The sequence below is a fragment of the Mycobacteriales bacterium genome (assembly GCA_035504215.1).
Taxonomy (GTDB): domain Bacteria; phylum Actinomycetota; class Actinomycetes; order JAFAQI01; family JAFAQI01; genus DATAUK01.
Window position 1 is genome coordinate 1 of sequence record DATJSI010000044.1, and the last position, 57,671, is coordinate 57,671.

The window sequence follows — 57,671 nt, forward strand, 5'->3', positions numbered from 1 at the left end:
CGCACCGAGCGCCGCGTGCTGGCGCACGCAAGCGAAGGAGAACGCCGCCAGCGGGCAGCTGAGCGCCGGGTCAGGTCCGTTGCATGTCGACGAAGCACGAGTAATGCAGCTTCGAGCTGACCGCGATCTCGCGGGTGGGGCCGTTGCGGTTCTTGGCCACGATCAGGTCCGCTTCGCCGGCCCGCGGCGACTCCTTCTCGTAGGCATCCTCGCGATGCAGCAGGATCACGATGTCGGCGTCCTGCTCGATCGCGCCGGACTCGCGCAGGTCGGACAGCTGCGGCTTCTTGTCCGAGCGCTGCTCGGCGCCGCGGTTGAGCTGGCTGATCGCCACGACGGGCACGTTCAGCTCCTTGGCGAGCAGCTTCAGCGAGCGGCTCATCTCGGCGACCTCCTGCTGGCGGCTTTCGACCCGTCGCGGGCTGGTCATCAGCTGCAGGTAGTCCACGACCAGCAGGCGGAGGTCATGGCGCTGCTTGAGCCGCCGCGACTTCGCCCGGATCTCCATCATCGTGAGGTTCGGCGAGTCGTCGATGAACATCGGCGCATCCGCGACCTCGCTCATCCGCCGCGCCATCCGGTTCCAGTCCTCGTCCGACATCCCGCCGTTGCGCATCCGCTGCAGCTGCACGCGCGACTCCGCGGACAGCAGCCGCATGGTGATCTCGCTCTTGCCCATCTCCAGGGAGAACAGCACCGACGCGAGCCGGCCGCGGATCGACGCCGCGCGCATGATGTCCATGCCGAGCGTCGACTTGCCCAGACCCGGCCGGCCGGCGATGACGACCAGCTGGCCGGGATGCAGGCCGTTGGTCAGCTCGTCGAGATCGCGGAAGCCGGTCGGGACGCCGGACAGCGCACCCTGATGACCCTGGATCGCCTCGAGCTCGGCGAGCGTGGACATCATCGCGTCCTCGAGACCGACGTAGTCCTCGCTGGTCCGCCGCTCGACCACCTCGTAGACCGCGGCCTGGGCGCGGTCGACAACGTCGTCGACGTCGCCCCCCGTGCCGGCCGCCGCGCCGTAGCCGAGCTGGACGACCTTCGTCCCGGCGTCGACCAGCCGGCGAAGGATCGCCCGCTCGCGCACGATCTGCGCGTAGTAGCCCGCGTTGGCCGCGGTCGGCACCGACTCGATCAGCGTGTGAAGGTAGGGCCCGCCACCGACCCGTTCGAGGGTGCCCAACCTGGTCAGCTCGGCAGCGACCGTCACCGGATCGGCCGGCTCGCCGCGGCCGTAGAGGTCGATGATCGCGTCGTAGACCATCTGGTGGACCGGTCGATAGAAGTCGAGCGGCCGCAGCACCTCGACGACGTCGGCGATCGCGTCCTTGGACAGCAGCATCCCGCCGAGCACGCACTGCTCGGCGAGCAGGTCCTGCGGCGGGGTGCGGTCGATGTCGTAACTCGGCCCGCCCGGCATCGAGACGATGTCCGCGACACTCATCGGCCTGTGCTCCCGCCTCGTCCGGCCAGCGCCTCGCGCCCGACCCGGATCACTGTTGCCTCCCGGTTCGCCCTTAGCTGTCCCCCGACACACAAGCGCTCGGGTACGACAAGTTCGCCCACCGACGGTAGGACGCGCGACGGGCCTGGGCATGCGCACCGCGGCGGCGATTCCGAGCCGGTGTGGACGCCGGTGTGACTGGGGTGTGCACCACTCGCCGCGCCGCTGTGTACGAGTCTGTGCACAGGTGTGGACGAGGTTGTTGATCGGAACCGCGACACGCGAATCGACCAGCGCAAACGCGCTTTCACAGGTGTGCGCACGCGGTTGTCGGACCGGTCATCGGGGCGACCGGGAGGCCAAGGCCGCACGAACCCCGGGCAAACGCCGAGGCAGTGCCTAGGCGATTGGCCCTAGGCGGTTGGCCCTAGCCGTCGGGCCTCGGCGTCCGGCCGAGGATGCACCGTGCGGCCCGCCGGCGCCTAGGAAGCGACGACCTCGACGCTCACCTGAGCCGTGACCTCGGGGTGCAGGCGAACTGACACCGAGTGGTTGCCGACCGACTTGATGTGCGCGCCGGGCAGCTCGACCCGCCGGCGGTCGAGGCTCGGACCGCCCGCGGCGCTCACCGCGGCCACTACGTCGGCGGTGGTCACCGACCCGAACAGCCGGCCACTGGCGCCGGCCCGCGAGGGCAGCGTCACGGACAGCGCAGCGAGCTGCTCGGCGATCTCACGGGCCTCGCTCAGCGACTTGACCTCGTGCAGCTCGCGGCCGCGCCGCAGCGCGGCGATCTGGCTCTCGCCGCCCTTGGTCCAGCGGAACGCGAGCCCGCGGGGGATCAAGAAGTTGCGGCCGTAGCCGTCCTTGACCTCGACGACGTCTCCGGGCTCGCCGAGACCGGAGACCTGCTGGGTGAGGATGAGTTTCATCGCCGCCTCGCTCAGCGCGCCGTGCTGGTGTAGGGCAACAGCGCAACCTCGCGGCTGTTCTTCACCGCGACCGCGACGTCGCGCTGGTGCTGCGCGCAGTTGCCGGTGACCCGGCGGGCTCGGATCTTGCCGCGGTCGGAGATGAACTTGCGCAGCAGGTTGGTGTCCTTGTAGTCGATGTAGGCCGTCTTGTCCTTGCAGAACTGGCAGGCCTTCTTCTTCAGCTTTCGTACGACGGGCTTGGCCATCGTGGTGCTCCAGTCTTTGCGAGCCCCTCGCGTGAGGGGATGGTCGGATCAGGGAAGGTCTCGGGCGGTCCGGGTCAGAACGGTGGCTCGTCCGAGGAGCCGCCGGCGGGTGCCGGCGTGGCCCATGGGTCGTCGGAGCCCGACGGCGCAGCGCCGGAGGACCCGGAGTAGGAACCGCCGCCACCGCTGCGCTGGGCCTTCACGACCTTGGCGGTGGCGTTGCGCAGCGACGGGCCGACCTCGTCGACCTCGACCTCGAAGACGGTGCGCTTCTCTCCCTCACGCGTCTCGTACGAGCGCTGCTTGAGCCGGCCGGACACGATCACCCGCATCCCGCGCTGCAGCGACTCGGCGACGTTCTCCGCCGCTTGCCGCCAGACGTTGCAGGAGAGGAACAGGCTCTCGCCGTCCTTCCACTCGTTGGTGTTCTTGTCGAGGTAGCGCGGCGTCGACGCGACGCGGAACTTCGCCACCGCCGCGCCGGACGGAGTGAAGCGCAGCTCGGGGTCGTCGACCAGGTTGCCGATCAGCGTGATCGTGGTGTCGCCAGCGGCCATCGTCGGTCCTACTTCGTGTCCGGCCGCAGCACCTTGGTGCGCAGCACTGATTCGTTGAGGTTCAGCTGACGGTCGAGCTCCTTGACCGTCGCGGGTTCGGCGGTGACGTCGAGCACCGCGTAGATGCCCTCGACCCGGTGCGCGATCTCGTAGGCCAACCGGCGGCGGCCCCACACGTCGACCTTGTCGACGGTCCCGCCGCCCTGGCGGATCACGCCGAGGAACTGGTCGAGGGAAGGAGTGACGGTTCGTTCCTCGAGATCCGGGTCGAGGATGACCATCAGTTCGTAGTGACGCATGCGGGCAACCCACCTCCTTTGGACTCTGAGCACGCCACCGCGGTGGTGGCGAGGCGGCTACAACCACGTCCATGACCGATGGGAACACCGGCCGGGTCGGGAAGTAGCAGGAGGCTGCTCTGCGTCGAGCGCCGCCCAGGCTAGCAGTGGACACCGGCAGCGTAGAGGCCGCGACCGACAGCCGGATCGGCGATCCACAGCCCCGGCACAGCCCTCAACCGCCGAGCGCCGGCTCCGGCTCCGCGCCGTCCAGCCGGAAGTCCGGCGCTCCGTCGAGCAGACCACCCGCCGGATCGTCGACGCCGTCCCGGCGTACCACGTCCAGCCGCGGAACGATCGCCTCCCGCACGACCATCACCATCAGCCAGACGAGGACCACGTCGCGGATCACGACGAACAGCAGGTAGATGTCCAGCGGCAGGCCCTGGTCGGAATGGTCCAGCGAGATCAGCGTGAACAGGTTCGCCGCACCGAGGACCACCTCGACGGCCTGCCAGACCAGCAGGGACGCCCATCTCGGCCGGGCCAGCACGGCAAGCGGCAGCACCCAGAGGGCGTACTGCGGGGAGTCGACCTTGTTGAGCATCACGAAGCCGGCGACGAGCAGGAACGCCACCGAGGCCACTCGCGGCCGGCGAGGTGCGGATGCAACGAGCAGCGCGACGCCGGCGATCAGCAGCAGGACGCAGGTCGACGAGGCGAAGTTCAGCGTCGCCGGCGCCGCCCCGCAGGTGGGCTGGGCGTTCAGCCCACGGCCGATGAAGTCGCCGCCGAACACGTGCTGCGCGACCAGCCAGATGCTGCCCCAGTCGGCCCCCCGGGTCTGGCTGAGTGAGATGAACCATCGCCAGCCCGCGAGCTTGTGCGCGGACGGGCAGGAGCTCGACGGGAACAGGAACGACCGCGAGATCAGGATCGCCGGCAGGTAACAGACGGCCACGCCGACGATCGCGCCGAGAACGACCTTCGCGAGCGCCCGCAACAAGCCGGCCCGCACGCACAGCAGGACGATCGCGAGCAGGATCAGAGCGGGGTAGAGCTTGGTCGCGATCCCGATCCCGAGCAGCAGGCCCGCCCACACCGGCGCCCGTCGACTCCACGCCCACATGCCGAGCCCCGCGAACGCGACCGCCGCGAGGTCCCAGTTGGTGAACGCGTACATGAACAGCACCGGCGAGGCCGCCACCATCACCGCATCCCAGACCCGGCGCCGGCCGGCCAGCTGCGCAACCGTCCAGGTGGAGATCAACGCGCACACCGCGAGGCCGAGCGCGGTGAGGTTGAAGAAGGTCTGGTTGTGGACGCCCGCGACGTCCGGAGGGTCGCCGGGATGCACGAACGTCGTGATCTCGGCGGCCATCCACATCAGCCCGCCCATCACCGGCGGGTACTCCACCGGATGGTCCCGGTACGGGATCGAGACGTGGCCCGTGACCTTGTTGTCGACCACCCGCGCGTTCAGGCCTTCGTCGACGTAGAGGGCGTAGGTGTCGGAGTAACACAGTCGCGTGTATTGGTGCTCGTGCTGGTAGCCGTTCGCCCCGAAGCAGTCGGTCTTCTGCAGGTAGCCGAAGACGGACACCAGGATGGTCAGCCCGAGCGCGACCCGCAGCGGCGTCCACCACCACGACGTCGGCTCACCGGTGGTGTGCCGTCCCCAGCGGCCGCCGATGAATCGGCTGGCGCCGGCAGCGACGCCGTCGTCGAGGGTCGGTGCGACCTCGGGTACGCCGTCCACACTCCGACGGTGTCGCGCGTGCGTGGGCGGTGGCACGTGCGTAACTCAATCAGTCCGGGCGGATCCTGCGCCGGATTTGGTCGGCGGCGATTGCCGGGCGCTCATCGCTCGCGCCTCCCGACGTCGAGCTCGGGCTGCTGGTCGGCGTACCGGTCGAGGTCGGTGTGGTCGGAGGAGTCGTGCTGGGGGTGGTCGGAGGAGTCGAGATCGGAGTCGTCGGGGGCGCCGAGCTCGGCGTGATCGTCGGCGACCCGGACGTGGACGGCGTATTGCTGGGCGTCGGCTTGGTGATGACTCCGATCTGCGCGGGCGACGGGAACTGCTCGACCGGCGCACCGGCCAGCGTCGCGTTCATCATCGACTGCCACACCTCCGCCGGCAGCGTGCCGCCGAAGACCTCGCCGATGCCGGCACCTTCCACCGTCTGCGACGGGTTGACGTTGCCGATCCAGACCGACGTGCACAGCTGTGGGGTAAAGCCGGTGAACCACGCGTTCGTGTTGTTGTCCGTCGTCCCTGTCTTGCCCGCCGCCGGACGGCCGGACAGTGCCCGGCCATACGCCGTACCGCCCGGCCCGAGAACCTTCGTCATCGCGTAGGTCTCGTCCGAGGTGAGCGCCTTCGAGAACACCCTGGTCAGATGCGCTTGCGGGTCGGCCTTGTAGATCTGCCGCCCGGTGCTGGTCGTGACCGACGACACGAGATAGGGCTGCGCACGAACGCCCTGCGCGGCGATCGTCGCGTACGCGTTCGCCAGGTCGACGGTCGAGATCGCGTCGGGCCCGAGGGAGATGTCCGGAACAGCCGCCAGCTTGCGGAACTGCGGGATGCCCGCGTCGTACGCCGCGTTGACGACGTTCTGCGGGCCGACCTTCTGCGCGAGCGGAACGAAGATCGTGTTGATCGACTCCGCGAACGCCTTGATCAGGGTGCAGCCGTAGCAAGCCTCACCGGGTGAGGAGTTGTGGATCTGCGTGCCGTTGACGGTGACCGTCGGCGGCCCGTTGTAGATGCTGTTCAGCGAGATGTTCTTCCGCAGGGCGGCGAGCAGCGTGAACGCCTTGAACGATGACCCGGGCGGGCGCGCCCACTGGCCGGTGTAGCCGGACAGGTCGATGCACGCGTCCTTGTTCTTCTTCGGGTAACGGCAGTACCCGTGCCCGCCGTACAACGCTTCGATCGCGCCGTCCCCCGGCTTGATCGACGCCGCACCGCTTTCCGGTGTGCCCCGCCGGTTCTTCGGAACGAACTGCTGTTCCGCCTTGATCAGGTTCTGCTCGGCGTTCTTACGGATCGTCGTGACGATCTTGTAGCCGCCGAGGTCGAGCTGACTTTGCGTCAGCCCGTCGGTTGCGACCAGCTCGTGCTCGACCGCGTCGCGGATGAAGCAGTTGGTGCCGGTGCACTGGGCCTGCACGTCGCTGAGCTTCTGGGTCTTCGGGAAGTGCAGCGTCGCGGCCTTCGTCGGGGACAGCCAGCCCTGCTTCACCATCCCGTCGATCACGTAGTGCCAGCGCGCGATCGCGTTCGCCTTGGTCGTGGCGTTGATCTGCGGGTCGTAGAGACCGGGACCGTTGATGACGGCGGCGAGCAACGCCCCCTGCGACGTCGTCAGCTGGGTGGCGCTGTCCAGGTCGAAGTACGCCTTCGCCGCGGCCTGGATCCCGTAGGCGTTGCGCCCGAAGTAGATGGTGTTCAGGTAGTCGTCGAGGATCGCGTCCTTCGAGCGGGTCTGGCCGAGCTTGGTCGCGATGAGGATTTCCTTGAGCTTGCGGGTCAACGTCCGGTGCGGGCTGAGATACGCGTTCTTGACGTACTGCTGGGTGATCGTCGAGCCGCCCTGCGTGATGTCGCCCCCGCGCAGGTCCACCCAGAGCGCGCGCACGATGCCGGTGGGCGACACCCCCGGCTCGCTGTAGAAGTGCCGGTCTTCGGCCGCGAGCACGGCGTGCTGAACGTCGATGGGAACCTGCGTCAGCGCTACGTCGGTGCGATTCGTCGCGCCTAACCGTGCCAGCACGCTCGTCCCGTTGCTGTAGTAGATCGTCGTGGTCTGCGCGGCCGCGATCGCCGTGGGGTTCGGGATCGACGTGCGCGCGTAGGCGATGCCGGCGAGCACGCCGAAGACGATGACGGCGCCGCCGAGACCCCAGAAGATCTGTTTCGGGCGCGGCATCACGCCCGCGAGGTTCACGCGCGGGATCCGGAGCTCGACCCCGTACGACGCCTACGCCCGGCCGGCGCACCGGTGCCGAGAACGTAGGACGTGAGCAGATAGTTCCAGCCGCAGCCGAGGCAGACTTCGACGACGAAGACGGTGAACTCCGGCAGCGTCACGGCGAGCTCGCGCAACTCGTCGCGGGTGCGGGCCCGGCCGTTGCCGGTGCCGCCGAAATACTCGCCGAAGGCGTAGCGGACCTCGACCATGGGTTGGGCCGCGCACACCGGACAGAGCTCGTCGCTGGGAACGCCGTGGTAGCGGGCGGCGCGGCGCAGGTAGACCTGGGCGTCGCACGCCTCTTCCGGGCGGATCCGGCCCGAGCGCAGGCCCGCTAGCGTGGCCCGCCGGGCCAGCGAGTAGTCGACGACGCACCGGGCATCGGCGCCGTCGACCAGCGTGCGCGAGGTCAGCACGGGCGTCAGCGTACGCCGCGGACCTTTGGGACAAACCCGATCCATCGCGCTCGCCCGGGTGAAGCCCGCGAGGTCGCCGGCAGGCGGGCAGGCAATCATCCGGACACCCGGTGTTTGCATTCCGGCCACCCACCGGGTAGGTTCCTCGATGTATCCGTTCGATACATCGAGGTTGACATCCTCGACGTACCGGACCGACCGAGCCAGCCACTGGGCCGATCACATCGGGCCCAGCCAGGGAAGCCCAGCCCCCGCCGAGGAGCGCGATCGTGAGCCGAAAGTCCGGCGTTCTCGAGCTCGCCGTCCTCGGCCTGCTGCACGAGTCGCCGCTGCACGGCTACGAACTGAGCAAGCGCCTCAAGGGCGTGCTCGGCCCGCTGCGCGCGATCTCCTACGGCAGCCTCTACCCCTGCCTGTCCGGGCTGCAGGCCACGGGTCTGATCACGACCGACGACTCGGCCAGCGTCTCGGGCGCCGGGCGGCGTAAGAAGCATGTCTACAAGCTCACCGCCGAGGGCAAGGAACGGCTGCAAGAGCAGTTGTCGGAGGGCGGTCCCGCCACCTGGGAGGACGACGCCTTCGGGGTCCGGTTCGCCTTCTTCTCGCAGACCGACGCCGATGTCCGGTTGCGCATCCTCGAGGGCCGGCGCAGCCGGCTCGAAGAACGTCGCGCCAGTGCTCGTACGACGATGAGCACCCGCGAGAAGCTCGACCACTACACCCTCGAGCTGCAACGCCACGGGCTCGAGTCCGTCGAGCGGGAAGTGCGATGGCTCAACGAGCTCATCGCGACCGAACGAGACGGGGTCGCGGTCAGGACTCATCTGGCCTCGTCGCGACCCACCGCATCATCGACCGCTGCACCGCACAGTTCAGCATCTGAAGGAGACAACCGCTGATGGGTTCCATCCGAGTCGCCATCGTGGGCGTGGGCAACTGCGCCTCGTCCCTCGTCCAAGGCGTCGAGTTCTACAAGAACGCCGACCCGGATGCGCGGGTGCCCGGCCTCATGCACGTCGACTTCGGCGGCTATCACGTCCGGGACGTGGAGTTCGTCGCCGCTTTCGACGTCGACGGCAAGAAGGTCGGCCGTGACCTGTCCGAGGCGATCGTCGCGAGCGAGAACAACACCGTGCACATCGCGGACGTGCCGCCCACGAACGTGATCGTCCAGCGCGGCCACACCTACGACGGACTCGGCGACTTCTACCGCGAGGTCGTCGAGGAGTCCGACGAGGAGCCGGTCGACGTCGTGCGGGTTCTGGCCGACGCCAATGTCGACGTCCTCGTGTCGTACTTGCCGGTCGGCAGCGAGCAGGCGGACCGCTTCTATGCGCAGTGCGCGATCGACGCCGGCGTCGCGTTCGTCAACGCGCTTCCGGTCTTCATCGCCAGCGACCTCACGTGGGCCAAGAAGTTCGCGGACGCCGGCGTCCCGATCATCGGCGACGACATCAAGAGCCAGGTCGGCGCGACCATCACGCACCGCGTGCTCGCGAAGCTGTTCGAGGACCGTGGCGTCGAGCTGCTGCGCACCTACCAGCTGAACTTCGGCGGCAACATGGACTTCAAGAACATGTTGGAGCGCAAGCGGTTGCAGTCGAAGAAGATCTCGAAGACGCAGTCGGTCACCTCGCAGATCCCGCACGAGATGCGCGGCGCCGACGTCCACATCGGTCCGTCCGACCACGTGCCGTGGCTCGACGACCGCAAGTGGGCCTACGTCCGGCTCGAGGGACGCTCCTTCGGCGACACCCCGCTGAACCTCGAGTACAAGCTCGAGGTCCACGACTCGCCCAACTCGGCCGGCGTCATCATCGACGCCATCCGCGCTGCGAAGATCGCCAAGGACCGCGGCATCGGCGGGCCGGTGCTCTCGGCCTCGTCGTACTTCATGAAGTCGCCGCCCGTGCAGTACAGCGACGACGAGGCGCGCGAGTCGGTCGAGTCCTTCATCAAGGGCGAGACGGCGTAAGCCCGACCACCCGGGTCGAACCACCCCGATCCGAACCACGTCCGCCCCGCCGGACCGATGCGGTCCGGGACCTGTTCACCGCGCCGCGGTTCCGTGAGCTCCTCGCCACTCGGCTGACCTCGCAGACCTCGGACGGGTTGTTGCAGACCGCACTGGCCGGTGCGGTGCTGTTCAACCCCGAGCACCACACCGGACCGCGGCAGGTCGCGGCCGGCTTCGTCGTCCTGCTGCTTCCGTACAGCCTGATCGGGCCGTTCGCGGGCGTCCTGCTCGACCGCTGGCGACGCCAGCGGGTGCTCTGCTACGGCGCGGCGGTGCGTGCGGTGCTGGTTCTGGCGACCGCGACGTCCCTGGTGGCACACGGCCCGAGCGGGCCGGTGTTCGTCCTCACCGCGCTCGCCGCGCTCGCGGTCAACCGGTTCTACCTCGCGGCGCTGTCGGCCGCCATGCCGAGCGTGGTCTCCGCCGACCGGCTGGTCGTAGCGAACGCGATCAGCCCGACCTTCGGCACCGTCGTGACGATCGTCGGTGCCCTGATCGGTCTCGGGCTGCGCGCCGCCGGCGGAGGTGCCAGCCACGGCGACGCGCTGGCGGCGCTCGTCGCTGCCGCCGGCTACCTGTGCGCGTCGCTGGTCGCGCTGCGGCTGCCCGCCGACTCGCTCGGGCCGCACCCGCCGAGCACCGACCCGTTGCGCCGTCAGCTGGCCGGCATCGTTCGCGGACTGGCCGAGGGCGCGGTTCACCTGTGGCACCGACCGACCGCAGCGCGCGCGCTCGCCGTCATCTTCGGGCAGCGCTTCCTGTTCGGCATGTGGTCGATCATGGGACTGCTGCTCTACCGCAACACGTTCCACAACGAGGGCATCCTGCGCGCCGGCCTGGTCGGGGTCGGCCAGGCGGTCACCGCCGCCGGTGTCGGGCTGGTGCTCGCCGCAGCGGTGACCCCGTGGGTCACGGCCCGGATCGGCAAGCGCCGGTGGATCGTCGCGGTGACCGTAGCCGCGGCAGTCACCGAGCTCGCGCTGGGCGCGCCGTTCACGATGCCGCTCCTGGTCGCTTCCTCGCTGTGCCTCGGCTTTGCCACCCAGGCGACCAAGGTCTGCGTCGACACGATCGTCCAGACGACAATCGAGGACGACTTTCGCGGTCGGGTCTTCTCGCTCTACGACACGATCTACAACATCAGCTTCGTCGCAGCCGCGTTTCTCGCCGCCTTCGTGCTCCCCAGCAGTGGCCGGTCGCTGACGATCCTCGTCGCGATGTCCGCCGTCTACCTGGTCATCGCGGCCGGGTACGGCGCCGCGGAGCACCGCCGCTGACCGCGACCGGCGACGCCGTCGCTCAGCGCTTGTCCACGCCTTGCGCGGCAGCCCAATCGTGCAGCTCGGCAATCGCTTCCTCGTGGGCAAGCGGACCGCGCTCGAGCCGGAGCTCGAGCAGGTGCTTGTGGGCCTCGCCGACCAGCGGTCCCGGCGCGATCCCGAGCTCCTGCATGATCTCGTTCCCGTTGAGGTCCGGCCGGATCCGGTTGAGGTCCTCTTCGGCGGCGAGCTCGCCGATCCGGTCCTCGAGCGAGTCGTAGGCCTCCGCCAACGCCCGCGCCTTACGGGCATTGCGCGTCGTACAGTCCGACCGGGTCAGCCGGTGCAAGCGATCGAGCAACGGTCCGGCGTCGCGGACATAGCGGCGGACGGCGGAGTCGGTCCAGGCCCCGCCTGAGTAGCCATGGAAGCGAAGATGCAGCTCGACCAGCCGCGAGACGTCATCGACCACGTCCTTGGGGAAGCGCAGCTCGGTCAGCCGCCTGCGGGTCATGTCCGCGCCGACCACCTCGTGGTGGTGGAAGGACACCTTCCCGTCCGGCTCGATGGAGCGGGTCTTGGGCTTGCCGATGTCGTGCAGCAGGGCGGCAAGGCGCAGCACCAGGTCCGGGCCGTCGGTCTCGAGCGCGATCGCCTGGTCGAGCACGGTCAGCGTGTGCGCGTAGACGTCCTTGTGGCGGCGATGCTCGTCGACCGTCTCGGTTAGCCGGCCCACCTCGGGCAGGCAGTGCTCGACCAGACCGGTCGCGACCAGGAGCTCGAGACCACGGCGCGGGTACGGCGCGCAGACCAGCTTGATCAGCTCGTCGCGAATGCGTTCGGCGCTGACGATGTCGAGCCGGTCGCCCATGGCCCGGATCGCGTCGAACACCTCGGGCACGACCTCGAAGCCGAGCTGTGCGGTGAACCGGGCGGCGCGCAACATCCGCAGCGGGTCGTCGTCGAAGGACTGCTCGGGAGCGACCGGCGTGCGTAGCAGGCCGGCGACCACGTCCTGCAGCCCGTTGAAGGGGTCGACGATCGGCTGAGCGGCGTCCACCGGGAGCGCCACTGCCATCGCGTTGACGGTGAAGTCGCGCCGCGACAGATCGGCCTCGACGGTCGAGCCGTACTCCACGGCCGGCTTGCGCGAGGACGGGTCGTAGGCATCGCTACGAAAGGTCGTGATCTCGCAGGCGACGCCGCCGACCTGTACCCCGACCGTGCCGTACTCGAACCCCGTCGTCCAGGTCGGCCCGAGCGACTCCACGATGTCGAGGATCTCCTCGGGGCGCGCATCCGTTGTGAAGTCCAGGTCCGTCGATGGCCGGCCGAGCAGCGCGTCGCGAACCGGACCGCCGACCAGGTACAAGCGCCGGCCGGCAACGCCGAACCGGCGCGCGAGCGGGTCGGTCGTCCCGCTCACCCGCAGCAACTCGCGGACGGCGCGCCTGGCGGCGGCCGCCACGTCCGCGGCTTCGGGAGGCACCCGGCAAGCCTAAGAGCGATCCGGCCGCGGCCGGCGGCAACACCCGCGAGCGCCGGTCCGTGACGCAACCCGCGCCTACGATCGGGGTATGTCCCCCACGTCGCGCGATCGGTTGCGACGGGTGGAGGAGACCTCGGCCGGCGGGCTGGTCGTCGACGGCACCACCCGCGAGGCCAACTGCGCCCTGATCGGCCGGCTCGACCGCCGGGGTCGGCTGCGCTGGTCGCTGCCGAAGGGGCACGTCGAGGAGGGCGAGACCCACGAGGCGGCGGCCGTCCGCGAGGTGGCCGAGGAGACCGGCATCACCGGCCGCGTGGTGGCGCCGCTCGGGACGATCGACTTCTGGTTCGTCGCCGACGGCCGCCGGATCCACAAGACCGTGCACCACTTCCTTCTGGTGGCGGCGGGCGGAGAGCTGTCCGACGCCGACATCGAGGTCGAGCAGGTCGAGTGGGTGCCGCTGCGCGAAGTGGCCGAACGACTCGCGTACGACGACGAGCGCCGGCTGGTCGAGCGGGTGCCGAAGCTGCTCGCGGACTCTGCATGACCCGACCGCGGCGTCGCCGGCTCGGCGTACTCGCTGCGCCGCTGATCGCCGCCATCGTGGGCGTCGGCCCGCTCGCGGCGACCCTTCCGGCCGGACCGGCCCAGGCGGACACCTCCGGGGCGCCGGTCGAGGTCCGGCTCAGCTCGATGACGCCGGTCGCGCCCCAGCCCGGGGACACCCTCGTGCTGACCGGCACGCTGACCAACGTGTCGGACGAGATCGTCTCGAACCTGTCGCTCGACCTACAGATCAGCTCGCGGATCAGCTACCGCAGCGAGTTCGACACCTACGCCGCCGACCCCGACGGCTCGCTGTTCGGACTGGGTCTCACGGCGGCGACGAACCCTGCGCCGGCGACCGACCCGACCCTCGCGCCGGGCGCGAGCGAGCCGTTCACCCTGCGCCTCCCGCTCGACACGCTCACCCGCGAGCGACTGGGCCTGGTCAGCGGGTGGCAGGTGCGCGAGCTCGCCGTCTCGGTCACCGGCACCGACCTGTCCGGCACCACCGACGTCGGCCAGCTGCGCACCTTCCTGCCGTGGGCGCCGCGCAACGCGATCGGGGTCGGCAACCGGGTCCAGGTCGCGTGGGTCTGGCCGCTGATCGACCGGCCGCACCGGCTGGCCTCCGGCGTCTGGTTCGACGACTCCCTGGCGCCCGAGCTCAGCGCGGGCGGGCGGCTGTCCGGCCTGCTGAGCGCCGGCGACAATGCGGAGGACCAGAGCCCGCTCGGCCACAAACCCAAGACCGTCAACGTCCCAGTGACGTGGGCGATCGACCCGATGTTGCTCGAGGACGTCAACGCGATGACCTCGGGATACCGCGTGCAGGCCGCGAACGGTACGACGACGGCCGGGAGCGGCAGCGCCGCGGCCAAACAATGGCTTGCGACGTTGAAGACCGCGACCACCCGCACCGATGCCGACGTACTTCCCCTGCCCTACGCCGACCCCGACGTGGTCGCGGCAGCGCGGGCCGGTGGCTTTGCGACCGCGATCGGAGTGGCCACGACGTCGGGACGCCAGATCGTCCAACGACTGCTCGGCGGCGCGACGACCTTGGAGTACGGCTGGCCGGACGACGGCCTGGCGAACCTGCGCGGGCTCGACCTGCTGCAGGCCAGCGGCGACACCACGATGATCCTCTCCGACACCGCGGTGCCGGTGGTCGGCGGACCACTGCCCACTACCCCTTCGGCCCGTGCAGTCGTGTCGACGGACGAAGGTCAGGTCCAGGCGTTGCTGTCCGACTCCGGTCTCGACGCCGATGTCGACAGCGGGCTGGGCAACCCACTCGGCTCACGGGTGTCGCTTCAGGACTACCTGGCAGAGACGCTGATGATCCAGCTCGAAGCGCCGGGTGCACCCGATCGAAGCTTCGTCATCGCCCCGACCCGGCACTGGGACCCGTCGCCGGCATATGCGGCGGCACTGCTCGCGGACACCGGCAAGGTGCCGTGGATCGAGCCGGTCAGCCTGGCCCAGGTCCGCGACACACCGGTCTCCGGCACCCCGGTCGAGCGCAAGCCGTTGACCTACCCGCCGACCGCGCGGCGCGACGAGCTCTCCTCGTCCTACCTCGACGCAGTAGGCGCCACCAAGCGGCAGATCGCAACCTTCGAGGGCGTCCTCCCGCAGAGCACTCCGCAGATCGCCAGCTACAACGTCGCTCTGCTCCAGGCGTTGTCCTCCGCGTGGCGGGACCGGCCGAAGGAGGGCCGCGAGCAGCTCGGTGCGCTCAGCTCGGAGGTGACCGCGCAGACCCGCAAGGTCAACATCACGACCGCGCCGAACAGCTACGTGACCCTGACCAGCCACGGCGGCAAGGTGCCGGTGACCGTCGCGAACAACCTCGATGTCCCGGTCAGCGTGATCGTGCACGTGCTGAAGAACCAGCGACTCACGCTCCGCGACAACGACGTCGTCCGCATCATCCCCGCCCATCAGCAGGTCGCGGTCGACCTGCATGCCTCGGCCAAGACCTCCGGGGTCTTCCCGCTCAAGGTCGAGCTCCTGACGCCGGCCGGCCGGACCTACCAACCGGCGATTCAGTTGTTTGTCCGCTCGACGGTTTACGGCACGATCACGCTCGTGATCACCGGTGCGGCCACCGCCGCTCTGTTGGTTGCGGTCGCCATCCGGCTGACCCGTCGGGCGCTGGCAGCCCGGCGCAGCGCCGCCGCGGCTGCCTCATGAGCGGGTGCCCGGGCGCGACGACGACGCCGGCTCCACGGGCGCGCGCATGAGCTACGAGATCATCCCGATCAAGCCGGATCCGGTGCCGCCGCCGCGTCCACTGGAGCCACCCGGACCGCCATCGCTCGCACAGAGCAGCCGGGTCATGGCGGTCGGGACAATCGCGTCGCGCGCGACTGGATTCATCCGCACGGCGGTGATCGCCGCCGCGATCGGGGAAGCCGGCGTCGGCAATGCGTACGGCGTTGCCAACACCGTGCCGAACGCCCTCTACGACCTGCTGCTCGGCGGCATCCTGAGCGCGGTCGTCGTACCCCTGCTGGTTCAAGCTGCGCATGACGACGGAGACGACGGCGAGGCGTACGCGCAGCGGCTGCTGACGATCGTCACGGTCGTGCTGACCGGCGTCGCATTCATCACCGTCGTGCTGGCCCCGTGGATCATCGACGCCTACGCCCACTCCGCACAGAGTGCCCAACGAGACCTCGCGGTGTCCTTCGCCCGCTTCTTCCTGCCCCAGCTGCTCTTCTACGGCATCGGGGCGACGGTCGGCGCGATCCTCAACGTTCGCGGCAGTTTCGCCGCGCCGATGTGGGCGCCGGTCGTCAACAACATCGTGGTGATCGGCACCGGGATCGTGTTCGACGTCATCACCCACGTCCGGCCGCGGCCCGGGCATCTGACGCACACGCAGGTCCTGGTGCTGTCGATCGGCACGACCGCGGGCGTCGTCGCGCAGACGATCGCGCTGCTCCCGGCATTGCGTGCGGTCGGCTTCAGGTTGAAGGCCCGCTGGGACTGGCGCGGTGCCGGGCTAAGACGTGCCGGCGGCTTCGCCGCGTGGATGCTGGGATACGTCATCACCAACCAGCTCGCATACGTCGTCATCGTCGCGCTGTCGGAAGCGGTCGGAAAGGGCCACGGCGTCTACGCGATCTACTCCAACGCCTACATCCTCTTCTCGCTCCCGTACGCCGTCGTATCGGTGTCCGTGATCACCGCGCTGTTTCCCGGCATGAGCCGAAGCGGTGCGGCCGGAGACGAACCGGCGGTCGCCCAGTCCCTCGCGAGAGGGCTGTCCGTGGCCGGCGTGGTGCTGGTGCCCGCCACCCTGCTGCTCATCGTGCTCGGTCCGTCGATCGCGATCACTGTCTTCGACCACGGCCAGACCACACCGCACAACGCCCTGCAGACCGGGCAGGTGCTGATCGCGTTCGGCATCGGCCTGCTGCCCTTCTCGGCGTTCCAGATGCAGCTGCGTGCCTGGCTCGCGGTCCGGGACTCGCGGACGCCGATGCTGGTCAACCTGGCGGCGACGGCGATCAACGTGCTGGCGGACGTGATCTTGTACGTGTCGCTCCCGAACCGGGACAAGGCGTTCGGGCTCGCGCTCGGATACTCGTTGTCCTACGTGATCGGGACCGCGATCTTCACCGTCAAGCTGCGCCGGCGCATGGTCGCCGGCGAACGCACGCACGTCATCCGGACCCACGTCCGGCTGGCCCTCGCCGGGATCGTGGCCGCGATTCCAGCGGTCGCGGTCGACCGGCTGATCGGCTCGCAGCGGGAGAGCCACCCGCTGGGGGCGATCGCCGACCTGGTTGCTGCCGGACTTGCCGGGCTTGTCGTGTTCGTCCTGGTTGCTCGCCGATTGCGTGTTCGCGAGGTGGACGAGCTGCTCCAACTGCTCCCCGGCCGGGGCTGAGCCCGCTGCGATCTCAAGGCCCCGCGCGCTGACGCCGACATCCCTCCTGAAGGAGGCACGATGCGGACCAGCGGTGACGACCGTGGCGCCTTGCGACTGCAAACGATCTCGATCTTGCTCGTCGTACTGGCCGTCGTCGGCGTGTTCGCCTACGACGCCGTGCACGTCATGGCCACCCGCGTGGGCACGCAGACCGACGCGCAGAACGCCGCCTTCGCCGCCAGTACCTCGTTCCACAACCATGGCAACGTCCAGCTCGCCTACCAGGCCGCCGTTGCCTACGTCGACAGCACCGGCAACGACGAGAAAGTGCTTACGAAGAACTTCTCGGTGACCTCCGACGGCACCGTCACGTTGACCCTCCGGCGCCCGGTGCAGACGGTGGTGTTCCGCCGGATCGGGCCGCTGAAGCACTACACGGTCGTGGTCGAGACGTCGAGCTCGAATTCCGACGGCGACTGATGCTCCGCCGTACCCGCTCGATCACGACCGCGATCGCCCTGCTCGCCGCCGGCCTGCCGGTTGCCTTCGCGAGCCACGCCTCGGCCGACCCGCTCGCGACGGCGCGAGCCCGGGCGGCCGCCCTGCAGAAGCTGGTGGACCGGCTCAACACCCAGGCCGAAGTCATCATCGAGCGCTACGACGCGACCGAGGCGGAGCTCAACGTCGCGGTCGCCCGGCGCGGACAGGCCGACCAGGCGGTCACCGCCATCCAGGCCAGCGCGAACAACGCCGAGCAGACCGTCGCGAGCCACGCGCAGGCGTTGTATGAGAGCGGCGGCGACCCCGCGGTGCTCGCCTCCCTGCTGAACGGCACCAACCCGACCCAGGCCATCGACCGCTACCGGCTGGCCGGAGATGTCCTGGCCTACGAAAACCGGGTGGCGCAGTCGGCCGAGGCCACGCTCGCGCACGCTCGGGTGCTCGCGCGAGAAGACAGCGCGATCTCCACCCGGATCACCCGGCTCGAGGGAGCCCGGCAGGCCGACGCGACCAAGGTCGAAGGCCTGCTCGACAGCGAGCAGCAGGCGCTTGCGCACGCGACCAGCACGGTGCGCGAGATCCTGCGGGCCGACCAGGCCGCGGCCGCGGCCGCCGGCGCGGCGAGCTTCGACTCCGCGCTCACCGGTGCGGGGGGAACCCTCGGCGGGTCGACGCCGCCGAACGCCACCGCCGCTGCGGCGATCGCCGCGGCGCGCAGCCGGATCGGCGATCCCTACGTGTGGGGCGCCACCGGCCCGAACTCCTTCGACTGCAGCGGCCTGACCCAGTGGTCGTACCACCAGGCCGGAATCAACCTGCCGCGTACCTCGAGGGAACAGTGGTACGCCGGACCGCACCCGACCCTCGCCCAGCTCGAGCCCGGGGACCTGCTGTTCTTCGCCCTGAACACCTCCGACCCGGCGACCATCCACCACGTGACGATCTACATCGGGAAAGGGCTGATGATCGCCGCGCCGGAAACCGGTGAGGACGTCCAGATCCAGCCCGTGTACATGCAGGGCTACATCGGCGCGGTCCGCCCGTGGTTGCCGCCCGGCACGGTTTTGTCCTGAGCCGACGGCTGCGAGCCGCGACGCCCTAGCATCGACTCGTGCAGCCGCGCGCCGACCCCGGCAACCGGCTCGCGGACCGCTACCTCCTGGTTCGCCTCCTGCACGAAAGCAGCGCCAACGCGAGCCTCTGGCTGGCGACCGACGAGGTGCTCGGCCGCCCGGTGGCGATCCGCATCCTCACCGGCCTGTCCGCCGGCGACGCCCGGGCGGTCATCGAGGCGGCCGCGCGGGCGGGTGGCGTTCCGGACGCCCGGTGGGTGCGCGTGCTCGACGTGGGCGAGAGCGCGGCGGAGCACGGAACGGCAACGGTCTGGGTGATCAGCGAGTGGGTCGATGGCCCGCCGCTGGCAGCACTGCTGCGGGACTCCCCGCAAAAGCCCGCCGTCGTCACGGACCTGGTCCTGTCCTGCGCCCGAGCCGTTGCCGCCGCCGCGGCGTGCGGGGCGGCGCACCGGATGCTTCATCCGGATGAGGTCGTCCTGCCGCCGGACGCCGGCCCGAGGATCACCGGACTCGAGCTGTCCGCTGCGCTGCGGCCCGACCCGTCGTACGACGATCTGGTCGGCCTCGGCGGGCTGCTCTACGCCGGCCTCACCGGCCACTGGCCGCTGCCGGGATGGGACGGCCTGCCGGCCGCCACCCGCGGGGACCGCCGGCACCCGCGGCGCTACCGGCGCAGGGTCAGCCGGGCGCTCGACGAGGTCACGGCGCGCGCACTGTCCGGCGGGTACGACTCCGCCGCCGCGCTGGCCGACGACCTCGCCCGGCTACCGCTCGCGCCGCTGCACCCGCCGCCGCCGGATCCCGACGATCCGCGCCGCGGGCGCTGGGTCCGCGTGATGTGGCGGGTCGTCCCGCCGCTGCTGGTCGCGGCGGTCGGGCTCGGTGCGTGGGGTCTCGGCAGCCACCTCGGCCGCGTGCCCGGGCAGGCGCGCGCGGTCGCGCCGAGCTTCCCGCAGCCGCGCCAGTCGAACATCAGCGCCAAGACCAGCGTCGTGTGGTCGACGCCGCCGCACATCACGAGCTTCGATCCCGAAGGCGACGGCACCGAGGATCCCGGCGGCGTCGGGCTCGCCGTCGACGACGACCCGTCGACGCAATGGAGCACCGACACCTACTTCGGGCGGCCGAACTTCGGCGGGCTCAAGCAGGGCGTCGGGCTGCTGCTGGACCTGCGGCACCCCACGACCGTCTCGGTCGCCCAGCTGCTGCTCTCGGCGGCCGGCTCCGACTTCCAGATCCGGGCCGGATCGGTGCGTCCCCGGCAGGCCTCTGACCTTCCCGTGGTCGCCTCGGAGAACGACAGTCCCGCCTCGATCCGGCTGACCCTGGCCAGGCCGGTTCGCGCGCGCTACTGGCTGCTCTGGATCACCTCGCTGCCCAAGGCCGGCGACGGCTACCGGCTCGGAGTGGCCGAGATCGCCCTGCTCAACTGAGCGATCGGGTCCGCCCGCCGGGCGGCCTGTCAGACCGGAAGCGGCGCACGCAGCACCTACCCTCAAAGGCAAATGACAGCCGAACCGCCGGCCGACGAGGAGTTGCTCGCCCGGCACGTCGCCGGTGATTCCGACGCCTTCACCGAGCTCGTGCACCGCCACCGTGACCGGCTGTGGGCGGTCGCGCTGCGCACGCTCGGCAACCCCGACGATGCCGCCGACGCACTGCAGAACGCCCTGCTATCGGCGTACCGCGGTGCGGCCGGGTTCCGCGGCGGGTCGGCGGTCACCACCTGGCTGCACCGGATCGTCGTGAACGCCTGCCTCGACCTCGCCCGCCGGCGGGCTGCGCGGCCGACCGAGCCACTGACCGCGGAACCCGCGGGCGAGCGCTACGCCCGCGACCCGGTCACCGAACGCGAGACCTCACTGGCCGTGGTGGCGGCGCTGCGCACGCTGCCCGCAGAGCAGGCCGCCGCGGTCGTCCTCGTGGACGTCGAGGGCTACTCGGTCGCCGAGGCGGCGGAGATGCTCGACGTACCGACCGGAACGGTGAAGAGTCGCTGCGCCCGAGCTCGTGCCAGGCTCGCGGAGGCGCTCAGTGATCTCGACCCCCGCCGCGTGGACGGGAACGCGCCACCGGCGCCGCGCGTCCAATCCGAGACAACAACCGGCGAGGAGCATCCGGCGTGAACGACGGCCACCTCAGCTTCGACGAGCTCGCCGAGCTCGACGAGGAGCTGCTCGACCCGCAACAGGCGGCGCAGGCGCGCGCGCACCTGGCGGGCTGCGAGCAGTGCCGCGGACAGCTCGAGCTGATCGCCGAGGCCCGCCGTGCGCTCGCCGAGCTGCCGCCCGAACCGATGCCCGAGGACGTCGCCGCTCGGCTGGACCGGGTGATCGCCGAGCAAACCACGCCGAACCGCGACGTGGTGCCGGACCTGTCCGCCTACCGGCGGCGACGGTTCAGCCGGCCGACGATGGCCGGAAGCGTCGCCGCCGCGGTCATCATCCTGGCCGTCGTTGCGCTCGTGGTCGGGCACCTCGGGACCGGGACTTCCAGCGGCGGCGGCGCAGGTGGGACGAGCACCGCCGCGAAGGGCTTGGCGGGGGTGCCCCAGGTGGCGCAGCCGAGGAACTACAGCAAGAACGAGACCGGGACGAACTACACGCCGAGCCGTCTGGACGCGATCATTCCCGGACTGGTCGCGCGCGTGCCGGCCGACTTCGGCCCGGAAAACAGCCCGGGCACCGGCGCCGCTCCCGCGACCACGACCGCCCCGGCACCCGTGGCGTCGCCGAGCCAGGTGCACGGCGGGTCACAGGTCACGGAGCGGGTGCCCGACGTACTCCGGCCGCTACTGGACTCGCGCAGCAAGATCCTGCTGTGCGCCGCAAAGCTGACCGGCAACAGCAACGCCGTGCCGATCACGGTGGATGCCGGCACCTGGACGAGCGGGTCGCTGCACAAGGTGCCGTCCGCGGTCTTCGTCATGCGCGACAAGGATCCCAACGTGGTCGACGTCTACGTGGTCAACCCGACCTGCAGCGGCAGCCTGTTCATTCGGACCTACGTCAAGGTGCCGCTGAACTAGGCGACCCAGCCGAGCGCCCGGCCGGGGCCAGTTGGCCGGGAATGCGGCTGCCTACACTCCTGTTCAAGGGGCGCACCTGTTCAAGGAGCGCAACGATCGTCCGCGCCGGGCCGATCGGCACACGTCGGAGGAGCTGAAGCACACGATGGCTGCCACTGTTCGTGACGTCGTCATCGTTGGGTCGGGACCGGCCGGCTACACCGCCGCGCTTTACACCGCCCGTGCCAACCTGAAGCCGCTGCTGATCGAAGGGGTCCAGTACGGCGGGGCCCTGATGAACACCACCGACGTCGAGAACTTCCCCGGCTTCCCCGACGGGATCATGGGTCCCGAGCTCATGGACCTGATGCGCAAGCAGGCCGAGCGGTTCGGCGCCGAGATCATCAGCGACGACGCCACCGCGCTCGACCTGAGCGGCGCGGTCAAGAAGGTGACGGTGGCGGGCGAGGAACACCTCGCACGCACGGTGATCCTCGCGATGGGTTCGGCGTACCGCGAGCTCGGGCTGCTTAACGAGAAGCGACTGTCCGGGCACGGCGTGTCGTGGTGCGCGACCTGCGACGGGTTCTTCTTCCGCGACCAGGACATCGCGGTCGTCGGCGGCGGCGACTCGGCGGTCGAAGAGGCGACGTTCCTCACCCGGTTCGGCAGGTCGGTGACCCTGGTCCACCGCCGTGATGCCCTGCGCGCATCCAAGATCATGGCCGAACGAGCCGCATCGAACCCGAAGATCAGCTTCGCCTGGAACAGCGTGGTCGACGACGTGGTGGGTGACGAGCGGGTCACCGGTCTGGTGCTGCGCGACGTCAACACCGGCCAGACCCGCACCCTCGACGTCGGAGGGGTCTTCATCGCAATCGGGCACGACCCGCGCAACGAGTTGATCAAGGACCAGATCACCTTGGACGAGGAGGGGTACGTCGTGGTCGACGCCCCGCACACCCGGACCAACCTGCCGGGCGTGTTCGCGTGCGGGGACCTGGTCGACCACACGTATCGTCAGGCAATCACCGCAGCCGGCAGCGGCTGCGCGGCTGCGCTGGACGTCGAGCACTACCTCGACGGCCTGCCGGCCGAGGATCGCTAGTGTCCGACCCGGCGTCGTAGGGCTGAGGGAACATCGACGACCACGTTCGCGTTGAGCCGGTAGACGCGACAGCCGTTACCAAGGAGAACCGATGGGCGCCAACACCAAGACCGTCACCGAAGCCAGTTTCGACACTGACGTGCTCGCCAGCGAGCTTCCGGTGCTGGTGGACTTCTGGGCCGAGTGGTGCGGGCCGTGCAAGATGGTCGCCCCCGTCCTCGAGGAGATCGCGGCGGAGCACGGCGACCGGCTCACCGTCGCGAAGGTCAACATCGACGAGAACCCCGAGATCGCCCGTCGCTACCAGATCCTGTCGATCCCGACCATGTCGGTGTTCCGCTCGGGTGAGGTCGTGAAGAGCATCGTCGGCGCCAAGCCGAAGGCCGCGCTGCTGCGCGACCTCGAGGACTATCTCTGATCGACCCGTCCTTCGACCGCGGGTGATCTGGCGGTCGAGCGGTGTCACCCTTTTCGGCGCTCTTGCGCCGGCAATCCGCCGGTTAGCATCGGAACGTTATGCAGGTCTACCGCCGCGGTGACAGCGGTCCCGCCGTCGCCGAGATTCGCGCGAAGCTGGAACGGCTCGGCCTGCTCGACGTGTGCTCCGACCCGGTCTTCGACGACGCGATGGACTTCGCGGTTCGCGGCTTTCAACAAAGCCGTGGCCTCCGGGTCGACGGCATCATCGGCACCGAGACCTACCGAGCGCTCGACGAGGCGCACTGGCGCTTCGGCGACCGGTTGCTGTCCTACTCCCCGGCCCACCCCTACGTCGGCGACGACGTCGCGGTGCTGCAGCAGCGGCTGCTCGAGCTCGGCTTCGATCCGGGCCGCTGCGACGGCATCTTCGGGGCGGCCACCGAGGCGGCGCTGAAGGAGTTCCAGCACAACGTCGGCCTGCGCGCCGACGGCACGCTCGGACCGGGAACCCTGCGTGCCCTCAACCAGCTACGCCGCACTGTCACGGGCGGCTCGCCGTCCGAGCGCCGTGAGGAGGAGCGACTGCGCCGCGGCGGTGCCGCGCTCGCGGGCCGCACGGTCGTCCTCGACCCGGGCCACGGCGGCGCGGATCCGGGCTCGGTCGCGGGAGGTCTGGTCGAAGCGGAGATCGTGCTTGACCTCGCGACCAGGGTCGAGGGCCGGCTCGGTGCGCTCGGCGTGACGACGTACCTCACCAGAAGCGCGGAGAACTGTCCCGACGTCGAGTCGCGGGCGAGGTTCGCCAACGACATGGCCGCCGAGCTGTTCGTCTCCCTGCATCTCGACGCGGCGCCGAGCGAACGGCCGTGCGGAAGCGCCTGCTACTTCTACGGCGCAAGGCTGCCCGGCCGGGAGGTGCGATCCGCGGTCGGCGAGCGGCTCGCGGACCTGATGTCACGCGAGGTCGCGAGCCGCACCGACCTGGTCGACGGTCGGACCCACCCGAAGTCGTGGGCGTTGTTGCGGCTGACCCGGATGCCCGCGGTTCGGCTCGATGCCGGCTACCTGACCAACCCCGGCGACGTCGCCCGGCTGGCTCACCCTGACTTCCGCGACGCGCTGGCTGAAGCGGTCGTGGCCGGCATCCAGCGGCTGTACCTGCCGGAGCATCTCGACATTCCGACCGGACAGTTCCGGATTGCCGCGCTCACCCGCTGATTCGTCCTAAATCCATCTATACCGGGCGAAGCGCACCTTCCGGCGTCATCGACCCCAGTAGGCGCTCCAGAGCGACCTCGACGTCTTCCCGCCAGGAGGCTGCGGTCTTGAGCTCGAGCCGCAGCCGCGGGGTCTTCGGATGCGGTCGCACGGTCTTGAAGCCGACCGCGAGCAGGTAGTCGGCCGGAAGCAGGCAGTGGCCCACCTCCGACCACTGGGCGTCCCCGAAGGCCTCGATCGCCCGCACCCCGCGGCGGATCAGGTCCTTCGCGATCCCTTGGACCAGCATCCGGCCGAGCCCGGCCCCGGAGAACTCCGGGAGCACCGCCGCCGTCATCAAGACCACGGCGTCCGCGCTCACCGGGGAGGTGGGGAACGCAACTGTTCGCGGAGCATAACTAGGCGGGGCATAGAGGGCGAAACCGGCAGCCACCCCATCGACGTAGAGCACCTTGCCGCAGCTGCCCCACTCGAGCAGCGCGGCGGAGACCCAGGCCTCCTTCTCCAGCGCCGGGTCACCGGCTTCGATCGCGCGGGTCCCCGCGACCGGGTCCAGCTCCCAGAACACACACCGCCGGCAGCGCACCGGCAGGTCGTCGAGGTTGTCCAGCGTCACGCTGGCCAGTCGACGGGTCATGGACACCTCGAGACACCGGCTCCGACCGGAAGCGACGGCGACCGCGGCCCACCCACGCGCTCGCCGCGCTCACTGTATCGACGGCCTGCGGCCCGGGCAATGGGCCGGCACGGTGGCCGGGAGCACCGTGGCCAGGGCGGCTGCGACGAGTTTGGGGCGCTGGGGTTTGGGCGGTTAGGTGTCCTGGTCGGACCCGGCCGGCCCGGCCGAACCCGCAGCAGCGTCCATCAGCACCTGTGGCGCGAGCACGCCGAGCACCCGGTGCAGGTCATCGATCGAGGCAAAGGTCACCGTGAGCTTGCCCCGGCGCCGGCCGAGCTCCACGGTGACCCGGGTCTCGAGCAGATCCGACAGGGCCGCCTCCAAACGCGCGAGCGCGGGCGCGGTCGGGGCCCGCACGGCGCGAGCGCGCGGGCGCTTCGGGTCGTCCCCCGCCGCCACCAGCTCCTCGGTCGCTCGCACGGACAGTCCCTCGGCCACGATCCGCGCCGCGAGCTGCTCCTGGGCCGCCGGGTCGGGCAGTCCGAGCAACGCCCGCGCGTGCCCGGCGCTGAGGACACCGGCGGCTACCCGCCGTTGCACCGCAGGCGGCAGGGCGAGCAGCCGGATCGTGTTGCTGACCTGCGAACGCGAGCGCCCGATGCGTTCGGCGAGCTGTTCGTGTGTGGCCCCGAACTCCTCGAGCAGCTGCTGGTAGGCGGCCGCCTCCTCCAACGCGTTGAGCTGCTGGCGATGCAGGTTCTCCAGCAACGCATCCCGCAACAACGCATCGTCGGGCGTCTCACGGATGATCGCCGGAACGGTGGCGAGGCCGGCTTCGCGGCTGGCTCGCCAGCGCCGCTCGCCCATCACCAGCTGGTAGTGGCCCGGAGCGCGTTCGCGGACCACCACCGGCTGCAGGATCCCGACCTCGCGGATGCTCGCAACGAGCTCGGAGTGCGCGTCCTCGTCGAAGGCGTCTCGGGGCTGGCGCGGGTTCGGCTCGATCGCCTCGATCGCCAACTCCTCGAAGCGCGCGCCGGCCTCCTGCTCGCCCGCCGGCCCGGAGGGGATCAATGCGCCGAGCCCGCGACCCAGACCACCCCTTCGCGCCGCACTCATCCGGCCGCCTCCCGTCGCTCGCTCGCCCTTGACCCGGCAGCCACCGCGCGCACCGGCTCAGGCTCGACTGGCGAGATCGTACGCCGCGGCCTGGTAGGCCCGGGCACCGCGCGAGGCCGGGTCGAAGGTGACCACTGTCTGTCCGAAGCCGGGCGCCTCCGAGATCCGCACGCTGCGCGGGATCACCGCCTCGAGCACCAGGCTCCCGAAGTGGGTCCGCACGTCCTCGGCCACCTGGTCGGCGAGCCGGGTCCGCGCGTCGTACATGGTGAGCAGGATGGTCGACACGTACAGCGCCTGGTTCAGCTCGCTTTTCACCAGCGCCACGTTGTTCAGCAGCTGGCTGAGCCCCTCGAGGGCGTAGAACTCGCACTGGATCGGGATCAGGATCTCACTCGCCGCCACCATCGCGTTGAGCGTGAGCAACCCGAGCGAGGGCGGGCAATCGATGAAGATGTAGTCGACGTCGAGCTCAACCGACTCCAGCGCGCGGCGCAGCCGCGACTCGCGCGCCACGACCGAGACCAACTCCACCTCGGCGCCGGCGAGATCGATCGTGGCCGGCGCGCACCACAGGTTCGGCAGGTTCTCCACCGCCACGATCACGTCGTTGAGCGAGCGGGCGCCGATCAGGGCCTCGTAGACCGAGGGTGCACCGAGATGATGCGCCACGCTGAACGCGGTCGAGGCATTTCCCTGCGGGTCGAGGTCGATCACCAGGACGCGGACGTCGTGCTGAGCGAGGGCGGCGGCCAGGTTCACCGCGGTTGTGGTCTTGCCCACCCCACCCTTCTGGTTCGCGACCGTCAGCACGCGCCGGGCGGGCGGCCGAGGCCACGCTCCGGCCGGCGGGCGGGCCGGCTCGGCCAGCCCGGATGTTTCACGTGAAACGATGCGCTCGGCGTCGTCGCTGGTTTCACGTGAAACCGTCATCGCTTCCCCGCTTCCCTTGCTCGGCGACGCTTCGTCGGGGCCCGCCTCATCGTCTGGGTCGGGCTGGTCATTCAGGCCGGTCGGGTCGGCGGCTGACTCCTGGCCCGGGCTCGGCCAGCCCAACCGGCTGCGCGCGAAGTCATCGGATGCCGGCCAGCCCAGCGCGGAACTCATCGCCCACCGCCGCTCGCCCGCGCACCGCTGCGGTCGAGGCTTCGCACCCGCACGACCGTAGCCGGAACGCCGCCGAGGACCACACTGATCAGCTCGGCGTCGGTGCCCGCCGGCAGCTCGCGCAGCTCCTCGGCGGCGCTCGCGCCCTTCAGCGCGAGCAGCTCACCGCCCGGCCTCGCCAGCGCACGTGCCAGGCCGATCAGCCGGTGCAATGGTGCGACCGCCCGAGCGACCACCACGTCTGGGGGCGGCTCGAGGCCGGCCTCGGCCCGGGCGTGGACGATCTCGACCGAGTCCAGGCCGAGCGCGCCGATGCAGTCCCGCAGGAAACGCACCCGCCGGGCCATCGGCTCGACCAGCACCAGGGACAGGTCCGGGCGGGCGATCGCCAACGGGATTCCGGGCAGGCCCGCACCCGAGCCCAGATCCGCGACTCGTACGGCATCGGGAACCAGCGCAGCGAGCGCCGCACTGTTGAGCAGGTGCCGGGACCAGATCCGGGTCGCCTCGCCCGGGCCGATCACCCCACGGATGATGCCCTCGCCGGCCAGCAACTCGGCGTAGCGCTGCGCCAGCTCCACGCCGGCGCCGAAAACCTCGCGCGCGGCAGCGGGCACCGGGCCACTCGCCGACCCGTTCGCCGGCCCGCTCGCGGCGGCCGCTGCGCTCATCGTGGCGCGCTCACTCCGGGCGGATCACCACCAGGCGCTGCGGCTCCTCGCCCTCGGACTCCGTCGTCACCCCGGTCACGCCGGCCACCGCGTCATGCACGATCTTGCGCTCGAACGGGGTCATCGGCGTCATCCGCTCCGGCTCGCCGCTGGCCACCACCCGCCCGGCGGCGGCGACCCCGAGCTCGGCGAGCTCCTCGCGCCGGCGCGCCCGATGGCCACCGATGTCGAGCATCAGGCGGCTGCGGACGCCGGTCTCGCGGTGCACCGCAAGGCGGGTCAGCTCCTGCAGGGCCTCGAGCGTCGCACCGGCGGGACCGATCAGCCGGTCGAGCCCCGAGCCCACCACGGACACCGCGGCCCGGTCACCCTCGACGTCGATGTCGATGTCGCCGTCGAGGTCGGCGATATCGAGCAACACCTCGAGGTAGTCGGCGGCAATGTCGCCCTCGCGCTCGAGCAGCGTGAGCCGGTCGGTCTCCCCCGGCTCGCGCTCTTCGCCCGCAGCCGGCTCGTCCGGCGCCGCCGCAGGTTCGACATCGGTCTCGGTGTCGGGCAACTCGGTCGTCATCGTCGTCCTCGCTTGCGGTTGCGGTTGCGGTTGGCCGGGCGGCGTGGATTGTTGGGCCGCTCGCCCGGCAGCGGCTGGATGGCGCCCCCGGGCGGCAACGCGACATCGCCGTTCGCCGGTGCCGGCTTGGGGGTGGGCGCGCGCGGCTGCGGCTTCGGCTTGGCCCCCGGGGCCGGGCCGGCGGGCGGCGGCACCGCACTCGGGGCTGCGCCGGCAGTGTCCATCCGCCCGATGATCACCCGCTGCTGGACCATGCTCCAGACGTTCGTCGTGAGCCAGTAGAGCAGTACGCCGATCGGGAACTTGAAGCCGTAGAAGAGGAAGAACAGCGGGAAGACGTAGAGCAGGATCTTCTGCTGCTGCGCCATCTGGGTGTTCGCCGCCGGCCCGTTACGGGCCATCAGCTGACGCTGGGTGATGAACGTGGTCGCGCCCATCAGCACGGTGAGGACCAGGCACAGGATCCGGGTCGAGGTGTGTGAGCCGCCGAGAGCGTGCAGGTAGGTCGTGCTCGAGGTGAACGACGCCGGAATCGGGACGCTGAAGATCTTCGCGTGCGCCGCGCTGAAGATGTGCGCCTGGTCGAAGCCGGGCACGCCCTTGTAGCAGGACACGGCGTTGGGGCCGGCCTTGCACCCGGAGATCGGCTTGATCTCGCGCAGGGTGTGGAACAGCGAGATGAAGATCGGGATCTGCAGCAGCAACGGGAAACAGCCCGACAGCGGGTTGACGCCGGCCTCTTTCCAGAGCGCCATCATCTCCTGGTTGAGCCGCTCCTTGTCGTTCTTGTACTTGGTCTGCAGCTCCTTCATCTTCGGCTGCAGCTCCTGCAGCCCGCGCTGGTTGCGGATCTGCTTGACGAAGATCGGGAACAGCACGAGCCGCATCGCCATGGTCAGCACGACGATGGCAAGCGCCCACGACCAGCCGTTGCTGGTGATGACGTGCGCGATGCCGTCGTGGATGTGCACCAGCAGCCAGGCGACCGCCTGATACAGCGGGTTGAGGAAGCTCACCGGTGGGCTCCTTCCGCCCGCAGCGGGACCGGGTCATACCCATCGGTAAAGAAAGGTTGACATTTGACCAGGCGCCGCAGGGCTAGCCCAGTGCCACGCAGCGCACCGTGCACGGTGATCGCCTCGATCGCGTAGGCGCTGCAGCTCGGGTGGAACCGGCAGTGTGGTGCCATCAACGGGCTCACCCAGCGCCGGTAGACGCCGAGCAGGGCGACCAGCACCCTTCCCACCGGGCGAACCTGCCGGCCGGCGCTCATCGAGGCTCGCCGTCCGCGGCCGGAGTGCTGACGCCGGCCTTCGCCAACGCCGCCGCGAGTGCGTCCGCGAGCGCCGCACCGGTAAGCCGGGACGCCCCGTCGGTGACGCGGATCACGATCGCGATGCCCGCCGGCGCGTGCTCGAGATACGGCGCGATGAGATGCCGCAGCTGACGTCGTACCCGGTTGCGGCGGACCGCCGGGCCAACCGGGCGAGCCACGATGAAACCGGCACGGGCCGGCGCGCCCGAGTCATCGCTGCGCAGGTAGAGCACCAGCCCGGGCGCGTGGACGCGACGCCCTTGGCGGACCGTCGCGGTGAACTCCTCGCGCCGGTGCACCCGCCGCTCGGCCGGCAACACCGTCGCGGCCTAGGCCGACAGCTCGGCGCGTCCCTTGCGGCGGCGCGCAGAAAGGATCGCCCGACCCGCTCGTGTGCGCATCCGCAACCGGAACCCGTGCGTCTTCGCGCGCCGACGGTTGTTCGGCTGGAACGTGCGCTTACTCACAACAATCTCCCGCTACGGGTGAGGTCTTTCGAGTTCGGGGCGTACGCAAGCAACCCACACCGGGGCGCGGCTGCCACGGTACGGTCGCGCGCGAAGTCAGGTCAAACCGGCCAGCCCCCGAGCGCAAACGTCAAGCGTCCTCAGTCAAGCCGACACGCCGAGCGAGGGCCAGTCAATGTGCGCGAGTGGTTGTAGCGGTGGCGGCCCTGCTGTTAGCGTTCCCGCGCCGACCTTCCCTGACCACCGCTTCCCCGGGTGGTGCCCGCGCGGCGACGTCGGATGGGCTTGCCCTAGCGTTGCGCGTCACGCCCTGATCCACAGTCTGTGGATGGGGGTGTGGACGAGGCGTTAGCAGACCGCACGAAGTGGGACTGATCGGGAAGCAGGGGATAGTTCGTGTCAGACCAGGTCCTCGATCTCGAATCGGTGTGGACCCGCGCGATTGCCGGCCTCGGTGAGGATCAGGTCTCCGCTCAGCAGCGGGCCTGGCTGCGACTGACCAAACCGCTCGCGCTCGTCCAGGACACTGTCGTGCTGGCGACGCCGAACGACTTCGCCCGGGACGTGCTCGACACCCGGCTTCGCCCGCTGGTCATCGAGGCGCTGTCCCGCGAGCTAGCTCGTGACGTTCGCGTCGCGGTCACGGTCGAGCCACCCGCGGACGCGCACCTGAGTGACGCCGCGGCGGCTGCGGAGTTCGACGACGAGCCGTACCCGATGGAGGACGTCGAGCCGGCGCCGGTGGCTCCGATTCGCCGGCCGACCGGGGAACCCGACCGGCTCAACCCGAAATACCAGTTCGAGACCTTCGTGATCGGGTCGAGCAACCGGTTCGCCCATGCCGCGGCGGTCGCGGTCGCCGAAGCCCCCGCCAAGGCCTACAACCCGCTGTTCATCTACGGCGAGTCCGGGCTGGGCAAGACCCACCTGCTGCACGCAATCGGGCACTACACGCGCGCCCTCGTCCCGGGCTGCCGGGTGCGCTATGTGAGCTCGGAGGAGTTCACCAACGACTTCATCAACTCGATCCGCGACGGACGCGGCGAGCTGTTCCGCAAGCGCTACCGCAACATCGACGTGCTGCTCGTCGACGACATCCAGTTCCTCGAGAACAAAGAGCAGACGCAGGAGGAGTTCTTCCACACCTTCAACACCCTGCACAACGCGAACTCCCAGATCGTGATCTCCTCCGACCGCACGCCCAAGCAGCTGGTCACGCTGGAGGACCGGCTGCGCAACCGGTTCGAGTGGGGCCTGATCACCGACGTCCAGCCGCCCGAGCTCGAGACGCGGATCGCGATCCTGCGCAAGAAGGCGGCGGCCGAACGGCTCGCCGTGCCCGCGGAGGTTCTCGAGTTCATCGCGAGCAAGATCTCCTCGAACATCCGTGAGCTCGAGGGCGCGCTGATCCGGGTCACGGCGTTCGCCAGCCTGAATCGCCAGACCGTCGATCTCGCCCTCGCCGAAATCGTGCTGAAGGACCTGATCGCCGATGCCGCCGGCCCGGAGATCACCGCGTCCACGATCATGGCGCAGACCGCGGCGTACTTCTCGATCTCGATGGAAGATCTCTGCGGGTCCTCGCGCAGCCGGGTGCTGGTACAGGCCCGCCAGGTCGCGATGTACCTGTGCCGGGAGCTCACCGAGCTGTCCCTGCCCAAGATCGGCCAGGCCTTCGGCGGCCGCGACCACACCACTGTGATGCACGCCGACCGCAAGATCCGCTCACTGATGGCCGAGCGCCGCTCCGTCTACAACCAGGTCAGCGAGCTCACCAACCGGATCAAGAGCCAGGCCCGCGGGTGAGCCCGCGCTGCGGCTTCCCCGAACGTTCCCTCTTGCTGCGCCCCGAGTCCGCTGCTGGTCGTTCACAGGCTGGGGACAACGCTGTGGACGTTTACCGGTCAGATCGTCCAATCCGGGCCCCCCGCTCGGCACTCCCCAGGAGGCCCACGGTCAGCGGTCCGTTCTCCACAGCCGGCGCACATCGCCGGCCGGTGGCTAACCTGCGGGTTCGCCGGTTATCGACAGTGTCCACCGCAGCGACAACGACGACCGGATCTGAATCTTCCTGTCATACCGTCAATCAAGACTGTGGATGCGGTGCTGCACCGAGGGGTACGCCGCTGCGTAGCGAAAGGTTGAGATGCCCATGAAGATCCGGGTCGAGCGGGACGGCTTCGCCGATGCGGTCGCATGGGCGGCCCGCATCCTGCCGCAAAAGGCTGCACTCCCGGTCCTGGCCGGGCTGCGGATCGAAGCCGGCCAGCAGGGCAGCCTTGAGCTGTCCGGGTTCGACTACGAGGTGTCCGCCCAGGCTCAGCTGGACGCGACCATCGCCGAGGGCGGCGCGATCCTCGTGCCCGGTCGGTTGCTGGCCGACATCACCCGAAGCCTTCCGCCGCAGCCGATCGACCTGTCCACCGACGGGTCACGAGTGGTCGTGAGCTGCGGTTCGTCGAAGTTCACCCTTCCGACCCTGCCGATCGAGGAGTATCCGACGCTGCCCGCGATGCCGTCGGTCGCCGGCACGGTCGGCAGTGATGCGTTCGCGGCGGCGGTGACGGCGGTTGCGGTCGCTGCCGGGCGCGACGACGCGTTGCCGGTGCTCACGGGGATCCGGATCGAGATCGATGGCGAGCAGGTGACGCTCGCCGCGACCGACCGTTACCGGCTTGCCGTGCGCACGATGCGCTGGGCGCCGGTCGAGGTCGGCATGCAGGCGACCGCGCTGGTGCCGGCCCGGACCTTGGCCGAAGCCGCCAAGTCGCTCACGTCGGGTGCCGAGATCAGCCTGTCGCTGGCGAGCAACGCTCCGGGCGAAGGGTTGATCGGGTTGTCGGGTGCCGAGCGGTCGGCGACCAGCCGGCTGTTGGACGGGGAGTTCCCGAAGTACCGGTCGCTGCTTCCCGACGCGGCGTCCTCGACCGCCAGTGTGGACTCTGCGGCACTGACCGACGCCGTACGCCGGGTGGCGCTCGTGGCCTCCCGCACCTCACCGATCCGGTTGTCGTTCTCGGCCGACGGCGTGACGCTCGAAGCCGGGGGAGTCGACGAGGCGGAGGCGCAGGAAAGCCTGCCGGCGTCGTTCGAGGGTGAGCCGCTCACGATCGCGTTCAACGCGACGTACCTGCTGGACGGGCTCGGCTCGCTGGACTCCGACGAGGCCCGGCTGGCCTTCACCGGTCCGACCAAGCCGGCCGTGCTGACCGGCAAGTCCGGCGCCGACGACGGCACCGACCACCGTTACCTCCTGATGCCCGTACGTTTAGCGTCGTAGCGGTCGGTCCACAACCGACGAACGACGGGGGTAAGGCGAGGAGGCAGGCGTGGAGCTCGGGATGATCGGTCTCGGCCGGATGGGCGGCAACATGGCCGAACGGCTGCGCCGGGCCGGACATACGGTCGTCGGCTACGACCAGTCGCCGGACAGCGGACGCGACGCCGACAGCCTGAAGGACCTGGTGGGCAAGGTCTCCGCGCCCCGCGCGGTGTGGGTCATGGTCCCGGCCGGCCGGCCGACCACGGAGACCATCCAGGCCCTCGGTGGCCTGCTCGAGCCCGGTGACGTCGTGGTCGACGGCGGCAACTCGCGTTACACCGACGACCAGCTGCACGCGGCGGCACTTGCCGAGAAACAGATCCATTTCGTCGACTGCGGTGTCTCCGGCGGCGTGTGGGGACTGACCGAGGGCTACGGCCTCATGGCCGGCGGCACCGATGAGGACATCGCGCGGCTGCAGCCGATCTTCGATGCGCTGAAGCCGGAGGGTGACTACGGGTTCGTGCATGCCGGCAGTGCCGGCGCCGGGCACTTCGCGAAGATGGTTCACAACGGGATCGAGTACGGCATCATGCAGGCCTACGCCGAGGGCTGGGAGCTGCTCGAGGCGACCGATCTCGTCACCGACGTGCGTGCCACCTTCGCCTCTTGGCAGCAGGGCACCGTCGTACGCTCCTGGCTGCTGGACCTTGCCGTGCGAGCCCTCGACCAGGACCAGCACTTGACCAAGCTGAAGGGCTACGCGCAGGACTCGGGCGAAGGACGGTGGACGGTCGAGGCGGCGATCGACCATGCCGTGCCGCTTCCGGTCATCACCGCGGCGTTGTATGCCCGCTTCGCCTCCCGCCAGGAGGACTCGCCGGCGATGAAGATGGTCGCCGCGTTGCGCGCGCAGTTCGGCGGGCACGCGGTGGAGTCCAGCGACGGCGGTGCGGCCGGCCAGGGTTCGTCCGCGGACGCCTACCCGACCGCCTAACCCGGCCGTCGGTGGGGTGAGGTCGGCTTGTACGTCCGGGCGCTGTCGCTCAACGACTTTCGCTCCTACGCCGACGTCTCGCTGGATCTGACGCCGGGCGTCACGGCGTTCGTCGGATCCAACGGGACCGGCAAGACGAACCTGGTCGAGGCGGTGGGTTACCTCGCCGGGCTCACCAGTCACCGGGTTGCCCAGGACGCGCCGCTGGTGCGGTCGGGTGCGGAGCGGGCGGTCGTGCGGGGCACCGTCGTACGCGACGGCCGCGACAGCGTGATCGAGATCGAGATCACGCCGGGGCGGGCCAACCGGGCCCGGCTGAACGGTTCGCCGGTGCCGCGGCCCCGCGAGGTGCTCGGCGTGCTGCGTACCGTGCTGTTCGCTCCGGAGGACCTGGCCATCGTCAAGGGTGACCCGGCCCACCGCCGTGGTTTCCTCGACGAGCTGTTGGTGGCTCGCTCGCCACGCTTCGCCGCCGTACATTCCGACTACGAGCGAGTCCTCAAGCAGCGCAACGCCCTGTTGAAGAGCGCGGGTATGCAGCGCCGGGCCGGCGCCGAGCTGCCCACCCTCGACGTGTGGGACGCCCATCTGGCGACGGCCGGCGCAGCCGTCCTCGCCGGCCGGCACGAGCTGGTCGCAGCGCTTCGTCCGCTGGTCGACAAGTCCTACAGCGCGGTGAGCCACGGCGGCGGCCCGGCCCGGATCGACTACCGCTCGGACCTGGCGGAGGACCTTGCCGAGAGCACCGACCGCGAGCTGCTCGCGACCGCGCTGCTGGCTGCGCTGGCCGGCAGCCGAAGCCGGGAGCTCGATCGGGGCGTGACGCTGGTCGGACCCCACCGCGACGATCTGCTGCTCTCGCTCGGGGAGCTGCCGGCCCGGGGTTACGCGAGCCACGGCGAGTCGTGGTCGTTCGCGTTGGCATTGCGGCTGGCGGCCTACGACCTGTTGTGCGGCGACGGAGGCGAGCCGGTGCTGATCCTTGACGATGTCTTCGCCGAGCTCGACGATCTGCGCCGGCGCTCGCTCGCCGACCTGGTCGCACCGGCTGAACAGGTGCTGGTGACGGCGGCCGTCGCCGGCGACGTTCCTGCGCAGCTCACCGGTGCCCGGTGGGATGTCACCGCCGGTGAGGTGCACCGTGTCCGATGACCGGCCGGACCCGGGTGCGCGACAGCATCGGGACGCCGCTCGCCGGCTGCTCGCGCGGGCCCGAAGCGCGAAACCGGTCGCGCCGTCACGCCGGGTCCGCAAGGCCGATCCTGCCGACCAGCCGTGGAGCGGAGCGCGCGACGACCCGCGCGACCCGCAACGATTCGGCGATGCGGTCTCGGATCTGGTCCGAGAGCGCGACTGGTCGCGGACCCTGACCGAGGCTGGCCTGTTGCCGCGCTGGGAGCAGATCGTCGGCACCGAGATCGCCGCGCACTGTCGCCCCGAGCGGCTGGTGGCCGGCGAGCTGCGCTGCGTGGCGGAGTCGACGGCGTGGGCGACCCAGTTACGGTTGATGGCGGCCGCACTGGTGGGCCGGATCGCCGCCGAGATCGGGCCCGGCGTGGTCAACCGGATCGTCGTGCGCGGACCGAGCGCGCCGGACTGGCGGCACGGCCCGCTGCGCGTCACCGGCCGGGGCCCGCGCGACACATACGGATGAAACGGTCAGAATCGGGCGGCTCGGCGTACGTCTGATCGCGCCACAGGGCCGCTGGGGCAGGCTTCCCGCGTGGGGGGACTAATCTCCACCCGCGTTCGCGCGCCACGTTCTTCCACAGCCGCCCCGAATGGCCCTTCCTGGTGGGTTGGCCAGGTAGACTGAAGCGAAGAATCCCCCTCATCCGGGCGTAGCCGGCTGCGTGCGCAACCCTGCCGCCAACGACCGGCCGAGCCGCCACCTGGAGACGGAGCCCAGCTTGTCCTACGACGCCCGATCCATCACCGTCCTCGAAGGCCTCGAGGCCGTCCGCAAGCGTCCAGGCATGTACATCGGTTCGACCGGCGAGCGCGGCCTGCACCACCTGGTCTACGAGGTCGTCGACAACGCGGTCGACGAGGCGCTGGCCGGATTCGCCGACACGATCATCTGCACGCTGCTCGCCGACGGCGGGGTGCGGGTCTTCGACAACGGGCGAGGAATTCCGGTCGACAAGCATCCCGTCGAGAAGCGGCCGGCGGTCGAGGTCGTGATGACGACCCTGCACTCCGGTGGGAAGTTCGACGGCAAGTCCTACGCGGTCTCCGGCGGCTTGCACGGCGTCGGCATCTCCGTCGTCAACGCGCTCTCGACGCGACTCGAGGTCGAGGTACGCCGTGACGGCTTCGTCTGGACGCAGGCCTACCACAACCTCAAGGGCCCGACCGGTCCCCTGAAGAAGGGCGCCGCGACCAAGGCGACCGGGACCACGATCACCTTCTGGGCCGACCCGACGGTGTTCGAGACGGTCGACTACACCTTCGAGACCCTTGCCCGCCGACTCCAGGAGATGGCGTTCCTCAACGCGGGATTGGCGATCACGTTGCGGGACGAGCGCGGCGAGACCCCGACCGAGACCGTCTACCACTACAAGGGTGGGCTCGAGGACTTCGTGAAGCACCTGAATGCCACCAAGGCGGCGGTGCACGACTCGGTGATCCACTTCCACAGCGACGGCGAGGGCATGGCGCTCGAGGTGGCGATGCAGTGGAACTCGACGTACACCGAGTCGGTCTACACCTTTGCCAACACGATCAACACCCACGAGGGCGGCACCCACGAAGAAGGGTTCCGGGCTGCGCTGACCACGGTCGTCAACAAGTTCGCCCGCGACCAGAAGATCCTCAAGGAAAAGGACGACAACCTCAGCGGTGACGACGTCCGCGAGGGGCTGACCGCGATCGTCTCGGTGAAGCTCGCGCAGCCGCAGTTCGAGGGCCAGACGAAGACCAAGCTCGGCAACACCGAGGCGAAGTCGTTCGTGCAGAAGGCCTGCAACGACTGGCTCGGCTCGTGGTTCGAGCGCAACCCGCGCGAAGGCAAGATCGTCGTGTCGAAGGCCGCGCAGGCCGCGCAGGCCCGGATGGCGGCGCGCAAGGCGCGCGACCTCGCGCGTGGCCGCAAGGGCCTGCTCGAGTCAGGCGGGCTGCCGGGCAAGCTCGCGGACTGCCAGTCCACCAACCCCGAGGACTGCGAGATCTACGTCGTCGAGGGCGACAGCGCCGGAGGGTCTGCCAAGGGCGGCCGCGACCCGGTCAACCAGGCGATCCTCCCGATCCGCGGCAAGATCATCAACGTCGAGAAGGCGCGCATCGATCGCGTGCTCCAGAACACTGAAGTCCAGGCGCTGATCACCGCGCTCGGCACCGGCATCCACGACGACTTCGACATCGCCAAGCTGCGCTACCACAAGATCGTGCTGATGGCCGACGCCGACGTCGACGGCCAGCACATCCGGACGCTGCTGCTCACGCTGTTGTTCCGGTTCATGAAGCCGTTGATCGAGCACGGCCACGTCTACCTGGCCTCGCCGCCGCTGTACAAGCTCAAGTGGAGCCGACCGCACCAGCCGGACTACGCCTACAGCGACCGCGAACGCGACGGCCTGATCGAGGCCGGCACCGCGGAGGGCAAGCGGCTTCCCAAGGACGAAGGCATCCAGCGGTACAAGGGGCTCGGCGAGATGAACGCCGAAGAGCTCTGGGAGACGACGATGAACCCGGCCACCCGGGTGCTGCTGCAGGTCACGCTCGATGACGCCGCAACCGCGGATGAGATGTTCAGCGTCTTAATGGGTGAGGACGTCGACGCCCGGCGCTCCTTCATCACCCGCAACGCGAAGGACGTGCGCTTCCTCGACATCTGAGCAGTGCGCAACAGCCCACACCGAACCTTTGCCGTAGAGGACTCCATTGACCGAGATGACAACCCCGCCGGGCGGACGGATCGAGCCGGTCGGCCTCGAAGTCGAGATGCAGCGCAGCTTCCTCGACTACGCGATGTCCGTGATCGTGTCGCGCGCGCTGCCGGACGTGCGCGATGGCCTGAAGCCGGTGCACCGCCGCGTCCTCTACGCGATGTACGACGGTGGCTATCGCCCGGACCGTGGATACTCGAAGTGCAGCCGGGTGGTCGGCGACGTGATGGGCCAGTACCACCCGCACGGCGACGGCGCGATCTACGACACCTTGGTGCGTCTTGCGCAGCCGTGGGCGATGCGCCTTCCGCTCGTCGATGGACAGGGCAACTTCGGCTCTCCCGGCAACGACCCTCCGGCCGCTATGCGCTACTGCCTCCGCGGCGATTCGCGCGTGCGACTCACCGACGGATCGTCGGTGCGTATCGACTCGATCGTTCCGCAAGCGCAGCCGGACTCAGACCACCCGATCGAGCTCAAGGTCCTGGATCGCAACGGTGAGCCTGTCACCGCAACAGTGTTGTTCCATTCCGGGATCCACGACGTCCTTCGGGTGGAAACCACCGAGGGCTACAACCTGGTCGGCACACCGAACCATCCGGTGCTCTGCCTCGTCGATGTCGCAGGTGTGCCCACTCTGTTGTGGAAGCTCGCGTCTGAGATCCAGCCCGAGGATCGGGTCGCGATCTACCGGCGTCGTTCTTCGACCGTGAGTACGCACACCGGCGAAGAGCTGGCGCTCGGCGTGCTTGCCGGCGCGTGGGTGAGCGAAGGGTTCGTCGGTCCTCGCCGAGCCGGCTTCAACAACATCGACAAGGGCTACTTCGATCTGGTGCTCGCGGCTTACGACTTCGCTGTTGGCGGGCCCCGCTACGTCAATGATCGAATCATCGCCTCGGGTAGCCGGCTCTACGAGCTCGACGTCCAGAATCTCGCCGCGTGGCACGCATCACCGATGAGCCAGGTCGCCGGGCGCAGCAAGGACAAGCGAGTACCGGAGTTCATCTGGCGGGGATCGCCGGCGCTGAAGCGCTGTTTCCTCCAGTCGCTGTTCGAGGGGGATGGGTCGTCAGCGCTTCTGCCCCGCAACACGATCCAGATCTCGTACTCCACGCGCAGCGAGGGTCTCGCGGAGGACGTCCAGCGACTTTTGCTCGAGTTCGGTGTGGTGAGCCGCCGCTGTACCCACGCGACTGGTGAGGTCAAGGTCTACATCGGCAACCGGCGCGACGCGCGGATCTTCCGCGACGAGGTTGGCTTCATCGGCCGCAAGCAGGCCAAGTTGTGTCTCGAGCTCGCGCAGATTCCCTCGCACAGCACGGCGTTGTCGTCCGATCATGTTCCTGGATTGGCGGAATACGTTCGGGCTCACGGCGGTCGTAGCTCGGCTGATCGGCAGTGGCTTCGCCAGCACAACATCGATCGCATCGAGCGGTGGGAACGAGGCCCGGATGAGCTGCGCGCGAGGATCGGACATGCCGAGGTGCTCGACGTCGTCGAACCCCTGGTCGACGGTCGCTATTACTTCGCGCGCGTCGCCCGCGTTGCGGACGCTGGGCGCGCGCCGGTGTACTCGCTGCGGGTGGACAGTGCCGACCACTCGTTCTTGACTGACGGGTTCGTCAGCCACAACACCGAGTGCCGGTTAACGGCCGCTGCGATGGAGATGCTGCGGGACATCGACAGCGAGACCGTCGATTTCACCGCCAACTACGACGGCCGCTCACTCGAGCCGCTGGTCCTGCCGAGCCGGTTCCCGAACCTGCTGGTCAACGGCGCCGCCGGCATCGCGGTGGGCATGGCCACAAACATCCCGCCGCACAACCTGCGCGAGATCGGTGCCGCCGTTCACTGGGCGCTCGAGCATCCGGAGGCGAGCGACGAGGAGCTGCTCGAAGCCTGCATCGAGCGGGTGCACGGCCCGGACTTCCCGACCGGTGCGTTGATCGTCGGCCGCGACGGCATCGACCAGGCGCTACGAACCGGGCGCGGGTCCGTGCGGATGCGGGCCGTGGTCGAGGTCGAGGAGGACTCCCGCGGACGCCAGCAGCTGGTGATCACCGAGCTGCCCTACCAGGTCAACCCCGACGCGCTCGCCGAGAAGATTGCCGACCTCGTCCGCGACGGCAAGGTCGCGGGCATCGCCGACATCAAGGACGACTCGAGCCGGCGTACCGGCCAGCGGCTGGTCGTCGTGCTCAAGCGCGATGCGATCGCGAAGGTCGTGCTCAACAACCTCTACAAGCACACCCAGCTGCAGGACTCCTTCGGGGTCAACATGCTGGCGCTGGTCGACGGTGTGCCGCGCACGCTCAACATCGCGCAGCTGGTGCGGTACTACGTCGCGCACCAGATCGAGATCATCGTGCGGCGTACCCGCTTCCGGTTGCGTCGCGCCCAGGAGCGGGCGCACATCCTGGTCGCACTGCTCAAGGCGCAGGACCGGATCGACGAGGTCATCGCGCTGATTCGTGCAAGTGAGTCGGCCGAGGCGGCCCGTACCGGCCTGATGCAGCTGCTCGAGATCGACGAGGTGCAGGCAACCGCGATTCTCGACATGCAGCTGCGCCGGCTGGCCGCGCTCGAGCGACAGCGGCTGCAGCAGGATTACGACGACGAGATGGCGACCATCGCGGAGTGCGAGGCGATTCTCGCCAGCGACGAGCGGCAGCGCGCGATCATCGGAGAGGAGCTCGGCGAGGTCGTCGAGAAGTACGGCAACGAGCGCCGGTCGCAGATCATCGCCTACGAAGGCGACATGAGCGTCGAGGACCTCATCGCAGAAGAAGACGTTGTCGTCACGATCACCCGCGGCGGGTATGCGAAGCGGACCAAAACCGACCTGTATCGCGCGCAGAAACGTGGCGGCAAGGGCGTCCAGGGTGCGCAGCTGAAGTTGGACGACATCGTCGAGCACTTCTTCGTCACATCGACGCACAACTGGATCCTGTTCTTCACCAACAAGGGCCGGGTCTACCGCGCCAAGGCGCACGAGCTGCCGGAGACCAACCGCGCCGCGCGCGGTCAGCATGTGGCGAATGTCCTTGCGTTCCAACCCGATGAGCGCATTGCGTCGGTGATGGACATCAAGGACTACGCGGTTGCGCCGTACCTCGTGCTGGCGACCAAGCGCGGGTTGGTGAAGAAGACCAAGCTGTCGGACTTCGACTCCAACCGCACCGGCGGCATCGTTGCGATCAACCTTCGCGAGGACGACGAGCTGATTGCGGCTCGCCTGGTCGCGGCGGAGGACGATCTGCTGCTGATCTCGCGGCAGGCGCAGTCCATCCGCTTCCACGCGGATGACGAGATGCTTCGTCCGATGGGGCGCGCCACGAGTGGCGTGATCGGCATGCGTTTCGGCGAGGGCGACGAGCTGCTCGCGATGGAGGTCGTTCGCGACGACGAGGTCGACATCCTGATCGCGACCGACGGTGGTTACGCAAAACGCACGAAAGTCGGCGAGTACCCGGTGCAAGGCCGCGGCGGCAAGGGTGTCGTGACGGCCAAGATCGTGGCCAAGCGTGGGGCACTCGTGGGAGCCTTGACGGTACGAGTCGACGAAGAGATCTTCGCGATCACCTCAGGCGGCGGGGTGATCCGGACGAGAGTGAAGGAAGTCCGACGCGCCGGACGCCAAACCATGGGAGTGCGCTTAATCAATCTCCCGGACGAGCAGACTGTGGTGGCGATCGCGCGTAACGCCGAGGCCGAGGGCGAGGAGGGCGACGAGACGTGACGAGCGGCTCGGGCGACTCCCGCATGCTCGGGGGCGTCCCGATGTGGGGCGACCCCAGCGGGCAAGGCTCGATGCCGCGCACGTCCGCAGTCATGCCTGAGGCAGCAGCCCGCCCCGCCGGCGATGGAAGTGTCGCCGCGGCGCCGCCGCGCCCACTGACCGTCGGCACCAGCACGGCGGCCAAGGGCAAGAAGGGTCGCCGCGCGCGGCTCACCGTCCGCCGGATCGACCCGTGGTCGACGCTGAAGTTCTCCTTCGTCTACGGCCTGGCCGGCATGATCGTATTGCTGGTCGCGGTCGTGATCCTCTACTCGATCGTCGACGCCATGGGCGTCATCGCCTCGCTGCGGTCGTTCCTCGCCGATGTCAGCAGCAACCCGAACGGCGGCGGGCTTGCGGTCTGGCTCAGCTTCAGCCGGGTCATGATGGTGGCGGTCGTGGTCGGAGCGATCAACGTGATCCTCTTCACGGCCTTCGCCACGCTGACCGCGTTCATCTACAACGTCTGCACCGACATCGTGGGCGGGGTCGAGGTCACGCTCGCGGAGCGCAACTAGGGTGAACCGCGCCGGACGGCTGCGGTAGGCTCGCGGGCCGCAGCGCCGTACGGCGTAGACCACTGGGGCCTGTAGCTCAGCTCGGTTAGAGCGCTTCCCTGATAAGGAAGAGGCCGGAGGTTCAAGTCCTCCCAGGCCCACCCCGCCACCCCGCTCGGGGACGTAGCTCAATTGGCAGAGCGCCGCCTTTGCAAGGCGGAGGTTAGGGGTTCGATTCCCCTCGTCTCCACTCGTAGCCCTGACCCATGGGGTGGACCACGGTCACACGAGCCGGCCGGTCATGGGCTCGCCTCGGTCGCAGCGAGTCGCAGCGAGCGGAAACTGTTCGCCCAGTCGTCGTCATTGCCTCCCGGGGGGCACTCCCGGGGCGATCGGCGGACATATGGGGTCAAGCCGGCTGCGGTCTTTGTCGACCAAGAAGTGTGCAAAGCAAACGGAACCGCCCCTTTGTCGCAGCCGCCCAGCCCGGTGGCGTGGCAGCAGGATCGGCTGGTCGACGAGGCGTGCTGCTGAGCGCCATCGTCCTTGCGCTGGTGTGCTGGGCGCACACCCCCGTGGTTGCCGCTCCCACCAGCGGCCTGGTCAGCCCGGTCGGGAGCACGTTTGCAGTGGCGTTCCCGTCCGACCCGCGCGAGGCCGTCGCCCGCGCCAGCGGGCTCGAACAGTTCCCGGGCGCGCGCACCGCGACGGCGTACTACGTCTCGCCCGACTCCGGCAACATCATGGCTGCATCCGCGCCGGTGCCGCACACCCCCACCTACCTGGTGATGACCTGCACCTTCCGATCGCAGCCGGCCGCCGAGAAGTACGCCTCGGCGGTCGGCCGGCTGCCGGGCATGAAGCCGGTCCTGGTCGGTGCCGTGGCTGGCTACCGGTTCGTCGGCCGGGAACGCTCCCCGATCAACCGCCACAACCACCTCACCCAGCCGAACGCCTTCGAGTCTTATCTGGTCGTCAAGTTCGCCAAGACGGTCTACTCCGCGATTGCCATCACCACGAGCAGGTCAGCGTCGCTCGCCTTCGTCCGGTCACTGGTCATCACCGACACACCTACCGCAAGCTCTCCGAACGGAGCGGTCTCGGCCGGCGGTGGGCAACCTGCTCACCTCGCCACCGTCGGGAAGCAGAAGAGCTCGGCCTACCGACTTGGCACCGACACCGGCTACGCGCTCGTTGCGCTTCTCGCCATCGCGATCATCGTCAAGTACGCCAGGCCACGCCGACCACGCACGGCACGCAGAGCAGCCACCCAGTACGCCGGATCGCCCCCCACGGACCCGTCGTCGCCGAACCCGCAGTTCGCCTGGATGTACCCGGCTCTCCCGCCTGAGCCGGCGCCGCAGGAGACCCCGAACCAGGGGTGATCCGCAGCCTGAGTCGTTGCGCCGCACCAGCGCGCTCGACGCGCCAGCCCACGGGGTCGCTCGGCGAGGGTTCCTTCGCACTGATCCGTAGGGCCCGAACCTCCACTCAAGGCAGGAGCCCGGCGTACCGATCAAACAGGTAAGGATCGGACCACCGAAGGACTAACCATGCTCTCCTGCCTGTCGAAGCTCGCTCGCGATGAACGCGAAGAGGGGTTCACGCTCATCGAGCTGCTCGTCGTGATCATCATCATCGGCATCCTGGCCGCGATCGCGATCCCGGTCTTTCTGCAGCAGCGCAAGAAGGGCTATGACGCTGCAGTGAAGTCGGACCTGGTCGCCGCTGCCACGGCAGAGGAGACCTACCTCACGGACTTCAACACCTACACCGACAGCACGAGCAACCTGGCCACCAAGGAGTCCTTCAAGTTCTCGGCCGGCGGCGACTACAACGGCGGGACCGCAGCCCTGACGATCGTGTCGAACACGAACCAGGGCTACTGCATCAAGGGCGTGGCGGCCTCTGGCAACACGTGGTTCTACGACAGCAGCGCCGGCGGCGTCCAGCCGGCGAACACGACATATACCTGTGGAGTCTCCGGCGCTAGTTAGTCCCGCGGTTGGCGTCGGCTTGCTCGGCGTCGCCGCCGGAGCCGCTCGGCGGGGTCGACATCGACACCGGTTCGGTCAGCTCGCTCCAGCTCTGGGACGTCACTTTCTGCTTGATCAGGGGCAGTGCCCCCGCAAGGGCAGCGACGACCGCGAGAAGGATCGGCCAGCGGCGCCGACGCCGGCGCTGACCGGTAACGACCTTCGCGGGCTCGCTGTCGCGCAGCGCCTTCCAGGCGTCGCTCCCGGCCTTGACCGCGTCGCTCTTGCGGACCGACTTGACGGCGTCGCTCCCACTCTTCAGCGCATCGCTGTTCCGCACGTTCTTGATCGCGTCGCTTCCGCGAAGGGCGTCGACGGCATCGCCGGCGCGGCTGGCGGCTTCGGCGTACATCGGGGCGGAGGCGTCGCGGGCGGACTCGAAGGCGGCCATCACGGCCGGCGCGATCTCGTCCCGTACGGCGGTGATGGTCGCCTCGCGGGCAGCACCGATCGCCTCGACGAGCCGCTCCTTGGCAGCATCCCGTTCGCGCGTCTTGGACATGACCGCCCTCCGATCTGTTCGCCTGCGGCCTTGCCATCAGCGTTCCCGGTGAGCGTGCCGTCAACCGTGTTCGTTGCTTTGCCTCCAGGCGTGCAAGGATGTTTGAACCCCTGATCAGTCGCCGCTGCTGCACGCCGCGGCCAGGCATTTCCCCCCGAGGAGCGACGTGGCTGAGGAACTGTTCGCAACCCTCGCGACGAGCGAGGGCGACATCCGGGTGCAGCTGTTCCCGAACCACGCGCCCAAGACCGTTGCCAACTTCGTGGAACTGGCCGAAGGCACCCGCGAGTGGACCGACCCGCGGACCGGAAAGCGGGGGGCGACCAAGCTGTACGACGGCACGATCTTCCACCGGGTGATCAGCGGTTTCATGATTCAGGGCGGCGACCCGCTCGGCACCGGGACCGGCGGCCCGGGTTACCGGTTCAACGACGAGTTCCACCCGGAGCTGGCGTTCACCAAGCCCTACCTGCTCGCGATGGCCAACGCCGGGCCGGGCACCAACGGCTCGCAGTTCTTCATCACCGTCGCTCCGACCGCCTGGCTGAACAACAAGCACACGATCTTCGGTGAGGTCGCCGACCAGGCCAGCCGCGACGTCGTCGACCGGATCGCCGCCGCCGCGACCGGGAAGATGGACCGGCCGGTCACCGACGTCACGATCAATGCCGTGACGATCGAACGGGTGACCAGCTGAGGTGAGCTCGCCGAGCGACGAGCCGGCAACGGACGTCGACCAGCGGTGCTACCGCCACCCTGACCGTGCGACCGGCGTGCGGTGCACCCGGTGCGACCGGCCGATCTGCCCCGACTGCATGCACCCCGCATCGGTCGGCTTCCAGTGCCCCGAGTGCGTCTCCGAGGGCCGGCGTACGGTGCGGTCCCCGCGCACCGTCTACGGCGGAAGGATCCGCCCGGGTGAACGCCCGGGTGCCGTCACCCGCGCGCTGATCGCGATCAACGTCGCGGTCTTCCTCGCGACGACCGTCAACGGCATGAACCCGATCTCCGGCAGTGGCACCTCGCCACTGTTCGACCACCTCGCGTTGATTCCGGTCGCGGTCGCGCACGGCCAGTGGTACCGCCTGATCACTGCGGCCTTCCTGCACTTCGAGATCTTCCACATCGGCTTCAACATGTACGCGCTCTACATCTTCGGTCCGCCGCTCGAGGCGGCGCTCGGACGGATGCGGTTCATCGCGCTCTATCTGCTCGCCGGGATCGGGGGCAGCGTCTTGTCACTCGCGCTCGGCCCGATCGGCGAGACGGCAGCGGGCGCCTCCGGTGCGATCTTCGGCCTGTTCGGTGCGCTCTACATCGTGGCTCGCCACCGCGAGCTCGCGACCAACGGGATCGCGATCACCATCGTCGCCAACCTGATCTTCACCTTCGCGATCCCGAACATCGACTGGCGCGGGCACGTCGGCGGTCTGGTCACCGGCTCGGTCATCGCGCTGATCTACGCCTACGCGCCGCGTGGGCCGATGCGCGACCGGTTGCAAGCGGCCGGCGTGGTCGCGGTCGCGGTGATCCTCGCCGTCGGGGGGCTGCTGGGGGCCGCCCACGTTCACAACGAGTGCCCGATCCTCCAGATGTCCCACGGGGTGCCGGTGGCCTGCTACGCCGCGACGCGGTGACCTGCGTCGAGGCCGTCGAGGGGAAGATCACAGAATCTGGTTCGGTTTACCTCGTACCATGGTCTCCGAGTCCGGCGGTCAGGGGCTCACAGCGCGAGGAGGGTCGACATGCGTGACGCGGTGATCGTCGAGGCGGTTAGGACTCCGGTCGGGCGCCGCAACGGCGCGTACAAGGACGTGCACCCGGTCGACCTGTCGGCGCACGTTCTGTCCGCGCTCGTCGAGCGAACGGGCATCGACCCCGCCCTCGTCGACGACGTGATCTGGGGCTGCGTCGGCCAGGTCGGCGAGCAGACCTTCAACGTCGCGCGCAACGCCGTGCTCGCCGCCGGCTGGCCCGAGTCGATCCCGGGTACGACAGTGGACCGCCAATGCGGCTCCAGCCAGCAAGCGGTCCACTTCGCCGCCGCGGGCGTCCTGTCCGGCCAGTACGACGTCGCCGTCGCCGGCGGCGTCGAGTCGATGACCCGGGTGCCGATGGGCTCATCGATCGGCTCGGACGTCGGCTTCCCATTCGGGCCAAAGATGCTGGCCCGCTACGCGGGCGAGCAGATCAACCAGGGACTCGGTGCCGAGACGATCGCCAAGCGCTGGGGCCTCTCGCGCCAGCAGGTCGACGAGTTCTCCCTGTCCTCGCACCAGAAGGCCGCCGCCGCGATCGACTCCGGCGCGTTCGCCAAGCAGTACGCCGCCGTACCCGGCACGGGTCTCGAAGTGGACGAGGGAGTACGCCGCGACACCAGTCTGGACAAGCTCGGCGGGCTCAAGCCTGCATTCGCCGAGGACGGTGTCATCACCGCGGGCAACTCCTCGCAGATCTCCGACGGGTCGGGTGCTCTGCTGATCACCACGAGTGAGAAGGCGGCGGCGCTCGGCCTGAAGCCGCTCGCGCGGCTGCACAGCTTCTCCGTCGTGGGTGACGACCCGATCGTGATGCTCACCGGTCCGATCCCGGCGACCGCGAAGGTGCTCGACCGCGCCGGGCTCTCGATCGGCGACGTCGGTGCGTTCGAGATCAACGAGGCGTTCGCCCCGGTGCCGCTGGCCTGGCTGGCAGAGACCGGCGCCGACCCAAAGGCCCTGAACCCGCTCGGCGGCGCGATCGCGATCGGGCACCCGCTCGGCGGATCGGGCGCGATCCTCATGACCCGCCTCGTTCACCACATGCTCGACAACGGCATCCGCTACGGCCTGCAGTCGATGTGCGAAGGCGGCGGGATGGCGAACGCGACCGTCCTCGAGCTGGTCTAACCGCGGGCCTCGAGGTAGGCGTCCTCGGCGGTGTAGTCGAGGAGCGAGGCGAAGAACTCGTCATCGGGTGCGGGCACCATCCACGCGTCGACGCCGCCCGCCTGTGCTGAGACCAGCCAGTCGATCTCCTCGGTCACCGTCTCGGCGTAGGTTCCGGCCGGCCGGTAGCCCAGCGCCAGCGCTGCGCTGACATCGAGGACGATCGGGCTGGGGTGTTGCCAAGGGTTCCGACCGAGCTCGCCGGCCGTGTCGGCGTCGAGCAGGACCTCGTCCCAGTCGTGGCCGAGATGCCGCGCGATCGCCCTCGTGATCTCGAGCACGGTGGGGGCTTCGGGGTCTGCGGCGTTCAGGACCCGCGCCGCGGGCATTGCCGCGACGGTCTCGATCACGGCGGCGATGTTCGCCGCCGCGCTGGGGTGGTCGACACCGGCACCGCGGCCGGCCAGGAACACCGCCGGCCGCCGGTCGAGCACGCGCTTGACGTACATCCACTCGCGCGGCCGCCGGGATCCCGCGCCGTGGACCTTGGACGGGCGCAGCACCGTGACCGGCGCGCCGCTGGCGAGGTAGGCCTGCTCGGCGGCGACCTTGTTGACCGCGTAGCCCTCGGCCGTGTCGAAGTGCACGTCGCTGCGCGGCGCGACCGTGGGCTGGCTCTCGGCGATCGGTACGCCGTACTCCGGTGGCTGGTCGCTGTTAACCGTGCGGCCGGCGCCGTCGACGTACACCGCCTTGGTCGACAGGAAGACCACCGACCCGGCCTCCCGGGCGATTGGCAGCAGGGCCGCCGCGTCAGCGGCGGTGTAGGCGGCCGCGTCCACCAGCAGGTCGGGCGGCGGCCCGAGCCCGGCCAGGGTCGGCAGCAGCGCGGGATGGTCTTGGCGGTCGCAGCGCAGGAAGCTCGCGCCCGAAGCGAGCAGCGCGGCGGGCATCGCTGCAGGGTTGCGGCCGGTGATGACGACGTCCCAGCCGGCTTAGGGCAGCCGCGCGGTAGTGGCACGGCCGATTGCCCCGGTCCCGCCGAGGATCAGCGCACGGGCCATCGGTCGACGCTATCCAACCCCTCTCGGGCGGCGGTGCGGCTACGAGTCGGCGATCCGCTCGGCGCTCTCGCGTAGCGCCTTGAAGTCCTTGCCGCGGGGGTCGGCCACCAGCCGGTCGGTGGCGCCGAAGCCCCAGCCGCCGTACTTCACCGCAATCCGGGCAAACCGGTGGGTTGCGACCGCCCCACAGCTGGCACAAGCCCGATCCGCGGTGTCGCCGAGCTCGAGGAGGAGTTCCATCTCGGCGTCGCATTGGGTGCAGCGGAACAAGTAGAGCGGCATGGCGCGGCTATCCCCAGTGTGGATAACGGCTGTGGGCAAATGACATGGCTGTGACTACGTGGCTGTTACGGGCACACGCCCGCTTAGCGCCATTGGGTCGAGGTCACGAACCCGGCGATGATGAAGCCGAAGCCGACCAGAAGGTTCCAGTTGGCGATCGACTTGATCGGCAGACTTCCCCCAGTGACGTAGAACAAAACCAGCCAGACGATCCCGACCAGGAAGCAGCCGAGCATGAGCGGGCCGACCCAGGGCGCGCTGACCCGCTTCTTCACCGATCGGGTGGGTGGCGGGGTATAGGCCGCCTTCGTGCGAACTCGTGACTTAGGCACGAACCCTCCTCTTGACGGCGTATCCCGAGCGGCGTGCTCTCCCTAGGGTAGACATCCGAACGCCCGGTCCGGTTGCGATCCACCGCCGGCGGCTCGGCGCGCGTCCGACGGTCGGCGGCGAGGCGCTGGACATCACGGGTCTCGACCTGCGCCTGCGTGGCATGATCCGGTCCGTGGCGAGCGCCGACCGTCCGTGGCTCGGCTCCTATCCCGCCGACGTTCCCGCCGACCACGACTTCCCGTCGGTGCCGGTCACCCGGTTGCTCGACGACGCGGCGACCGCCTTTCCCGCCACGATCGCGCTCGCCACCTTCGCGGTGTCTTCGGTCGGCAACCGGATCAGCTACCGAGCGCTTCGGGACGCGGTGGATCGGCTGGCCGGCGGACTCGCGGGGGTCGGGGTCGGTAAGGGCGATCGGGTCGCACTCGTGCTGCCCAACTGCCCGCAGCACGTCGTCGCGTTCTTCGCCGTACTTCGGCTCGGGGCGATCGTCGTCCACTGCAACCCGGTCGCGAGTCCGGACGAGCTGAGGGCGCAGTTCGCCGACTCAGGGGCGACGGTAGTGGTCTGTCTCGACCGGGTCGCTGCGACCGTGCTCGAGATCCGGCCGCAGTGCGCGGTGCGGACAGTGGTCGTGACCTCGCTCGCCGAATCGCTGTCGGCGGCCGCGCGCGGACGGCTGCAGCTCCCGCTGCCGCGCAACCGAATGCAGCGGGCCAGGCTGGTTGCCGAGATCCCGGACGATCCGGCGGTCATGCGCTTTCGCACCCTGCTGCGGGTGGGCCGACCCGCGCCGCAGGCCGAGGTCGACGCGACGCGGGACGTCGCGGTGCTTCAGTACACCGGCGGCACGACCGGGGAGCCCAAGGCCGCGATGCTCTCGCACGCCAACCTGGTCGCGAACAGCTACCAGATGCGGCTGTGGATGCCGGACGCGATGCCGGGTCGAGAGGTCACCCTTGCCGTCCTTCCGCTGTTCCATGTGTACGGCCTGACCCTCTGCATGCTGACCACGGTGCTGCTCGCCGGTCGGCTCGTGCTGGTGCCGCGCTTCGACCTCGACGCCGTCTTCACGGTGATCGACGAGGAGCGGCCGACGCTGTTCCCGGGGGTGCCGCCGATCTACCAGGCGTTGCTCGACTCGCCGCGGATCCGCCGCCACGACCTGCGGTCGATCAAGGCGTGCATCTCGGGCGCGATGAAACTGCCGCACGAGACCCAGGACCGGTTCGAACGGGTGACCGGCGGCCGGCTGGTTGAGGGCTACGGGATGACGGAGGCCTCACCGGCGACGCACTGTACGCCGCTCGCCGGGCCGCGCAAGGTCGGCTCCGTCGGCATCCCGCTGCCCGGCACCCTCGCGCGGATCGTCGATCCCGCCGATCCCACCAGCCCGATGGCCGTCGGCGACACCGGCGAGCTCGCGGTCAAGGGCCCGCAGGTGTTCCTCGGCTACTGGGGTGTCGCGCAGACCGACGTGCTCACCGATGACGGGTGGCTGCTCACCGGGGACCTCGCGACCATGGACCCGGACGGTTGGTTCACGATCGTCGACCGCAAGAAGGACCTGATCATCGCCGGCGGGTTCAACATCTCTCCGGCCGAGGTCGAAGCCGTGATCCGTGGCCTGCCGGGCGTCACCGACTGCTGCGTGATCGGCCTGCCCGACCGCTATCGCGGCGAGACCGTGAAGGCGTACGTGGTCGCGCCGGACGCCGGCCTGACCGAGGCGGCGGTCATCGCGCACTGTGCGACGGCTCTGACGGCGTACAAGGTCCCGAAATTCGTTGAGTTCCGCGCCGAGTTGCCGCATACGGTGGTGGGGAAGGCGTTACGGCGACAGCTGCTCGCCGAGGAGCTTGCCAACGAGAGGTGAGGCGGCGTGACCAGAGTGCTCGTCGTCGACAACTACGACAGCTTCGTCTACAACCTCGTGCAGTACCTCGCCCAGCTCGGGGCCGACGTGGAGGTACGCCGAAACGATGCGGTAGGCGTCGACGACGCGGTCGTGGCGGAGGCCGACGGCATCCTGCTCTCGCCCGGCCCGGGGCGGCCGGAGGACGCCGGCGTCTGTGTCGAGCTGGTCGGGGCGGTCGGCGCCGACAAGCCGATCCTCGGTGTCTGCCTCGGGCACCAGGCGATCGCGGTGTCGTACGGCGGGTCGGTCGCGCACGCACCCGAGCTGCTGCACGGCAAGACCAGCGAGGTCGAGCACACCGGCGTGGGGGTGCTCGCCGGACTGCCGAACCCGTTCACCGCGACCCGCTACCACTCGCTCGCGACCGTGGAGCTGCCGGCCGAGCTCGAGGTCACGGCGTGGGCGGGAGACGTGGTGATGGCGATCCGGCACCGCGACCACCCGGTCGAGGGCGTGCAGTTCCACCCCGAGTCGGTCCTCACGCAGGGCGGGCACCAGATGCTCGCGAACTGGCTCGGGAGCTGCGGGGACGAGGGAGCGCTCGGCTTCGTCGCCGACCTCTCGGAACGCGTCGAACGCCAGCGCATCGGTTTGTGAGGTGGGGGTCGCCGCACTGCTCCCCGTAAGCAACCGGTCGGGCTCAGGGCGAGCTGGGAGGTGACGTGCTCGGTGTGCCGCTCGGCCCGGTCGAGGTGGAGGGGTTGGGCGAGGTCGACGCCTTCGGCTTGCGGTCGATGTAGATGACGACGGTCGACCCGGTGGCGGCGTAGGTCTGGCTGGACGGGGACTGGCTCACGACCTGCCCGATCTTGCCCGGGGTATAGACCGCGGACCGGCGGCTGACGAAGTTGAAGCCGTCCTGTTGGAGGATCGCCTCCGCGGTGGCCTGGTCCTTGCCGACGACGTTCGGCACCTTCACGCGCGAGGTCGACACGACAAGGTCAACGGTCGAGCCGGCAGGGACGCTGGTGCCTGCTGCCGGTCGGCTGTTGAGCACCTGGTTGGCCGGAGCGCTCGAGTTGCGAGGAATGATCCGGCCGAGCTTCAACCCTGCCCCGAGCAGAGTCGACTTTGCCTCCGACAGGGTCAAGCCGACCAAGGTGTTGGGTACGTCGACGCTCCGAACACCCTTGGAGACCACCAGGTCGACGGCCTGGCCCTTGTGCAGGAAGATCCCAGCGGGTGGGTTCTGGTCGATGACCAGGTTGGCGTCGCTCTTGCCGGTGTAGCGGTACTGCACGGTGCCGACGACCAGTCCCTGGCCGACCAACGTGGACCGGGCGTCGGCAAGGGTCTGATGAATCACGTCCGGGGTGTTGAGATCGGCGGTCGAGCTGGCCAGCAGGCTGCGAGCGGCGACGAGGGCGATGACAAAGACACCGAGGGTTGCGATGGCGAGGAGCACGTAGGCGAAACCGCGCTTGCGGTGTGGTTGCTCGCGCATCAACACCGTGGTCGGCGGCACCGGCGTCACCAACGTGTCGTCGGAGCGAGCCACCGGAATCGCCAGCACCGGCTTGCCGGCGAGCGCGCGTTCGATGTCGGCGCGCATCTCCGCGGCCGAGCCGTAGCGGTTCACCGGGTTCTTCGACATCGCGACGAGGACGATCGCGTCCACCGATGCCGGGACGTCCGGCTCGACCGACGACGGGGGTGCCGGGTCTTCGCGCACGTGCTGGTAGGCAACCGCCACCGCGGTGTCACCTGTGAAGGGCGGCGCGCCGGTCAACAGCTCGTAGAGCAGGCAGCCGGTCGAGTAGACGTCGCTGCGCGCATCGACGTGCTCGCCCCGCGCTTGCTCCGGCGAGAGGTAGTGGGCGGTGCCGACCACGGCAGCCGTCTGCGTCATCGTGGCGGTCGAGGTCGTGAGCGCGCGGGCAATGCCGAAGTCCATGACCTTGATGTCGCCGTTCGACGTCAACATCACATTGGCCGGTTTGATGTCTCGATGCACGATGCCCGCGACGTGCGCCTGCTCCAGCGCGGTGCACACAGCGGCGGTGACCTCCAGCGCTCGCCGCGGAAGCAGGCGGCCTTCCTCGGCAAGCACTTCGCGCAAGGTCTTTCCGTCGACGTACTCCATGACGATGTACGGCGTGGGCATCCCGGCGACGTTGTCCTCGCCGGTGTCGTAGACCGCAACGATCGACGGCGAGTTCAGCGAGGCTGCCGACTGCGCCTCGCGACGGAACCTCGTTTCGACCACCGGATCGCGTCCGAGATCGCGGCGCAACAGCTTGATGGCGACGTCGCGACCCAGGCGCACGTCGCGGCCGCGATGCACCTCGGCCATCCCGCCGTAGCCGATCGTCTCACCGATCTCGTAGCGGCCGGCGAGCAGCGTGCGCTCGTCAGTCATCGGCACCGCCGGCGGGGAAGATCACGCCAAAACCGTAACCGGCCGGGTTCGCAATGCCAGTGATATCGGCGATGACGGGTGGACGCCGGACCGCCGGTCCCCGGCGCAGGCCGCTCACGAGCACCCCAGAACCGCACACATCACGGACTTCGCGATCGGCGCGGAGACCGCGCCTCCCGTCGCCTCGCTGCCGAGGCTTCCGCCGTCCTCGACCAGCACCGCGACCGCAACGGTCGGGTGGCTTGCGGGCGCGAAAGCAACGAACCAGGCATCCGGAGCCAGATGCTGCGACGGCAGCCCGTGCTGTGCGGTTCCGGTCTTGCCAGCGACCGTGATCCCGGGGATCTGGGCGGCGACACCGGTGCCGCTCTGGACGACCAGCTCCATCATTCCGGTGACCTGGTGGGCGACGTTCGCGCTGACCGCCCGGCGCAGCACCGTCGGTTTGGTGGTCGAGAGGACCGAGGTGTTCGGCGCTTGGGTCTGTGCCACGAGATAGGGCTTCATCTCGACGCCGTTGTTCGCGATCGCCGCGCCGATCATGGCGGCCTGCAACGGCGTGAGCGCGTCGTCGTACTGTCCGATCGCCGACAGCGCGGTGTTCGGCTGGTTGGCATCGGCGTTGAACTGGCTGCGCGCGACCGGCAAGGGGATGTTGAGGGACGAGCCGATGCCGAAGGCCTTCGCCTGCGCCGCCAGAGCGTGGATGCCGACTTTGAGCCCCAGCCCGGCGAACGCGGTGTTGCAGGAGATCCGGAACGCGTCCCGGATCGTGTCGGTGTGTCCGTTGCCGCAGCTTTCGCCGCCGAAGTTGTGCAGGAAGACGTTCGTGAGCGGCAGCTTGAGCTGCGTCGGCGACGGGATGACCGAGCCCGGGTTGAACCGCCCGCTCGAGAACGCCGCCGACGACGTGACGATCTTGAACAGCGAGCCGGGCGGGTAGGTCTCGCTGGTGGCCCGGTCGATCAACGGATCGCCCGGTGCGTGCAGCAGCTGGTGGTAGGTGCGGTTGATCTGCCGCGAGTTGTGCGTCGAGAGCGTCGACGGGTTGTACGACGGAGACGTCGCCATCGCGAGGATGGCGCCGGTGGTCGGGTTGAGCGCCACCACCGCGCCGCGCACGCCGTGCAGACCCTGGTAGGCGGCGCGTTGCGCCTTCGGGTTGAGGGTGAGTACGACGGTGCCGCCCTGCGGCGTGCGGCCGCTGATCTCGTCACCGAGCCGGTCCAGGGCGAGCCGCGAGTCCGTGCCGGCGAGCACGCGGTCCTCGGCCTGCTCGATGCCGGACGCGCCGATCACCAGCGAGTAGTAGCCGGTGACCGGCGCGTATGTCGGGCCGTCCGGGTAGGTGCGCAGGTACTTCAGCTGGTCGTGCGTCGCGACCGAACGCGCGACGTCCTTGCCAGCCACCTCGATCGGCCCGCGGTGGTCGCTGTACTCGCTGTAGAGCACCCGCACGTTGTGCGGGTTGGCGCGCAGCGACGATGCCTCGCCCACCTGCACGATGTTGCTGTTGATCAACAGCGCGGCGAACATCAGCAGCGCAGCGATCGCCACATGACGGAGCTGGCGGTTCATCGGCGGATCACCATTGTCGCCGACTCGTCCGGGATCGGCGGCAGCTCGGCCACCGGGCGCCGCGAGGCGTCGCTGATCCGCAGGAGCAGTGCGAGCAGGATCCAGTTGGAGATCAGGCTGGACCCGCCGTAGGAGAGGAACGGGAGCGTCAGGCCGGTGAGGGGGATCAGCCGGGTCACACCACCGACCTGGACGAACACCTGCAGGGCGAAGCCGAACGCGAGCCCGGCACCGAGCAGCTTGCCGAAGTCGTCCCGGGTGCGGATCGCCGCACGCAGCCCGCGCATGACGATCAGCAGGTAGATGGTGAGGATCGCCATCAGCCCCGCCAGCCCGAGCTCCTCGCCGATCGTGGACGCGATGAAGTCGGTGTTGGCGAACGGCACCAGGTCGGGCCGACCCTGGCCGAGACCGGTGCCGAAGATGCCTCCGGTCGCCTGGCCGAACAACCCCTGCGAGAGCTGGTAGCCGAGGTTGTCGATGTAGCGGGGAGCCAGCGGGTGCAGCCAGACCTGCACCCGTTGGTGCACGTGCCCGACGAAGTGGTATGCCGCCAGCGAGCCGAGAACGAACAGCACCAAACCGATCAGGAGCCAGGACCGGCGGCCGGTGGCGATGTAGAGCATCGCCACGAAGATGCCGAAGAACAGCAGGCTGGTCCCGAGGTCGTCCTCGCGGGTGAGGATGAGCAGGCTGGCCGCCCACGCGACGATCACCGGTCCGAGGTCTCGTGCCCGGGGAAGCGTCAGGCCGAGCACGCGGCGGCCGGCGAGGGCGAGCACCTCCCGCTTGCGGACGAGATAGCCGGCGAAGAAGACCTCGAGCGCCAGCTTCGCCAACTCGCCCGGCTGGAAGGAGAAGCCGCCGAACCGGATCCAGATCCGCGCGCCGTTCACCGTGCTGTGGCTGGCGGGGATCAGTGCGGGAAGCACGAGCAGGGCCAGCCCGACCGCCATCGCGGTGTAGGTCAGCGACTGCAACCGGCGATGGTCGCGGACTACGGCGAGGACGACCACGAACGCGACGATCCCGATGATCGTCCACACCAGTTGAAGCGGTGCGTCCGCGACGCCGGCCGACGTGCCCGCGGCATGCGCGTGGGTGGTCGCCGCGAGATCGAGCCGATGGATGATCACCAGGCCGATGCCGTTGAGGGCGATCGCGGCCGGCAGCAGGACCGGGTCGGCGTACGGCGCGAGCAGCCGGACCGCGGCGTGTGCCACGAGGGCGAGGGCGACGAAGCCGAGCCCGTCCTGCACTAGTCCGGTCGGCAGGCCGTTGGAGTACGCCGCACTGACCGAGGTGAAGCAGACCATCGTGAGGACGACCGCGAACAGCAGGAGGGTCAGCTCGGTGCCGCGCCTCGGCGAATCGCTGCTCGCGGTGGCGGCGCTCACTGCTGGACCCCGCTGCACCACGCCGGGATCAGATGGGGCCCGGTCACAACGCGCCGCTTGTGGTGCTTCCCGCGCGCGCTCGGCGTGGTCGCGGGAGTCGGCAGGGGGGTGGCGAGCGCGCACGCCTGGCTGCGGAGGTTGCTGACGACCTGGTTGGCATCGGACTTGCCCGAGGTCTGGATGCCGCCGGAGATCCGATCCCGGTCGGCCTGGGGGAGCGCGCTGACCGGGAGGTTGGTGCGGACCCTGAGGTGGGACAGCTGGATGCCCGCGGCGCTGCCCTGCACACCCTGGTAGACGGCCACCTGACCGCCGGCGTTGGCGACGTACCACTGATGGTGGACGTAGACCGCGACGCCGGCGACAGCGGCGGCGACGAGGAGTACGACGACCGCCGCGACCGCGGCGAGACGGCGGCCGACGCTGCGCCGGTGACCTGAGGGTTCATCGGACTCGCGACCGCCCGACACCTCGTCGCCGACGGGGATCGGGTGCTCGTCGAGGTCGACCGCCGGTCTCTCGTCGGCGACGGCACCGCCGATGATCGGTGCCTGGTCGATCTGCTCGCCGTCGACCGGATCGGCGACGATGCAGGTGACGTTGTCGGGAGCGCCGGCGGCCAGCGCCAGATCGGTCAGCCGTTCCGCGGCGTCCTGCGGATCGGGC

Annotated in this window: 55 protein-coding genes and 2 tRNA genes (1 of these 57 running past the window's edge); 31 read left to right on the forward strand and 26 right to left on the reverse strand. The window is 69.5% G+C overall.

The features are described from left to right. Window positions 1-70: 70 nt before the first annotated feature. From dnaB to VME70_05255, 8 genes are all read right to left on the reverse strand, one after another. The gene (dnaB, locus tag VME70_05220; GenBank protein ID HTW19602.1) at window positions 71-1,447 is read right to left on the reverse strand and encodes a replicative DNA helicase; all 1,377 of its coding nucleotides are present in this window, start codon (window positions 1,445-1,447) and stop codon (window positions 71-73) included. Between the two features lie 482 nt (window positions 1,448-1,929). Continuing rightward, window positions 1,930-2,379: a 50S ribosomal protein L9 gene (rplI, locus tag VME70_05225; protein HTW19603.1), complete on the reverse strand. Its 450-nt coding sequence runs from the start codon at window positions 2,377-2,379 to the stop codon at window positions 1,930-1,932. Window positions 2,380-2,390: 11 nt separating this feature from the next. Then, window positions 2,391-2,627, reverse strand: coding sequence for a 30S ribosomal protein S18 (gene rpsR / locus VME70_05230; protein ID HTW19604.1), 237 nt, complete (start codon window positions 2,625-2,627; stop codon window positions 2,391-2,393). Between the two features lie 74 nt (window positions 2,628-2,701). Further along, on the reverse strand, window positions 2,702-3,184 hold the full coding sequence (locus tag VME70_05235) for a single-stranded DNA-binding protein (GenBank protein HTW19605.1): 483 nt from the start codon (window positions 3,182-3,184) through the stop codon (window positions 2,702-2,704). An 8-nt stretch (window positions 3,185-3,192) separates the two neighbouring features. Continuing rightward, window positions 3,193-3,483 carry a 30S ribosomal protein S6 gene (gene rpsF, locus VME70_05240; GenBank protein ID HTW19606.1) on the reverse strand — a complete coding sequence of 97 codons (291 nt, stop codon included), beginning with the start codon at window positions 3,481-3,483 and terminating at the stop codon, window positions 3,193-3,195. A gap of 214 nt (window positions 3,484-3,697) precedes the next feature. Further along, window positions 3,698-5,221 carry a glycosyltransferase 87 family protein gene (locus VME70_05245; GenBank protein HTW19607.1) on the reverse strand — a complete coding sequence of 508 codons (1,524 nt, stop codon included), beginning with the start codon at window positions 5,219-5,221 and terminating at the stop codon, window positions 3,698-3,700. 49 nt (window positions 5,222-5,270) lie between these two features. After that, on the reverse strand, window positions 5,271-7,415 hold the full coding sequence (locus VME70_05250; protein HTW19608.1) for a transglycosylase domain-containing protein: 2,145 nt from the start codon (window positions 7,413-7,415) through the stop codon (window positions 5,271-5,273). Beyond that, window positions 7,412-7,855, reverse strand: a complete 444-nt coding sequence (locus VME70_05255) for a DUF5318 family protein (GenBank protein HTW19609.1) — start codon at window positions 7,853-7,855, stop codon at window positions 7,412-7,414. The genes VME70_05250 and VME70_05255 overlap by 4 nt, the downstream gene beginning before the upstream one ends. Before the next feature lie 269 nt (window positions 7,856-8,124). Here VME70_05255 and VME70_05260 point away from each other — a divergent pair, with 269 nt between their 5' ends. From VME70_05260 to VME70_05270, 3 genes are all read left to right on the forward strand, one after another. Continuing rightward, window positions 8,125-8,754, forward strand: coding sequence for a PadR family transcriptional regulator (locus VME70_05260; GenBank protein ID HTW19610.1), 630 nt, complete (start codon window positions 8,125-8,127; stop codon window positions 8,752-8,754). Further along, the gene (locus VME70_05265) at window positions 8,754-9,830 is read left to right on the forward strand and encodes an inositol-3-phosphate synthase (GenBank protein ID HTW19611.1); all 1,077 of its coding nucleotides are present in this window, start codon (window positions 8,754-8,756) and stop codon (window positions 9,828-9,830) included. The genes VME70_05260 and VME70_05265 overlap by 1 nt, the downstream gene beginning before the upstream one ends. Before the next feature lie 140 nt (window positions 9,831-9,970). Then, window positions 9,971-11,149, forward strand: a complete 1,179-nt coding sequence (locus VME70_05270) for an MFS transporter (GenBank protein ID HTW19612.1) — start codon at window positions 9,971-9,973, stop codon at window positions 11,147-11,149. Between the two features lie 22 nt (window positions 11,150-11,171). On the opposite strand, the gene VME70_05275 is transcribed toward VME70_05270, so the two are convergent. Continuing rightward, on the reverse strand, window positions 11,172-12,620 hold the full coding sequence (locus VME70_05275; GenBank protein ID HTW19613.1) for a CCA tRNA nucleotidyltransferase: 1,449 nt from the start codon (window positions 12,618-12,620) through the stop codon (window positions 11,172-11,174). 88 nt (window positions 12,621-12,708) lie between these two features. Between VME70_05275 and VME70_05280 the strand changes: the two genes are divergently transcribed. The 11 genes from VME70_05280 (at window position 12,709) to VME70_05330 (ending at window position 24,379) form a co-directional block, all read left to right on the forward strand. Then, window positions 12,709-13,167, forward strand: coding sequence for an NUDIX hydrolase (locus tag VME70_05280; protein ID HTW19614.1), 459 nt, complete (start codon window positions 12,709-12,711; stop codon window positions 13,165-13,167). Further along, a complete protein-coding gene (locus VME70_05285) occupies window positions 13,164-15,362 on the forward strand; it encodes a DUF6049 family protein (protein HTW19615.1) in 2,199 nt (732 codons plus the stop codon). Before VME70_05280 ends, VME70_05285 begins: the two co-directional genes overlap by 4 nt. 4 nt (window positions 15,363-15,366) lie before the next feature. Then, a complete protein-coding gene (murJ, locus tag VME70_05290) occupies window positions 15,367-17,067 on the forward strand; it encodes a murein biosynthesis integral membrane protein MurJ (protein ID HTW19616.1) in 1,701 nt (566 codons plus the stop codon). A gap of 60 nt (window positions 17,068-17,127) precedes the next feature. Then, a complete protein-coding gene (locus tag VME70_05295; GenBank protein HTW19617.1) occupies window positions 17,128-17,529 on the forward strand; it encodes a hypothetical protein in 402 nt (133 codons plus the stop codon). Further along, entirely contained in the window at window positions 17,529-18,623 is a 1,095-nt protein-coding gene (locus VME70_05300) for an NlpC/P60 family protein (GenBank protein ID HTW19618.1), read from the forward strand. Before VME70_05295 ends, VME70_05300 begins: the two co-directional genes overlap by 1 nt. A gap of 38 nt (window positions 18,624-18,661) precedes the next feature. Then, complete coding sequence (locus VME70_05305) at window positions 18,662-20,059, forward strand: hypothetical protein (protein ID HTW19619.1); 1,398 nt, start codon at window positions 18,662-18,664, stop codon at window positions 20,057-20,059. Window positions 20,060-20,131: 72 nt separating this feature from the next. Next, the gene (gene sigM / locus VME70_05310) at window positions 20,132-20,752 is read left to right on the forward strand and encodes an RNA polymerase sigma factor SigM (GenBank protein ID HTW19620.1); all 621 of its coding nucleotides are present in this window, start codon (window positions 20,132-20,134) and stop codon (window positions 20,750-20,752) included. Next, entirely contained in the window at window positions 20,749-21,654 is a 906-nt protein-coding gene (locus VME70_05315; GenBank protein ID HTW19621.1) for a hypothetical protein, read from the forward strand. The genes sigM and VME70_05315 overlap by 4 nt, the downstream gene beginning before the upstream one ends. A 145-nt stretch (window positions 21,655-21,799) precedes the next feature. Beyond that, a complete protein-coding gene (trxB, locus tag VME70_05320; protein HTW19622.1) occupies window positions 21,800-22,741 on the forward strand; it encodes a thioredoxin-disulfide reductase in 942 nt (313 codons plus the stop codon). 91 nt (window positions 22,742-22,832) lie between these two features. After that, on the forward strand, window positions 22,833-23,159 hold the full coding sequence (trxA, locus tag VME70_05325; protein HTW19623.1) for a thioredoxin: 327 nt from the start codon (window positions 22,833-22,835) through the stop codon (window positions 23,157-23,159). A gap of 98 nt (window positions 23,160-23,257) precedes the next feature. Continuing rightward, a complete protein-coding gene (locus tag VME70_05330; GenBank protein HTW19624.1) occupies window positions 23,258-24,379 on the forward strand; it encodes an N-acetylmuramoyl-L-alanine amidase in 1,122 nt (373 codons plus the stop codon). 16 nt (window positions 24,380-24,395) lie between these two features. Here VME70_05330 and VME70_05335 read toward each other — a convergent pair whose 3' ends face one another. The 9 genes from VME70_05335 to rpmH form a co-directional block, all read right to left on the reverse strand. Then, complete coding sequence (locus tag VME70_05335) at window positions 24,396-25,016, reverse strand: GNAT family N-acetyltransferase (GenBank protein HTW19625.1); 621 nt, start codon at window positions 25,014-25,016, stop codon at window positions 24,396-24,398. A 174-nt stretch (window positions 25,017-25,190) separates the two neighbouring features. Beyond that, on the reverse strand, window positions 25,191-26,117 hold the full coding sequence (locus VME70_05340) for a ParB/RepB/Spo0J family partition protein (protein ID HTW19626.1): 927 nt from the start codon (window positions 26,115-26,117) through the stop codon (window positions 25,191-25,193). A gap of 57 nt (window positions 26,118-26,174) precedes the next feature. Continuing rightward, window positions 26,175-27,224: a ParA family protein gene (locus VME70_05345; protein HTW19627.1), complete on the reverse strand. Its 1,050-nt coding sequence runs from the start codon at window positions 27,222-27,224 to the stop codon at window positions 26,175-26,177. Further along, window positions 27,221-27,895, reverse strand: coding sequence for a 16S rRNA (guanine(527)-N(7))-methyltransferase RsmG (rsmG, locus tag VME70_05350; protein HTW19628.1), 675 nt, complete (start codon window positions 27,893-27,895; stop codon window positions 27,221-27,223). Before rsmG ends, VME70_05345 begins: the two co-directional genes overlap by 4 nt. 10 nt (window positions 27,896-27,905) lie before the next feature. After that, window positions 27,906-28,466 carry a R3H domain-containing nucleic acid-binding protein gene (locus VME70_05355; protein ID HTW19629.1) on the reverse strand — a complete coding sequence of 187 codons (561 nt, stop codon included), beginning with the start codon at window positions 28,464-28,466 and terminating at the stop codon, window positions 27,906-27,908. Continuing rightward, window positions 28,463-29,482 (reverse strand): membrane protein insertase YidC, encoded by a 1,020-nt coding sequence (gene yidC, locus VME70_05360; protein HTW19630.1) that lies wholly within the window; start codon window positions 29,480-29,482, stop codon window positions 28,463-28,465. Before yidC ends, VME70_05355 begins: the two co-directional genes overlap by 4 nt. Then, window positions 29,479-29,739, reverse strand: coding sequence for a membrane protein insertion efficiency factor YidD (yidD, locus tag VME70_05365; GenBank protein HTW19631.1), 261 nt, complete (start codon window positions 29,737-29,739; stop codon window positions 29,479-29,481). The genes yidC and yidD overlap by 4 nt, the downstream gene beginning before the upstream one ends. Further along, window positions 29,736-30,101 (reverse strand): ribonuclease P protein component, encoded by a 366-nt coding sequence (gene rnpA, locus VME70_05370; GenBank protein ID HTW19632.1) that lies wholly within the window; start codon window positions 30,099-30,101, stop codon window positions 29,736-29,738. The genes yidD and rnpA overlap by 4 nt, the downstream gene beginning before the upstream one ends. A 9-nt stretch (window positions 30,102-30,110) precedes the next feature. Next, on the reverse strand, window positions 30,111-30,254 hold the full coding sequence (gene rpmH, locus VME70_05375; protein ID HTW19633.1) for a 50S ribosomal protein L34: 144 nt from the start codon (window positions 30,252-30,254) through the stop codon (window positions 30,111-30,113). Window positions 30,255-30,644: 390 nt separating this feature from the next. Between rpmH and dnaA the strand changes: the two genes are divergently transcribed. From dnaA to VME70_05435, 12 genes are all read left to right on the forward strand, one after another. Beyond that, the gene (gene dnaA, locus VME70_05380; protein HTW19634.1) at window positions 30,645-32,054 is read left to right on the forward strand and encodes a chromosomal replication initiator protein DnaA; all 1,410 of its coding nucleotides are present in this window, start codon (window positions 30,645-30,647) and stop codon (window positions 32,052-32,054) included. Between the two features lie 340 nt (window positions 32,055-32,394). Beyond that, a complete protein-coding gene (dnaN, locus tag VME70_05385) occupies window positions 32,395-33,528 on the forward strand; it encodes a DNA polymerase III subunit beta (GenBank protein HTW19635.1) in 1,134 nt (377 codons plus the stop codon). Window positions 33,529-33,577: 49 nt separating this feature from the next. Then, window positions 33,578-34,507, forward strand: a complete 930-nt coding sequence (gene gnd / locus VME70_05390; GenBank protein HTW19636.1) for a decarboxylating 6-phosphogluconate dehydrogenase — start codon at window positions 33,578-33,580, stop codon at window positions 34,505-34,507. A 27-nt stretch (window positions 34,508-34,534) separates the two neighbouring features. Further along, window positions 34,535-35,659 carry a DNA replication/repair protein RecF gene (gene recF, locus VME70_05395; GenBank protein HTW19637.1) on the forward strand — a complete coding sequence of 375 codons (1,125 nt, stop codon included), beginning with the start codon at window positions 34,535-34,537 and terminating at the stop codon, window positions 35,657-35,659. Next, complete coding sequence (locus VME70_05400; GenBank protein HTW19638.1) at window positions 35,649-36,161, forward strand: DciA family protein; 513 nt, start codon at window positions 35,649-35,651, stop codon at window positions 36,159-36,161. The genes recF and VME70_05400 overlap by 11 nt, the downstream gene beginning before the upstream one ends. Before the next feature lie 256 nt (window positions 36,162-36,417). Further along, a complete protein-coding gene (gene gyrB, locus VME70_05405; GenBank protein HTW19639.1) occupies window positions 36,418-38,343 on the forward strand; it encodes a DNA topoisomerase (ATP-hydrolyzing) subunit B in 1,926 nt (641 codons plus the stop codon). A 46-nt stretch (window positions 38,344-38,389) separates the two neighbouring features. Next, complete coding sequence (gyrA, locus tag VME70_05410; GenBank protein HTW19640.1) at window positions 38,390-42,133, forward strand: intein-containing DNA gyrase subunit A; 3,744 nt, start codon at window positions 38,390-38,392, stop codon at window positions 42,131-42,133. Beyond that, window positions 42,130-42,690: a DUF3566 domain-containing protein gene (locus tag VME70_05415; protein ID HTW19641.1), complete on the forward strand. Its 561-nt coding sequence runs from the start codon at window positions 42,130-42,132 to the stop codon at window positions 42,688-42,690. The genes gyrA and VME70_05415 overlap by 4 nt, the downstream gene beginning before the upstream one ends. Window positions 42,691-42,755: 65 nt before the next feature. Continuing rightward, window positions 42,756-42,830: transfer RNA gene (locus VME70_05420), tRNA-Ile, on the forward strand. Window positions 42,831-42,846: 16 nt separating this feature from the next. Next, window positions 42,847-42,919 (forward strand) — tRNA-Ala (locus VME70_05425). Window positions 42,920-43,193: 274 nt separating this feature from the next. Then, entirely contained in the window at window positions 43,194-44,054 is an 861-nt protein-coding gene (locus VME70_05430) for a hypothetical protein (protein ID HTW19642.1), read from the forward strand. A 168-nt stretch (window positions 44,055-44,222) separates the two neighbouring features. After that, window positions 44,223-44,666: a prepilin-type N-terminal cleavage/methylation domain-containing protein gene (locus VME70_05435; protein ID HTW19643.1), complete on the forward strand. Its 444-nt coding sequence runs from the start codon at window positions 44,223-44,225 to the stop codon at window positions 44,664-44,666. Here VME70_05435 and VME70_05440 read toward each other — a convergent pair. Further along, window positions 44,659-45,207 carry a hypothetical protein gene (locus tag VME70_05440; protein ID HTW19644.1) on the reverse strand — a complete coding sequence of 183 codons (549 nt, stop codon included), beginning with the start codon at window positions 45,205-45,207 and terminating at the stop codon, window positions 44,659-44,661. The genes VME70_05435 and VME70_05440 overlap by 8 nt on opposite strands. Before the next feature lie 178 nt (window positions 45,208-45,385). On the opposite strand from VME70_05440, the gene VME70_05445 reads away from it, so the two are divergent. The 3 genes from VME70_05445 to VME70_05455 all read left to right on the forward strand — a co-directional run bounded on the left by VME70_05445 (window position 45,386) and on the right by VME70_05455 (window position 48,095). Then, complete coding sequence (locus tag VME70_05445) at window positions 45,386-45,904, forward strand: peptidylprolyl isomerase (GenBank protein ID HTW19645.1); 519 nt, start codon at window positions 45,386-45,388, stop codon at window positions 45,902-45,904. A gap of 1 nt (window position 45,905) precedes the next feature. Continuing rightward, window positions 45,906-46,844: a rhomboid family intramembrane serine protease gene (locus VME70_05450; GenBank protein HTW19646.1), complete on the forward strand. Its 939-nt coding sequence runs from the start codon at window positions 45,906-45,908 to the stop codon at window positions 46,842-46,844. A gap of 108 nt (window positions 46,845-46,952) precedes the next feature. Then, the gene (locus VME70_05455) at window positions 46,953-48,095 is read left to right on the forward strand and encodes a thiolase family protein (GenBank protein HTW19647.1); all 1,143 of its coding nucleotides are present in this window, start codon (window positions 46,953-46,955) and stop codon (window positions 48,093-48,095) included. Here the strand turns inward: VME70_05455 and VME70_05460 are convergent. The 3 genes from VME70_05460 to crgA form a co-directional block, all read right to left on the reverse strand. Further along, window positions 48,092-49,027: an NAD(P)-dependent oxidoreductase gene (locus VME70_05460; GenBank protein ID HTW19648.1), complete on the reverse strand. Its 936-nt coding sequence runs from the start codon at window positions 49,025-49,027 to the stop codon at window positions 48,092-48,094. The two genes, VME70_05455 and VME70_05460, sit on opposite strands and share 4 nt — an antisense overlap. Window positions 49,028-49,177: 150 nt before the next feature. Beyond that, window positions 49,178-49,420: an FmdB family zinc ribbon protein gene (locus VME70_05465; protein ID HTW19649.1), complete on the reverse strand. Its 243-nt coding sequence runs from the start codon at window positions 49,418-49,420 to the stop codon at window positions 49,178-49,180. Window positions 49,421-49,503: 83 nt separating this feature from the next. After that, window positions 49,504-49,752: a cell division protein CrgA gene (gene crgA / locus VME70_05470; GenBank protein ID HTW19650.1), complete on the reverse strand. Its 249-nt coding sequence runs from the start codon at window positions 49,750-49,752 to the stop codon at window positions 49,504-49,506. A gap of 161 nt (window positions 49,753-49,913) precedes the next feature. On the opposite strand from crgA, the gene VME70_05475 reads away from it, so the two are divergent. Together VME70_05475 and VME70_05480 are read left to right on the forward strand one after the other, a co-directional pair. Beyond that, the gene (locus tag VME70_05475) at window positions 49,914-51,629 is read left to right on the forward strand and encodes an AMP-binding protein (protein HTW19651.1); all 1,716 of its coding nucleotides are present in this window, start codon (window positions 49,914-49,916) and stop codon (window positions 51,627-51,629) included. Between the two features lie 6 nt (window positions 51,630-51,635). Then, complete coding sequence (locus VME70_05480; protein HTW19652.1) at window positions 51,636-52,268, forward strand: aminodeoxychorismate/anthranilate synthase component II; 633 nt, start codon at window positions 51,636-51,638, stop codon at window positions 52,266-52,268. A gap of 43 nt (window positions 52,269-52,311) precedes the next feature. Here the strand turns inward: VME70_05480 and pknB are convergent, their stop codons facing one another. The 4 genes from pknB to VME70_05500 all read right to left on the reverse strand — a co-directional run. Beyond that, window positions 52,312-54,030, reverse strand: coding sequence for a Stk1 family PASTA domain-containing Ser/Thr kinase (gene pknB, locus VME70_05485; GenBank protein HTW19653.1), 1,719 nt, complete (start codon window positions 54,028-54,030; stop codon window positions 52,312-52,314). 114 nt (window positions 54,031-54,144) lie between these two features. Next, window positions 54,145-55,608 (reverse strand): penicillin-binding protein 2, encoded by a 1,464-nt coding sequence (locus VME70_05490; GenBank protein ID HTW19654.1) that lies wholly within the window; start codon window positions 55,606-55,608, stop codon window positions 54,145-54,147. Next, window positions 55,605-57,005 (reverse strand): FtsW/RodA/SpoVE family cell cycle protein, encoded by a 1,401-nt coding sequence (locus VME70_05495; GenBank protein ID HTW19655.1) that lies wholly within the window; start codon window positions 57,003-57,005, stop codon window positions 55,605-55,607. Before VME70_05495 ends, VME70_05490 begins: the two co-directional genes overlap by 4 nt. Further along, window positions 57,002-57,671 carry the 3' portion of a protein phosphatase 2C domain-containing protein gene (locus VME70_05500; GenBank protein ID HTW19656.1) on the reverse strand. It continues 614 nt past the right edge of the window, so 670 of the gene's 1,284 nt are visible here — the last part of the coding sequence; its start codon lies off the right edge, out of view; the stop codon is at window positions 57,002-57,004. The genes VME70_05495 and VME70_05500 overlap by 4 nt, the downstream gene beginning before the upstream one ends.

Coding starts and splice junctions, on each gene's coding strand:
- dnaB (HTW19602.1), bottom strand. CDS start 1,447: ATGAGTGTCGCGGACATCGTCTCGATGCCGGGCGGGCCGAGTTACGAC.
- rplI (HTW19603.1), bottom strand. CDS start 2,379: ATGAAACTCATCCTCACCCAGCAGGTCTCCGGTCTCGGCGAGCCCGGA.
- rpsR (HTW19604.1), bottom strand. CDS start 2,627: ATGGCCAAGCCCGTCGTACGAAAGCTGAAGAAGAAGGCCTGCCAGTTC.
- VME70_05235 (HTW19605.1), bottom strand. CDS start 3,184: ATGGCCGCTGGCGACACCACGATCACGCTGATCGGCAACCTGGTCGAC.
- rpsF (HTW19606.1), bottom strand. CDS start 3,483: ATGCGTCACTACGAACTGATGGTCATCCTCGACCCGGATCTCGAGGAA.
- VME70_05265 (HTW19611.1), top strand. CDS start 8,754: ATGGGTTCCATCCGAGTCGCCATCGTGGGCGTGGGCAACTGCGCCTCG.
- VME70_05280 (HTW19614.1), top strand. CDS start 12,709: ATGTCCCCCACGTCGCGCGATCGGTTGCGACGGGTGGAGGAGACCTCG.
- VME70_05285 (HTW19615.1), top strand. CDS start 13,164: ATGACCCGACCGCGGCGTCGCCGGCTCGGCGTACTCGCTGCGCCGCTG.
- VME70_05295 (HTW19617.1), top strand. CDS start 17,128: ATGCGGACCAGCGGTGACGACCGTGGCGCCTTGCGACTGCAAACGATC.
- VME70_05300 (HTW19618.1), top strand. CDS start 17,529: ATGCTCCGCCGTACCCGCTCGATCACGACCGCGATCGCCCTGCTCGCC.
- sigM (HTW19620.1), top strand. CDS start 20,132: ATGACAGCCGAACCGCCGGCCGACGAGGAGTTGCTCGCCCGGCACGTC.
- trxB (HTW19622.1), top strand. CDS start 21,800: ATGGCTGCCACTGTTCGTGACGTCGTCATCGTTGGGTCGGGACCGGCC.
- trxA (HTW19623.1), top strand. CDS start 22,833: ATGGGCGCCAACACCAAGACCGTCACCGAAGCCAGTTTCGACACTGAC.
- VME70_05330 (HTW19624.1), top strand. CDS start 23,258: ATGCAGGTCTACCGCCGCGGTGACAGCGGTCCCGCCGTCGCCGAGATT.
- VME70_05335 (HTW19625.1), bottom strand. CDS start 25,016: ATGACCCGTCGACTGGCCAGCGTGACGCTGGACAACCTCGACGACCTG.
- VME70_05340 (HTW19626.1), bottom strand. CDS start 26,117: ATGAGTGCGGCGCGAAGGGGTGGTCTGGGTCGCGGGCTCGGCGCATTG.
- VME70_05345 (HTW19627.1), bottom strand. CDS start 27,224: ATGAGTTCCGCGCTGGGCTGGCCGGCATCCGATGACTTCGCGCGCAGC.
- rsmG (HTW19628.1), bottom strand. CDS start 27,895: ATGAGCGCAGCGGCCGCCGCGAGCGGGCCGGCGAACGGGTCGGCGAGT.
- VME70_05355 (HTW19629.1), bottom strand. CDS start 28,466: ATGACGACCGAGTTGCCCGACACCGAGACCGATGTCGAACCTGCGGCG.
- yidD (HTW19631.1), bottom strand. CDS start 29,739: ATGAGCGCCGGCCGGCAGGTTCGCCCGGTGGGAAGGGTGCTGGTCGCC.
- dnaN (HTW19635.1), top strand. CDS start 32,395: ATGCCCATGAAGATCCGGGTCGAGCGGGACGGCTTCGCCGATGCGGTC.
- VME70_05435 (HTW19643.1), top strand. CDS start 44,223: ATGCTCTCCTGCCTGTCGAAGCTCGCTCGCGATGAACGCGAAGAGGGG.
- VME70_05440 (HTW19644.1), bottom strand. CDS start 45,207: ATGTCCAAGACGCGCGAACGGGATGCTGCCAAGGAGCGGCTCGTCGAG.
- VME70_05455 (HTW19647.1), top strand. CDS start 46,953: ATGCGTGACGCGGTGATCGTCGAGGCGGTTAGGACTCCGGTCGGGCGC.
- VME70_05460 (HTW19648.1), bottom strand. CDS start 49,027: ATGCCCGCCGCGCTGCTCGCTTCGGGCGCGAGCTTCCTGCGCTGCGAC.
- VME70_05465 (HTW19649.1), bottom strand. CDS start 49,420: ATGCCGCTCTACTTGTTCCGCTGCACCCAATGCGACGCCGAGATGGAA.
- VME70_05475 (HTW19651.1), top strand. CDS start 49,914: ATGATCCGGTCCGTGGCGAGCGCCGACCGTCCGTGGCTCGGCTCCTAT.
- pknB (HTW19653.1), bottom strand. CDS start 54,030: ATGACTGACGAGCGCACGCTGCTCGCCGGCCGCTACGAGATCGGTGAG.
- VME70_05490 (HTW19654.1), bottom strand. CDS start 55,608: ATGAACCGCCAGCTCCGTCATGTGGCGATCGCTGCGCTGCTGATGTTC.